Raw genomic sequence first — 40,823 nt, 5'->3', positions numbered from 1 at the left:
CCGCCCCATCGCCTCGCCGGCGCCGCGCACCGCGCAGGTGGCCGGCTCGTCGGCGATCCGGGCGACGAGCCCCGTCTCGTCGTACAGCAGGCGTTCGAGATCCGCGAGCAGCGCGCCGCCGAGCGAGCCGAGCCCGCCGATCACGACGACCGCGAACACGACCGACCCGACGGTTTCGGCCAGCGCGGGTTCGATCACCGCGAGCGGCGCGCCGATCACGCCGGCCAGCGCCGCGAGTGCGGTGCCCGCGCCGAACAGCGCCGTCATCACGCGCGGCACGTCGTAGCCGAGCGCCTCGACGGCCGCGCGGTGCGTGAGCGCCGCGCGCACGACGAGCCCGATGCGCGACGCACGCAGCAGCGCGCCGAGTGCGACGAGCATCGCTGCAGACATCGCCATCATGAACAGCCGGTAGCGCGGCAGCGCGAGGCCGAATACGGACACGGGCGCACCGTCGAACAGCGCCGGCACGGGCGCCGGCAGCGGCGCGAGGCCCCACACGAGTTTCGCGCCCTCGCCGATCAGGTACGCGAGGCCGAAGGTCAGCAGCAGTTCGCTCGTATGGCCGCGCGCCTGCACGCGACGCAGCAGCATGCGTTCGCAGCCGGCGCCGAGCAGCCCGACCGCGAGCGGCGCGAGCAGCAGCGCGGGCCAGAACCCCGCGCGGGCCGCGATGCTGTAGCCGACATACGCGCCGAGCATGTAGAAGCTCGCATGCGCGAAGTTGAGCACGCCCTGCACGCTGAAGATCAGCGTGAGTCCGGCCGACAGCATGAACAGCAGCAAGCCGTAGCTGAGGCCATTGAAGGCCTGGAGCGCGAACGCGTGCACCGCGCAGTCAGGCGGCGAGCGGCTCGAGCGCGGCGCGCAGCGCGTCGGGCAGCGGCACCGGCCGGCGCGTGCCGCGATCGACGTACACGTGCACGAAATGCCCCTGTGCGGCGGGCGTGGCATCGCCCTGCGCGAACAGCCCGACCTCGTAGCGCACGCTCGACGTGCCGAGCTTCACGACCCGCAGCCCCGCGTCGACCGACTGCGGAAACACCAGCGGCGCGAAGTAGTTGCACTGCGTCTCGACCACGAGGCCGATCGTCTGCCCGTGCTCGACGTCGAGCACACCGGCGCGGATCAGGTATTCGTTCACGACCGTGTCGAAGTAGCTGTAGTAGACGACGTTGTTCACGTGCCCGTAGACGTCGTTGTCCATCCAGCGGGTCGTGATCGGCAGGAAGTGGCGATAGGCGTCGCGCGGACGCGGTTGCGGCTTGTCGGACATGGCGATGGCGGTCAGGACGAGGGAAGCGAGGTGGACGAAGCGCGGCGGCCGCATGACGCGGTGCGCCGGCAAGACGCGGAACGCCGCGCCGCGATCGCTCGCGGCACGGCGGATGCAACGCTGCGGGCGGGCCGGCCCGTCACTGCCCCGGCCGGTCGACGAACTCGAAATCGAGGCCGCGCGCACGCATCCAGTCGGCGAGCGCGACCCCCGTGCCGGCGCGCCACGGGCGCAGCAGCGGCGGATCGACGAGCTTGTATTCGAGCAGTTCAGGCGACAGCGCGACCGTGCCCGACGCACGCACGTGGTACGCGATGATCAGCTCGTTCTTGCGGATGAATTCGTAGACGCCGACGAGCGACACGTGCTCGGCCTTCAGCGCCGTTTCCTCGAACACCTCGCGCGCGATGCCGTCCTCGGGCGTCTCGCCGTTCTCGAGGAAACCGGTGATCAACGCGAACATGCCTTCGGGCCAGGCCGCGTTGCGCGCGAGCAGGATCTTGCCGTCGAGCTCGACGATCGCGGCGACGACGGGCAGCGGGTTGTTCCAGTGGACATAGCCGCAGCTGTCGTCGGGGCACGCCTGGCGAATGCGGCCGCCTTCATGGTCGGGATCGGCGCGCTCGGTGAGCGGGCTCGCGCAGCGCGGGCAAAAGCGGTAGTCGGCGGTGGTCATCGATGGGGATCTGGCAGGCGCCGGACGGCCGCCAGCCGGCTGCCCGCGCACCCGCTCGGCGCGGGAAAGGCTTCATTCTAGCGAGTTTGCCCGTGCCGCAGACGATCCGTCCCCGTCGATATCAGGGTTGCAGGCGCCCTCGTACGGCGGTCGCCGCGAAGCCGGCCGCGCCCAGCAGCAACGCGGCCACCGCCACCCACAGCGCAGGAGAAAACGACCCGAAGCGCGCGGCCAGCGGTGCCGCGACGAGTGGCCCGAGAATCTGCCCGACCCCGTACGACGCGGTCGCATAGCCCATCAGCCCGGCTGCCCGCTCGCCGTGCAAACGCCGCGCCTCGCGCATCGCGAACAGCGTGATCGCGGTGAACGGCAGGCCGAGCAGCGCACTGCCGACCGAGAAGCCGGCCGCGTTCGGCCACACGATCCCGGCGGCAATGCCGAGCGCCTGCGTCGCGCAGCCGGCCGCCAGCAGCAGCCGGTTGTCCCAGTGCCCGGGCAGCCGCGCGGCGGTGATCGCACCGACGATCAGCGCCGCGCCGAACATCGGCCAGAACAGGTCGGGCCACGGCGAACCGGCCGGCAGCGTGGCGCGCGCGATCACGGGCAGGAACGTCGCGGTGATGATGTAGCCGAAGCCCGGCATGCCGTACAGCACGACGAGCCATGCGGCGTCCGCGCGATGGCTGCGCGGTTGAGCCGGCATCGCCGCGGTTGCGTGCGGCGCGGCGCCACCCGGCGCTCCGGCTTGCGCCGGGGCAACGGCAAACGTGCGCCAGATCGCGACCGACAGCACGGCCGACAGCGCCGAGAAACCGAGCCAGCCCGACGCCGCGCGCTGGCCGACCAGTGCGCTGCCGATCAGCCCCGTCACCACGATACCGACGCCGGGCCCTGCGTAGATCACCCCGCTCCACTCGGGCGCATGCAGCTCGGCCAGCCGCCTCAGCCCCCATTGCGACACGAATACGAACGTCCATGCACTGACGACGCCCGCGACGAAGCGCACCGCGAGCCACACCGGCAACAGATGGCCGACGCCCATCGCGGCGGTGAGCAGCACGGTGGCCACGAGCCCGAAGCGCACCATTCGCGCGGGCGCAATGCGCACCGCCGCGCAACTGACCGCGCCGACGAAGTAGCCCGCGTAGTTCGCCGAGGCGAGCCAGCCGCCGGCCTTCAGGCCGATCGAGCCGTCCGAGAGCATCAGCGGCAATAAGGGCGTGAACGCAAAGCGGCCGACGCCGAGCACGACCGCGAGGCCGACCATGCAGGCCAGTGCCGCCGTGCGGGCGCGGCGGTCGGCATCATCGACGGGAGGCGCGCCGGCGGCGGCGGTCGGGGCATCGGAGCGGGACATGGCGGCATGAGCCGGCGTTCAACGCGCCAGCCGGATCGGAAATTGGAATGCTGCCATCCTAGCTTGACCAAACGTTCTCGAAAAATGAATAATTAAGAATCCACTCATCGCTCGGAGAGAATCATGGATCTGGCGGCGCTGGCGATTTTCCGGGCCGTGGTGCGCGAGAACGGCGTGACGCGCGCGGCGGCCAAGCTCAATCGCGTGCAGTCGAACGTCACGACGCGCATCAAGCAGCTCGAGGAAGAACTCGGCGCGGCGCTGTTCGTGCGCGACGGCCGCCGGCTGGTGCTGACGCCGGCCGGGCACACGCTGCTGCCGTATGCGGAGCGCCTGCTCGCGCTCGCCGACGAGGCGCGCGACGCGGTGCGCGAGGACACGCCGCGCGGGCGGCTGCGGCTCGGCACGATGGAGAGCACGGCCGCCAGCCGCCTGCCGACCGTGCTCGCGCGCTATCACCACGCGTGGCCCGACGTGTCGCTCGAACTGCTGACGGGCACGACCGGCTGGCTGATCGACCGTGTGCGCGACTTCGAGATCGACGCCGCGCTGTTCGCCCGCCCGCCCGCGCCGAACATGCTGCCCGACACGTTCGAGACGGTGCCGGTCTTCCGTGAGGACCTGGTGCTGCTCACCCCGCGCGGCCATCCGCCGGTGCGCACGCCGCGCGACGTGATCCTGCCGACACTGATCGCATTCGAACGCGGCTGCTCGTATCGCAAGTACGTCGAGCAGTGGTACGCCGCGCACGGCGTCAAACCGGCGCGCGTGCTCGAACTCGGGTCGTATCACGCGATCGTCGCGTGCGTCGCAGCGGGTGCCGGCGTCGCGGTCGCGCCGCGTTCGGTGCTCGACCTGCAGCCGGAAACCGGCAACGTCGCCGCGCACGCGATCCCCGAACTGGAAGGCATCGACACGCTGCTCGCGTGGCGTCAGGGTTATGCATCGGCGGCATTGGCCGCGTTGCGCGAGGCGCTCACCGAGCCCGCGCGGCAGCCGGACGGGGCAACGAAGCCGTCGGACACCGTACCGGCCTGAATCGCCGGGCGGCCGGCACGCGTTGTGCCGGCGTACCAACAAAAAGACCCGACCGGCACATGCCGATCGGGTCTTCCTCATTTCAAGCGATGCCGCCACGAGACGACATCGCATCGGTCGCGACGATCAGAGCCGCTCTTCGACCCAGCCCTTCACGCCAGCCAGCGCGCCCGGCAGGTTCGCCGGCTCGGTGCCGCCAGCCTGCGCCATGTCCGGACGGCCACCGCCCTTGCCGCCGACCTGCTGCGCGACGAAGTTCACGAGTTCGCCGGCCTTGACCTTCTTGCTCGCGTCCGGCGTGACGCCCGCGATCAGGCTGACCTTGCCGCCTTCGACGGCCGCCAGCACGATCGCCGCGCTCTTCAGCTTGTCCTTCAGCTTGTCGACCGTTTCGCGCAACGTCTTCGCGTCGGCGCCATCGAGCGTCGCGGCCAGCACGAACACGCCGCCGATTTCGATGGCCTGCTGCGCGAGCTCGTCGCCCTGGCTCGATGCGAGCTTCGACTTCAGCGCGCCCAGTTCCTTCTCGAGCGACTTCACCTGGTCCTGCACCTGCGCGATACGCTGCGTGAGCTCCGACGGCTGCGCCTTCAGCGCAGCCGCGGCTTCGTTCACGCGGGCGTCGAGTTCCTGCACGTAGCGCACCGCGTTGTCGCCGGTGATCGCCTCGACACGGCGGATGCCGGCCGCGACGCCGCCTTCGACGACGATCTTGAAGAAGCCGATGTCGCCGCTGCGGCTCACGTGCGTGCCGCCGCACAGTTCGCGCGAGAAGCCGAGGTCGAGCACGCGCACTTCATCGCCGTACTTCTCGCCGAACAGCGCCATCGCGCCGCCCTTCACCGCTTCGTCGTACGGCATCACGCGCACGATGCCCGGCGCGTTGGCCAGGATCTCGTTGTTGACGATCTGCTCGACGCGACGGATTTCGTCGTCGGTCATCGGTGCGTTGTGCGCGAAGTCGAAGCGGGTCTTTTCCGCGTCGACCAGCGAACCCTTCTGCTGCACGTGCGCGCCGAGCACTTCGCGCAGCGCCTTGTGCATCAGGTGGGTGGCCGAGTGGTTGCGCTGCGTGCGTGCGCGGCGATGCGCGTCGATTTCCGCGCGCAGCACGTCGCCGACCTTCAGCGTGCCTTGTTCCAGCGTGCCGTGGTGGCCGATCACGTCGGCCTGCACCTTCAGCGTGTCGGCCACCGCGAAGCGCGTCGCGGCGTTCGCGAGCACGCCCTGGTCGCCGACCTGGCCGCCCGATTCCGCGTAGAACGGCGTGTGGTCGAGCACGACGACCGCGTCCTGGCCGGTCTTCACTTCGTTGACCGACGAACCGTCGACGTACAGCGCGACGATCTTCGCGTCGTCGAACGCGATTTCTTCATAGCCGTGGAAGGTGGTCTTCGCGCCCGAGTATTCGAGGCCCTGCGTGGCCTTGAACTTGCCGGCCGCACGCGCCTGTTCGCGCTGGCGCGCCATCGCGTCGTCGAACGCCGGTTCGTCGACCGTCATCCCGCGCTCGCGGCACACGTCGGCCGTGAGGTCGAGCGGGAAGCCGTAGGTGTCGTGCAGCTTGAACGCGAGCTCGCCGTCGAGCACCTTGCCGCCCTTCGCTTCGACGTCGGCCAGCGCGGCTTCGAGGATCGACATGCCGTGCTCGATCGTCTCGAAGAAGCGCTCTTCTTCCTGGCGCAGCACGTCGGTCACGCGCTGTTCGGCTTCCTTCAGCTCCGGATACGCGACGCCCATCTCGGCGACGAGGTCGGCCACCAGCTTGTGGAAGAACGCGCCCTTGCGGCCGAGCTTGTAGCCGTGGCGGATCGCGCGGCGCACGATGCGGCGCAGCACGTAGCCGCGGCCTTCGTTGCCGGGAATCACGCCGTCGACGATCAGGAACGAGCACGCGCGGATGTGATCGGCGATCACCTTCAGCGAGTTGTTCGTGAGGTCGCTGATTTCGGTCACGCGCGCGGCGGCCTTGATCAGGTTCTGGAACAGGTCGATCTCGTAGTTGCTGTGCACGTGCTGCAGCACCGCGGCGAGACGCTCGAGGCCCATGCCGGTGTCGACCGACTGCTTCGGCAGGCGCGTCATGTTGCCCTGCGCGTCGCGGTTGAACTGCATGAACACGAGGTTCCAGATCTCGATGTAGCGATCGCCGTCTTCTTCAGGCGATCCCGGCGGGCCGCCCCACACGTCCGGGCCGTGATCGTAGAAGATTTCCGTGCACGGGCCGCACGGGCCCGTGTCGCCCATCGTCCAGAAGTTGTCCGACGCGTAGCGCGCGCCCTTGTTGTCGCCGATGCGGATGATGCGCTCGGTCGGCACGCCGACTTCCTTCGCCCAGATGTCGTACGCTTCGTCGTCTTCCTGGTAGACCGTGACCCACAGCTTTTCCTTCGGCAGCTGGTAGACCGTGGTCAGCAGTTCCCACGCGAACTTGATCGCGTCGTGCTTGAAGTAGTCGCCGAACGAGAAGTTGCCGAGCATCTCGAAGAACGTGTGGTGGCGCGCCGTGTAGCCGACGTTCTCGAGGTCGTTGTGCTTGCCGCCCGCGCGCACGCTGCGCTGCGCCGTCGTGGCGCGCGAGTACGGGCGCGGATCCGTGCCGAGGAACACGTCCTTGAACTGGACCATGCCCGAGTTCGTGAACATCAGCGTGGGGTCGTTACCGGGCACGAGGCTCGACGAGCGGACGATCGTGTGGCCCTTCGATTCGAAGAATTTGAGGAATTTCTCGCGGATTTCGGCAGCTTTCATGGCGTGCGGGGACAGTCTGGCAAAGACGGCTTCAAACGCCGGCGCCCTTGGCGGGGCGCGCGGCGGCATGGATTCGGAAACGATCGATTATACGGGATCGGGGCCGGCTTCCGGGCAAAGCGCCGGCAAAGCGGCTCGGCCCTCCCGCCGGCCCGGCTGGGCCACTCGCGCGGCCAATTCGCCTTAAGATGCTCGGCATGCCAACCGGCCTTGCCCGACAGGGCCAGCCATGAAAGGAGACGATTCGACGATGGGTGCCCTGAGCCATATCCGCGTGCTGGACCTCACCCGCGTGCTCGCGGGCCCGTGGTGCGCACAGACGCTTGCCGATTTCGGCGCGGACGTGATCAAGGTCGAGCGCCCCGGCGCCGGCGACGACACGCGCCACTGGGGGCCGCCGTACCTGAAGGACGCGGACGGCGCGGATACCGCCGAGGCCGCGTACTACCTCGCGGCAAACCGCAACAAGCGCTCGGTGACGGTCGACATCGCGACGCCCGAGGGCCAGCAGATCGTGCGCGAACTCGCCGCGCAGAGCGACGTCGTGCTCGAGAACTACAAGGTCGGCCAGTTGAAGAAATACGGGCTCGATTACGAGTCGCTGCGCGCGGTGAAACCCGACCTCGTCTACTGCTCGGTCACCGGCTTCGGCCAGACGGGCCCGTACGCGCACCGCGCGGGCTACGACTTCATCATCCAGGGGATCGGCGGCTTCATGAGCATCACCGGCGAGCGCGACGGCGAGCCGGGCGGCGGCCCGCAGAAGGCAGGGGTCGCGATCGCCGACCTCGCGACCGGCCTCTACTCGACGATCGCGGTGCTCGCCGCGCTCGCGCACCGCGACCGGACCGGCGAAGGCCAGTACATCGACATGGCGCTGCTCGACGTGCAGGTCGCGCTGCTCGCGAACATGAACACCAACTTCCTCGCGAGCGGCAAGCCGCCGGTGCGCTGGGGCAATGCGCATCCGAACATCGTGCCGTACCAGACGTTCCAGACGCGCGACGGGTGGATCATCGTCGCGGTCGGCAACGACGGGCAGTTCCGCAAGTTCGTCGAGGCCGGCGGACAACCCGAGCTGGCCGACGACGAGCGCTTCGCGACGAATCCGTCGCGCGTACGCCACCGCGACACGCTGGTGCCGATCCTCGCGGAGATGGTGAAGGCGCGCGACAAGGCCGACTGGATCGGTGCGCTCGAAGCGGCCGGCGTGCCGTGCGGGCCGATCAACGATCTCGACGAGGTGTTCGACAACGAGCAGGTCGTCGCGCGCGGGATGCAGGTGTCGCTGCCGCACCCGTGCGGCGCGGACGCGAAGCTCGTGCGCAACCCGATCCGGATGAGCGCGACCCCGCCCGACGCACGCACGGCCCCGCCGCTGCTCGGCGCACAGACCGACGACGTGCTGCGCGACATGCTCGGCTACGACGACGCGAAGATCGCCAGATTGCGGGCGAAACAGGCGATCTGAGCGGCGAGCCGGACGGATTGCGTCCGGTTCGACCGGTCGCGGGGAAGAAGGCGGCTACGGCCGCCCTCTTTCGTGCGCCCGGTTCTCGCGATCGAGCGCGTCGAGCCAGCCGCGCGCGTCGGGCCAGTCGCCGAGCCCGCTGTCCGCATTGATGTGGCCGCGCGGGCCGATCTCGTGCAATGCGCTCCCCCATGCGTTCGCGCAGGTGCGGGCGAACGCGAGCGAGCCGTACGGATCGTCGCTGCTTGCCGCGACGCAGGTCGGAAACGGCAGCCGTTCGTACGGCACGGGCCCGAAGCCATGCGCATCGGCCGGAAACGCGGGGCCGGCCGGATCGGGCAGCGCGACGAGCAGCGCGCCGCGCACTTTCGCGAGCGCGGCCGGGCGCGCATAGCGCGTCGCCCACCACGCGGTGGTCAGCGTGCCGAGGCTGTGCGCGGCGATCAGCACCGGCCCGGGCGCGGCCTCGACCGCGCGGTCGAGCGCGAGACACCAGCCGTTGCGGAACGCACGCTCCCAGTCGGGCATCGCGATACGCACGAAGCGCGCGTCGGCGCGCTCCCAGCGGCTTTGCCAGTGGAGCGGGCCCGAGTTGGCATAACCCGGCAGGACGAAAACGGGGGAATGGCTCATGGAAGGCGGCGTCGACGCATGGAGTCGTAATGGAATGTCGACGCAGTGTCGCACACCCTCTCCTCCCTGATGCCGCCTGTCTGAAACCGGAAGGATGTGCGTGGGGTCGGGACGCATTCGGAACCGCGTCGCGACCGGACGGCGAGCCGCCTGGCAGGCGGCTCGCGTCATGTCATTGGTCAGCGCACGTTCGCGCCGACGATACCGCCCGCCGCGGCGCCCGCGACCGTGCCGAGCGGGCCGCCCGTCACCAGGTAGCCGAGCGCGCCGCCCGCGGCCGCGCCGATACCGGCATTACGCTGCGTATGCGTCATCGCGCATGCGCCGAGTTGCGACAGGGCCGCGACGATCACGGCGGTACGAACGATAAACGTGGTCTTCTTCATCATGATTTTTAGTTTCCTCCCGCCACGCGGTAACCCGAACGGCGGCATTGAATCGGTGAAGCCATCATAGGCAACGCCAAACGGCCCGGGCAATCCGATTTACGTCGTGTTACAGCCGACACAATATCGAGATAATCGGTCGAAACCCGCGTCTGCCATGCCGCAAGCCGCGCGGGACGGACCCCGGTCAGGTAGAATCACGGGATTAAACCGGCGCGACGCGCCGACACAACCTGACGCCATCCGCATGAGCACCGAACGCAACGACGCCCCCGCGGCTTCCAATTTCATCCGCAACATCATCGACGACGACAACCGCACCGGCAAATGGAGCGGCCGCGTCGAGACGCGCTTCCCGCCCGAGCCGAACGGCTATCTGCACATCGGCCACGCGAAGAGCATCTGCCTGAACTTCAGCGTCGCGCGCGACTACGGCGGCGTGTGCCACCTGCGCTTCGACGACACGAACCCGGAAAAGGAAAGCGTCGAGTACGTCGACTCGATCGTCGACGCGGTGCGCTGGCTCGGCTTCGACTGGCGCAAGGACGCGGTCGATCACCAGTACTTCGCGAGCGACTACTACGACAAGCTGTACGAGTTCGCCGAGCTGCTGATCCAGCGCGGCAAGGCGTATGTCGACAGCCAGAGCGCCGATGAAATGCGCGCGAACCGCGGCTCGCTGACGGAAGGCGGCAAGCCGTCGCCGTTCCGCGAACGCACGCCGGCAGAAAACCTCGACCTGTTCCGCCGCATGAAGGCCGGCGAGTTCAAGGAAGGCGAGCACGTGCTGCGCGCGAAGATCGACATGGCTTCGCCGAACATGAACATGCGCGACCCGGTGATCTACCGGATCCGCTATGCGCACCACTACCGCACCGGCGACGCGTGGTGCGTGTACCCGATGTACGACTACACGCACTGCATCTCGGACGCGCTCGAAGGCATCACGCATTCGCTGTGCACGCTCGAGTTCGAGGATCACCGCCCGCTGTACGACTGGGTGCTGAACGAACTCGCGGAAGCCGGCATGTTCACGCGCCCGCTGCCGCAACAGATCGAATTCTCGCGGCTGAACCTCACGTACGCGATCACCAGCAAGCGCAAGCTGCTGCAGCTCGTCACCGAAGGCCACGTCGACGGCTGGGACGACCCGCGGATGCCGACGATCGTCGGCGTGCGCCGCCGCGGCTTCACGCCGGAGAGCATCCACCTGTTCTGCGAGCGCATCGGCGTGACGAAGATCGACTCGTGGATCGACATGAGCATCTTCGAAGGCGCGCTGCGCGACGACCTCGACGACAAGGCCGCGCGTACCGTCGCGGTGCTCGATCCGCTGAAGCTCGTGATCGACAACTATCCGGAAGATCTCGAAGAGGCGTGCACGGCCCCCGTGCACCCGCATCATCCGGAACGCGGCGTGCGCACGTTCCCGATCTCGCGCGAGCTGTGGATCGAGCGCGAGGACTTCGTCGAAAACCCGCCGAAGGGCTATTTCCGCCTGTTCCCGGGCAACAAGGTGCGCCTGCGCTACGGCTACGTGATCGAATGCACGGGCTTCGACAAGGACGCCGACGGCAACGTGACGGCCGTGCACTGCAACTACTTCCCGGACAGCAAGTCGGGCACCGAAGGCGCGAACACGTACAAGGTCAAGGGCAACATTCACTGGGTCAGCGCGAAGCATGCGCAACCGGCTGAAGTGCGGATCTACGACCGCCTGTTCAAGGAGCCGCATCCGGACGCGGGCGGCGCGAACTTCCTCGAGGCGCTGAACCCCGATTCGAAGAAGATCGTGCACGCGTACGTCGAGCCGGGCAAGGGCGACATCGCACCGGAAACGCGCCTGCAGTTCGAGCGCCACGGCTACTTTGTTGCCGATCGTGTCGATTCGAAGCCGGGCAAGCCGGTGTTCAACCGGATCGTCGGGCTGCGCGACAGCTGGGGCAAGCCGGCGTAACGGCATGCTGCTCACCGCAATAAAAACCGGCCTTCGTGGCCGGTTTTTTTATTGATGTATCTACCCGCGACGATTCCGCCTCGTTCATTTAACCTGCCCAGGTCACGCCGCTCCGCGAAGCAATCAACGTTGCGCCGCACGTGGTTGTATCGCCGTCGCGAACGGGGGCTTTCCCGTTGGACTGCATGCCGCTTCCGGAAGCCTGAAGCAAAACCGGGCCGTGTATCGGACATTGCAGTGTGTCGCCATGGCCGGCGACGGGAATACCGTTGGCCGTCAAACCAGTTGTTGCCGTTTGCACGGCACCACCATGGCTGCTGGTGTCACCCAGAACAATCAAGGGGCGGGTCATCATTACACCTCGCGTAGATTCGTGTAGTTACCGGATGCCTGGTCGTCACTTGCTTCTGCTGAAGCACCGCCCTTCTCGCCGGACCGCAACACCTTGTTGCGAGGCTTGCGTGGCCGGCGAGGTTTAGGCTTCGCCACGGGCGGCGGCGGCCAGTCGGCGGCCGTGGACAGCGGAGGCACCGGTTTTCCGGGTAGGCCCGCTTCGCGGATGACGCGTGGCCACCGTGGCTCCCAGCCCAGCAACAGCGAAATCCAATGCAAGGTGGCGTGGAGGAGCATCACCGGTGAAAGCAGCACCGTCCATAGCAGCACGCTACGCTTCAATCCTCCGCGCCAAAACGGTTTGAAGAAACTCCACGGCGCCTGCAGCGACAGCCAGGGCCATGGCACCTTGCCGAGCAGTTTCTTTGGTCGCGGCACCGACTGGGGTCCCTCCTCCATGTAGCGGCGAATGAACTCCCACAAGTTGACGATATCGCTCGTTCCGTTCGCCACTTTGCCGACGAGCATGATGTGGAAATACGGCAAGCCCGTCATGTCGTTGGTCCAGGCCAACATCAGTTGCGTGCCGGTTCCGCGCCATTCGGGAAGACCCACCGCGGGTTCGGGCGAGACCTGATCCCAGGCCAAGGTGGCCCGGCCACCGGCATAGCCGGGGCGATGCAGATACACCTGTCGAGTCACCCGATTAAAGCGGATAAGCAGACGGCGCTGGACGAAGTTTTCCAGCCGGATGAAGCGCCAGAGAAATTTGCGCACCGCCAAGCAAACTCCTAGTGCAATCATTCCGATGATGACTGGATCTATATAGTCCATCGTTGTTGCGACTCTGCCCACCCCGAAGTGACGATGGGTAAACCATACCGTACCCATCTCAATGCTCAACGAACCCAGCATCCAAATCATGAATCCAATGATTAGCGTGAATACGGTTATCACACCGCGCCGCTCCTGCATCCCTCCCGCATAGAGCTCGATGTAGGCATCATTGAAAGCATAAACAGATCCGTCCGCACACGGACACTCACTCACCCGATCATGAATACCAGGGAGCGATTTACCTCCTTTCTCTCGATCTGCTTTTTCTTTTTTGAGCGCGCGAGCCATATTGGCTTCCAGTTCACCACGCTCCCTGGGATCATTCTGTATCGCCCAAATTCCACGTTCTATGAAGTACATATTTCCCCGCGTCACATCCCTCAGATAGAGCAGCCTGCTCCTTTTTTCCGATTGGTTCCGCGTGTCGAATTCGTTCCCGCATGCTCACGCACTTATCCTCACCGCACCGACGTGAACCTGATCTCGCTTTTCGGGTGAACGCCTTGAAGTTAGACATCCGGTGGTTTGCCGTCACCGGCCGGTGCGGTCGACACGGATGCCTTCGCGACATCGTCGGTGTTCGTGGCTTTGCGAGACTTGCGTGGCCGGCGAGGTTTAGGCTTCGCCACGGGCGGTGGCGGCCAGTCAGCGGCAGTGGACAGCGGAGGCACCGGTTTTCCGGGTAGGCCCGCTTCGCGGATGATGCGTGGCCACCGTGGCTCCCAACCCAGCAGCAGTGAAATCCAATGCAAGGTGGCGTGGAGGAGCATCACCGGCAAGAGCAGCACCGTCCATAGCAGTACGCCACGCGTCAATCCTCCGCGCCAAAACGGTTTGAAGAAACTCCACGGCGCCTGCAGCGACAGCCAGGGCCACGGCACCTTGCCGAGCAGTTTCTTCGGTCGCGGCACCGACTGCGGTCCCTCCTCCATGTAGCGGCGAATGAACTCCCACAGGTTGACGATATCGCTCGTTCCGTTCGCCACTTTGCCGACGAGCATGATGTGGAAATACGGCAAGCCCGTCATGTCGTTGGTCCAGGCTAGCATCAGCTGGGTGCCGGTTCCTCGCCATTCGGGAAGGCCCACCGCGGGCTCCGGGGAGACCTGATCCCAAGCCAAGGTAGCAAGGCCACCCGCATAGCCGGGGCGATGCAGGTACACCTGTCGAGTCACCCGATTGAAGCGGATAAGCAGACGGCGTTGGACGAAGTTTTCCAGTCGAATGAAGCGCCAGAGGTATTTGTACACTACCCATAAAATTCCAATCACAAGCAATCCAATTATTATAGAAGCTATATAGTCCATGACTACGGCTGGCGTTCCTAACCAGTAATGGACGCCTGTAAACCAAACCGTACCCAGCCCTATAGCTAGTGATCCGAATATCCAGACTATAGAAATCAGCATCATGGTCAGAATTGTGATGGAGCCCCGCTTGTCCTGTAGCGCACCCGCATATAGTTCGATGTAGATGTCATTAAAGGCGTAAATGGAACCATCTGCACACGGAAACTCACTTACCCGGTCATTAATTCCCGGAAGTGATTCCCCCCCTTCATCTCTTTCCATTTTTTCTTTTTTGAGCGCACGAGCCATATTGGCTTCCAGTTCACCACGCTCTCTGGGATCATTCTGTATCGCCCAGATTCCGCGTTCTATGAAATACATCTACTTCACCGTATTGAAAGCTTGATATAAGCCAATCAATTCTTTTTCTTCATTTTCGAATGGCTTCCAAAATCTGTTCGAACCACGTTTACCGAAGCAACTGTGCGTACACCAACTCTCCATCTCGTCTGGCGTGATAGCCCAGATGGCAACTGCTACAAGGACGCCAATGGCGGTCGCCCAGCCAAGTGCCAACCCCAGCATGGCGGCCACTTCAGGAACGGCCAGTGCCGCTGACCAGCGAATTAACGGGGGAAGTACCAAGCGCAAGAGGGTGCGCTGAGTGTTCTGTAGAAGCCAACGCAGGTAGGCACCAGAGGCGGACAACGATAGCATTGAGGCTAAGGTTGTAATTGCTGCTGACACAATTGCTTGACCGGTATACGCAAAGCCAAGGCTGTAATGCTTTTGCTGCAGTGCTGACTTTGCATCTACTGCTGCCAGCACGGTGGATATCCCTCCCCCCACCGTAGCAAGCAGGCCCCCAAACAACTTCAACCCGCCCAACGCAATCGAAGCCCCCCGCCCCACGACGGTAGAAGGCGCATACCGCGCCGCCACCGACTCGATTCCGGTTGCCGCCAGTTCGAACCCCGCTGCCGCGGTTACCAATCCGGCCGCTGTCAATTCCGCGTACTCCTTGCTCCCCTTGTCAGAGCCAGCGGCTTTGGTCAGCAGGGCAATCGACTCGACGAGCGCAACGATGACGCCTGCGCGAACCTTATAGAACTCGCCGCTTCCGCCGTTCTGGAATTCGTTGGCCAATGTATTGCGTACGCCGGCGATGTGCGAGTTCACCTGACCTGCCACCCGTGCTTCGCTGGCGGTTTGGCCTGCCGCAGCCAGTTGCTCCAGGCGCAGGCGCGTGACGCTTCGCCCCAAATTGGCATGGATGAACCCCAACATGGGAACCAGCAGATTGCGATCGGCGGCATTGTGGGGGAAAAGCTTGAACAGGTATTGATGCGCCTGGGCGAACAGCGTGAGCGAACGGCTTAGTCGGTCCGCGCCGAACCACGGGTGCGTGCCCGCCACCATCGCAGCCTCGACCGCGGCGTCGGCCTTGCCCAGAAGATCGGCTACGTTTTTGAAGCGATCATTCTGGGCGCTCAGCACGGCCGTCATGTTCTCTACCGTCAGGCCATCGCCTGACTGCGCCTTGGCCTGCGCCAACGCGAGCCTGGCTGCTTCCTCGATCTGCGTCTGGTTCCGAGTCAGCGCACGCCACGCGAGGTTGTCCTTACCGATAGCAATGTCCGACCACCAGGAAGCCAACTTGGCCGCGCCGCTATCGCAGCCGTTCATCCCGACCAGGCACAGTCCAATCTGTTCCGCGAAGGCCTGCCCCCATACCGGATCGCTACGGTCGTAGAGGTCAAGCGCCTCTGCGAGCAGGCCACTGCGCAGCCAGGCCTGATGGTCCGGTTCGCGCTTGTCCATCTCCTGCTGCGCCAACTTGTCGCGACGGGCGAATTCTTTCTGAACGGTGGCCTTTGCACCGTCCCAATCCAGGAGAACCTGGTAACGGTCGAAGGCGTGCGGGGCCTCCTTTTCCGCACGCTGGCGCACCCGTGCCGGGTCGTAGCGCCGCTCCATCTCCTTGAGGTCCTGGGGATTGAACCCGAACCGCGCTTTCATGCGCAAGTCACTGTGCCGAGCACGGCGCAGCTTGGCCTCCGCATCCAGCCCGGCATTTTCGATGTAACCGCGCTGCATGGCCTCCTTGATGTTGTCCAGCGCTTCAGCGACTGCGTGGCGGCGCTCGTTGGTGATCCCCTGCTCGTCCGCCAGTTGCAGCCATGAGCGGTTGATTTCGATCGCGTCGTTGCGCCACGCGTTCAGTTCCTGAACAACGCCGACCGGGTCATACAGCACCACGGCAACGCCGGCATTCTTCTTCAACGTATCCCGCGTGCTCTTGTAGATCGCCGTTACTTCTTCGGCGGAGCCACCGGGCTTCAATGCGCTGCGAAACGGCGGGAACGCCTGACTTTCCAGCACCCTCTTGGCACCAGCGTTGTTACCTACGCGTAGTTCCGCCACAACGGTGTCGAGATCCTGCGGGTTCACCACGTCCTCGAAATGCGCGCAGCTTTGAGTGAGCGTACGCAAATCGAACTTCTGCAGACGGTTGCGATACAGGGCGACGTCGCGATAGCGGTCGACCTTCGCCGGGCTCAAGGGATCAGGGGTGAAGAGGATTCGCGCTTCGTCGATATCCTCGGGATCGCCGACGGTCAGTGTCCAGCCACCCAGGTTCTGGATGCCGCCCACGGGCACGCCCGGATCATACGGCCATACCGGCTGTAGCAACCCGCTGTCACACACCCGGTAGGTGGCCTCACAGGTGTAGCCTTTGCCGCGGCGCTGGACGAACAGGTAGATGTAGCCTTCGCGCACGCTGCGTACCGCATATCGGCTGTCAGATAGCTTGACCTGGAGCTTCTTGCCCAAGTGAGCTGGCAACGATGGCGTCAGATGTTCGACACTGGCCTTTTCGTTGCCGGATATCACGCCATAACGCAACGGCAGAATGGCGAGCGTGCGTTTGCAACTGACGCACGGACTAGGCGCTTCGTTACTGCGCGTTCGATCGGCCGAATCGCGACTGATGCCAAGCAGATCAGTCAAGGAATAGGTCGGTTTGGGCATCGATATTCTCTCGTTGTCGGGCTACGCCTGCTGCCGGCGACAAGCCAGATACAGGTCCCCAAGACGACCTTTGCCAGTTGCCGCCGCGCGGACGGCGAGCTGCCAGCAGCGGTCCCCCTCTCTGCGCTCCGGGCCCTGAGCCAGTGCAAGGAAGACGTAGTCGTAAAAGTCGTCGTGCCTGGATAGGCCCGCTTCGCGCGCATGGACAAGAAGCACTTCTATACGGGCCAGACGTATTCCTCTGCACGGGTTGTCGAGCAACTCCGGCGTTCTCGCTTCAACCGCCTGTAGCAAGCGGTGCGGCAATGGATCGCCTGTCAGGGCCTGCCAGAGCGCCTCGTCAATCATGAGTGATGACAGAGGGTTGGCATGAGTGGCGGCCAACCCCGGAATCCGTCCCCAGCGTTGAACCTGCGTGTCGGCCCGGGGAACCCACCAGGAGGCGATAGGCGCCATGAATTCGCGCCACCAGTTCCGTGGAGCTTGCCGGTACAGGACGGGCAATACCCAGGGGTCGTAATAACGCAGCAGGTAGTTCTCGCCATCCGGGCCATAAGCGATGGTGGCCTGTGCCAGATGCTCAACGAGCCGTTCGGGAGACACCGTGCTGACTATCCAGCCATGCAATGCGTTGCGAAGTCCGCTGTCGAATGCTCCGCCGAGGCTGTGGTGCCCTCGATAGTCGGCGGTATCTGCAGCAAGCAAGAGGGGGCTGTAGGGACGTAGTGCGTGCCAAGCAGGATCTTGCAGCAACGGATAGGTATTTCCCGCGAATCGGGTACGCACGGCACTTCGAAGCTCGTCATCGAGTTCTGCCATGTCGCTCACGGCGACTAGATGGGCGGTCGGCCCAAGTGCCCTCACCTGTTCCAGCAGTTCGTCTTCGAGCGTTCTCACAGTTTCACCAATGCCTGATGCTCGGCAGCCGCCTTCAGCCAGCAACCGACGCAGACCGGTTCGCCAGTGTTCGGCACGCCAGCGAGAGCCACCGGTGCCCCGCCGCCTCCGCTGGACAGGTCGATAGCGCCAGCCTTGTAGCTGACCGCAGCGCCGTTGAATCTGAGCCCCCCGGCATCGAGTGTGAGAACACCGCCCGGCGTGCTCCAGCAAATGGAGTCGGCGGAACACTCGTAGTGTTTCGTGCGATTCCTGATTGCCTCCGTTGCCTGTAATTGATGATGGCCTTGAACGGACAGTTCGACGTGGCCTCCCACACTGGCCGTGTGGTTCGCTGCGATCTTGTCAACACGGCTGTTGCCGACTTCCTCGACGCGGTCCTGCGTGATCGAGATCTGCTGGGTGCGTTTGATGACCAGAGTCTGGTCGTTCCCGACGGTAATCAGTTGGTCGTGCCCGATGTCGGTACGGTCATCGTTGGCGACGGTGTCGTGGCGGTTCTTGCCAACTTTGAGAAACTCGTCACGTGTGACGTTTTCGCTGCGGTCATGACCGACGAAGGTCGTCTCGTCATGGTTGACGTGAATGTTCTGATCGCGCTGCGCGTGGACATAAATTTCCTCTTGTCCTGCTTCGTCCTCGAAACGCAGCTCGTTGAAACCTTCGCCCTTGTGCGTCTGGCTCTTGATCGTCATCCGCGTCTTGTGTCGCGGCAGTTCGTACGGTGGCAACTGCAGGCGGTTGTAGGTGCGTCCAGTGATGACCGGTTGGTCCGGATCGCCGTCGAAGAAGTCGACGATCACCTCCTGTCCGATGCGCGGGATCGCCATGTGTCCCCACAGTGCCCCCGCCCAGTTCTGCGCGACGCGGATCCAGCACGAGCTGTGCTCGTCATGGCGGCCCTGGCGATCCCACGGGAACTGCGCCTTCACTCGGCCATACTCGTCGGTGTAGATCTCTTCACCCTCCGGGCCCACGACCACCGCCGGCTGTGGGCCATCGATGCGCGGGTGCGGCAGCGGTTCAGCGCGCCATTCGGCATCATCCGGCACCAGTACCGCTTCGTAGCTGTAGTACGTGCCGTGTTGTGCGTCGGCGCTTTCTTCCGCCTGACTGGTGTGTTGCTTGCCGTGATGCACCAGGCTCACCGGACGCCAGCTGCGGTTCATGTCCTCGCGCGGGTGGCCCCTGAGCGCGAAGGCGACGCCCGGTTGCAAGCGCGCGTCGTCACCGCTGACAAACGCCACACGTGCATCGCGCCGGTGGCCGCGCAAACGATCGTGGGTAAACGCCTTGCCGCTGGCTTCGTGTTTATATCGTCCCGGGTAGTCATAGCGCGCGTAGCTCTGGCCCTGATGATCGAGATCGGTGCCGTCACGCGGGTACTCGTGGTTGAAGCGCGGATTCTTGAACGTGTAGTCGCGTTGTACCTGGCGCGCGGTACGCACGCTCTCGGTGTAAGCGAAGGTCCGTAGACTGGGTTGTGGCTGATCGCCGCCCGGCGTCGGGTTGTAGATCACCGGCTCGCCGTCGAGACGACCGAAGATGAACAGCCGATCGCAGTGAATCAACCGGTGCCCCTCTTTGCCGTGCTGGAACGCGTAGAAGAAGCCTTCCTCGCGCAGGATGCGTTCGACGAAGTCGTAGTCAGTATCACCGGCCTGCACGCAATACTCGCGGGTGAGGTGTTCGTTGGTGGCGCGTTGCTCGTAGTCCATCGTCAGGCCATGGGCCTTGAGAACGGCGACTGCGATTTCGGTCACGCTGAGCGTCTGGAAGATCCGCCAGTCGGACGAGAGCTTGAGGCGTGCGAGGCGCGGCTCGACCACGGCCGAGTAGCGGGTACGGCGAAAGCCGGTATCGCCCTGAACGAACGACGAAACCGCGCCGTGCACGTAGCGTACGGGCTGCCCACCCTGCCAGATCGTGAGCAGGCCGTTGCGGTCGAGTATCTGACCGAAGTCGATAGCCGGGTTGGCGCTGGCCAGCTCAACCTGCAAGCGGAAAGTCTCGGACAACCCCTCATGCAGCGTGAACTCGACGACCTCGAACGACTCGTCGCCGACGGCGAAGGTAAAGGACAACCGGGTTGGTTGCAGCATTGCGATAGTTCTCCGAACCGAAGACACGCAACCATGCGTATCTCCTCACGTCGGTGCGTCATGTGTGCGACCGCTGATTCCAGCCGTGCACGATGACGAGCGATGTGACAGTGCAGTATGAAACCTAGGGTGCTCGCTGGAGCGCCATGGGTTCTCTAAAGCAAGAGGTTCGCCACTGGGGCTTTGAATGTCTATCAGACGCGTCTGAAATTCCACGGCAATATGGCCCGCCAATGGCGTGGGGCCAACATTGGGCCGCCTGCCACCAGGCGTGATATCAGCCCATGCACCGCGCGCTTTGCATGCATCCATCAATGGAGGGATCTGTTGATACTCAGATCTCTCATTGGAACGCCGTTGAGCGCGAGAGGAACTTTCTGATCGAGCCGCTCACGAGAGCGCGTGCATTCTCCCCGCGCATGTGGATGCTTTATTTGATTCGCTGCCGATTACAGACAGGATGAAACGCGTTGCTTGACGAATGCGCGCGATGTCCCTTGCGACGCACGCCATGCAAGAACCTATTTGTGGATAGCCATCGACGACAGCGAGGCTCCGCACACTGCAGGCAGGACTTCGACCATCGGAATTTTCCGCCCGTCAGCGGGACGAAGAGACGCAGACCACCGCCGACCGACCGTTTCCGGTCGCGGCGGTGACTTTGACTGACTCGATCGAAGCATCGAGTCCCAGATTAAAGCAGGACGCACCGACTTACCGATGGCGCTATCGGGGTCCACCGTGCTTCACAAAAAAAATGAGGTGCTTGACGCACACAGTCGCAGCAACAGCGAAAACCGCCACACGCATTCACCCACCCGTCAACCGCCGATGCAAATCCGCCAGCGACAGCTTCGTGCGAAACAGCCGCGCGAGGCTGCGGCTCGCATACGCATCGACGTCGGCGGGCGCGGTCCAGCGATACGCATCCATCTCGGGAATCATCGAGCCGTCGCGACGGCTCGGAAACAGCGACGTGCACGTACACTGCGCGGGATCGATCTCGCCTTCGGGCACCCGCACCGCGAACAGATGCAGGTCCTTGTCGTGCCGGTACGCGAAGCGGCCGAGATCGAGCAGCCGCTCGGCGCCGAACGTGATGCCCGTTTCCTCGAGCAGTTCACGCAGCGCCGCGTCGGCCGGCGTCTCGCCCGGCTCGCCCTGCCCCTTCGGGATGTCCCAGTGCGTGGTATCCGTCGCGTGCGCGAGGAACACGCGGCCGGCCGCATCGAGGATCACGACGCCGCACGATACCGTGCGCGGCGCGCCGCCCCGCTTCATCACGTGCGTGCTCAGCGCTTCTGCAGCTGCCACTTGCCCGCGTCGGTCTTGCAATAGACGGGCTTGAGCGTCATCGTCTGGCCCTTCGCCGTGATCTCGGTGGCGATTTCACGGCAGGTCTTGCCGTCGGCTTCCGACGTGTTCGGCGTGAGCTTCGCATCGATCTGCGTGCCGCGGCCGCTGCTCTGCCACGTCGTGGTCTCGCCGTCCTTGCCTTCGTCGCGCACTTGCACGACAGCCTTCGAGAGCGACGCACGGTCGGTCTTGCTGAAGTAGCTGAGCGGCGTGTCGTTCAGGAAGTTCAGGTTGTTCTGCGCATGGGCAGGCAGCATCGCGGCTGCGCACGCGGCGCCGGCCAGCACACGCGTGACGACGGAAAGGGATGCACGCATCGACATGTTGTTCTCCTTGGATGTTCGATCGAACGGCGCAGTGTGCATGCCGGCGAACCGGGGGCCGGCCATCCGGCACGCGCACTGCGCCTGTCAGCGAGCGAGGATAGCATGCGTGCCGTCGACGCCGCCTTCTAGTGGCCGGCCGGCGCGGCCGTTTGCTGATATCCGTCAGTCAGCGTACCGAGGAACGCGATCACGTCCTTGATCTCGGCCGCGTTCAGCGCGGGCTGCTCGCCGCGCTTGCGGTCGAACGGCGCCTCGCGGTTGATGTTCGGCCAGTAGCGCTTGGGCAGGTCGTCGTAGATCTGCACCTTGCCGTGCACGACCGGATAGAACTTCTCCGGATGGATGTCGCGCTCGACGTAGAAGCGCATCACGTCCTCGAGCGTGTGATACACGCCGTTGTGGAAGAAGGTCTTGCGCAGCGCGACGTTGCGCAGCGACGGCGTACGGAACAGCCCGCAGAATTCGTCGCGGCCCTTCAGGTCGGTGCGCTCGGGGCCGCACGCGCCGAGATCGTAGAAGCGCGGGTCGCGATTGACGGGCAGCGCGCGGTTGCGCGGCACCGCGACCGCGATCAGCCCGAAATCGCTGAACTGCGGCGGCGTGCCGTCGAGCGCGCGCTGGCTGATGTGGCAGCTCGCGCAATTGCCCTTCTTCTCGTCGTTGAACAGCTGCAGCCCGCGCAACTCGGCCGGCGTGAGCTGCGCATGGCCGGCGAGATACGCGTCGTACTTGCTCGTGTACGGCGAGAACAGTTCGGGCGTCTGCTCGAACGTCTCGAGCGCGCGCAGCACGGCCTTGAACGTGGCCGCGTCGTCGTCGAGCACCTTCACGCCGAACACCGCGCGGAACTCGTCCGCATACGGCGCGGCCTTCACGGCCTGCGCGACCTTCGCGGGCGAGCTGTTCATCTCGAACGGCGACGTGAGCGGAATGCGCGCCTGCTCGGCGCCCGTGTCGACGCGGCCGTCCCACGTGAGGCCGCCCGTCGGGCCCGCATCGACGCTCTCGTCGCCTTCGTCGTCGGAATCGTGGAAGTGTTCGGTGAACTGCGGCACGCCCTGCAGGTACTTGAGCGACGGCACCGCACGAAAGCCCGGGCGCTTCATGTCGTCGCCGCCGAACTGCACGGCCAGCGCGTTGGGCGGGCCGAATGCGTGGTCGGGGCTGTGGCACGACGCGCACGCGAGCTTGCCGGAACCTGACAGCGTAGGGTCAAAGAAAAGTTGCTTGCCGAGCGCCGTCATCCGGCGCACGCCTTCGTAAACTTGTGCCCGCGTCTGCGGCTGGTTCGTTTCGACCACCGCGCCGCTCGCGGCAACCGTTGCGGACGCAACCACATTGGCGGCGCCCGGTGCACTCGCCGCGCTCGCGGCCTGTGCGGTCGGCGCACCCGCCCCCGGCTGTCCGTCACAGCCGGCAAGGGTTGCAAGCGTGGTGGCCAGCGCGAATGCGCCGGTCAGATGCAGCCACGAACGCGCGAACGCGCCGGCTGTCGGTTGGCGAGGCTTCATCGATTCGTCGGAAAGTGGGTTCAGGAGCGGCGGGAGTTTATGTCAGCCGCATGACCGTTACATGACGACCAATCGACAGCTAATCGAAAGGACGCCTACACCCGGCTGTCAAATCGCACCCTCAAAATGCTTACAGCCGGACATGCCACGGTTACCCTCGCGAACCGGCGGTACACGAATGCTCCGGTTCCCCACGCGACAAGAGAGAGATAGAGAGTACAACGGATGAAAAACCACGCCTGGATTCGCTTTACACCGATCGCCATTGCCGCGGCCGCCGCCCTCACCGCCTGCGGCGGCGACGACGTGCAGCAGCAAGGCCTGTCGACGGTGAAGAACGTCGTCGTGATCTACGCCGAGAACCGCAGCTTCGACAACCTGTACGGCAACTTCCCGGGCGCGAACGGCCTGCAGAATGTGACTGCGGCAAGCGCGCAGCAGAAGGACCGCAACGGCCAGCCGCTCGCGACGCTGCCGAAGGTCTGGGGCGGCCTGACCGCGAAGGGCGTCACGCCGGCCGTGACCGAGGCGATGACGGCCAACCTGCCGAACGCGCCGTTCGCGATCGACGACCCGAACGGTTTCAACACGTCGATGAGCGTGACGACGCGCGACCTGTATCACCGCTTCTACGAGAACCAGATGCAGATCAACGGCGGCAAGAACGACATGTTCGCCGCCTGGGCCGATTCCGGCGGCCTCGTGATGGGCCACTACACGCCCGACGCGACGAAGCTGCCGCTGTGGAAGATCGCGCAGCAGTTCACGCTGGCCGACAACTTCTTCATGGGTGCGTTCGGCGGCTCGTTCCTGAACCACCAGTACCTGATCTGCGCGTGCGCGCCGTTCTACGCGAACGCGGACAAGAGCCCGGCCGCCGGTTCGATCTCGGCCGTCGCCGCCGACGGCAAGTCGCTGCAGCTCGCGACCAACTCGCCGGCTTCCGCGCTCGACGGCATTCCGAAGTTCGTGAACTCGGGCAACCTGACGCCGGACTTCTACGCGATCAACACGATGCAGCCGCCGTACCAGCCGAGCGGCAACAAGGCGGCTTCGGGCGGCGATCCGAACCTCGCCGACCCGTCGGCCGCATCGACGCTGCCGCCGCAATCGCAGCAGAACATCGGCGACCTGATGACCAACGCCGGCGTGTCGTGGGCATGGTACGGCGGTGCGTGGAACCAGGCGCTGCAGGCCGCTCAAAGCGGCACCGCGAACGTGATCTACGGCCCGAACATGACGGCGCCGAACTTCCAGCCGCACCATCAGCCGTTCAACTACTACGCGAACCAGGCACCGGGCAGCACGAGCCGCGCGCAGCACTTGCTCGACGGCGGCACCGACGGCAGCGAGTTCCTCAAGGCGATCGACGCGGGCACGCTGCCGCAGGTCGCGTTCTACAAGCCGCAGGGCAACCTGAACGAACACGCGGGCTACACCGACGTGTCGAGCGGCGACCAGCACATCGCGAACGTGATCGCCCACCTGCAGGCCAGCCCGCAGTGGAAGAACATGGTCGTGGTCGTCACGTACGACGAAAACGGCGGCTTCTGGGATCACGTGTCGCCGCCGAAGGGCGACCGCTGGGGCCCGGGCACGCGGATTCCGGCACTCATCGTGTCGCCGTTCTCGAAGAAGGGCTTCGTCGACCACACGCAGTACGACACCGCGTCGATCCTGCGCTTCATCACGCGCCGCTTCTCGCTGCCGCGCCTCGCGGGCCTGCAACAGCGCGACGACGCGCTGAAGGCCAACGGCGGCCAGCCGATGGGCGACCTGACGAACGCGCTCGCACTGTCGCCGAACCTGTAACGGCGCAGCGGCACGGCAATGCACCGGCCGGCGTCATGCCGGCCGCATACGACAAAGGGCGGCTTCGGCCGCCCTTTGTCGTTGCGCGCATGCAAGCACGTGCGCGCCGCGTCACCCGCCGTGCTTCAGCCCGGCGCCATCGAGCGCGACCGCCAGAATCATCGCGCGTGCATTCGGCGGCGTCGGCCGTCCGCTCGGGCGGAACACGTCGTCGCCGCACGCGATCCGCGCGCCCGACAGCACGCAGAAACCGGCCTGCCTTGCGCGCCCGGGTTTCCAGTGCTGCTCGCCGAAGTGCGCACGCCCCGGTTCGACCCAGCGCACGACCAGCAGCTGTGCCGAGCGCTCGAGCACCTGTACGCGCGGGCGAACCGTCGACGCGTGCGGCCGGTCGAGCGCCGCCGCCAGGATCATGGCTTTCGGTTCGAACGGCGCCCGCCCGCGCGGGCTGAAGACGGCGTCGCCACAAACGATCTTCTCGCCGGACAGCGCGCACTGGCCCGAGCGCAGCGCGCGCCCGGGTGCCCAGCGCTGCTCCGCGCCGCCCGGCGCAAGCCAGCGCACGATCAGCATCTCGTCCGAATACACGAGCACCTGCACGCGCGCATTCATCCGACACCTCGCATCGGGCAACCCATCGCCGGCGAACGCGCCCCGGCACGCGTGCTACCACCCATACTTCAGCTCGACCCCGACATAGTCGGCGTTATGCCCGCCCGCCTGGCGGATCGCATCGCCGACCTGGAAATGCACGGCCTCGACCGCACCGATCAGGTTCGCGGCGATCGTCCAGTCCGCACGCAGCTGCACGTACATCCCCGTCCACAACCCGCCCTTGCCTGCCGTGCCCGGCACCACCGCGTTGCCCTGCTGGTAGACCGCATCGCCGGTCGTCTCGCGCCACTGGAACCCGAGCGCCCCGAGCAGCGACAGGTTCGGCGACGGCTTCAGCGTCACCGACGGCTTCACGTGGATCAGGTTCGAATACCCGGTGAAGCCGGCCAGCGTGAAGTAATAGCCGTTCGGGAACAGCGGATTGAAGGTTTCGACGCGGCCGTCGTGCGGATGCCGGTCGCCCGATGCCGCGTCGAGCTGCAGTGCGATGTGCGGCGACCACGGCGCGTCGAGCCGATAGCCGGCAATCGAGCCGACCGCCCACGCGCGGATCGTGCTGCTGCCGACCGTCCCCGTCTGCAGCATCGTTTCGAGATCCCAGTCGAAACGGCCTTGTGTACCGGAGTAACGCAGGTCCCACACGTCACGGCGCTCCGCGCCGCTCGCATCGAGAAAGCGCGCGTTGCTGCGGTTGTAGCGCGACCAGTAGCCCGACAGGTCGCCGGGCCCCACCGCCTTCCGCTCGAAACGCACACCGCTGAACGTGAGGTCGCGGTTCGACACGTCGTCGAACGTGGACGCGCTGCGGTTCTGCACCGGCTGCGTCGCATACCCGATGAAACGCCACTGCTGGTATTCGTAGTTGGCCCACACCGCATCGAACGCCTGCCGCACGTTCGGACCATCGCGTGCGGCAATGAAGCGCTGCAAGTCGAACGCCATCTCCTGCCGGCCGACGCGGAACTTGAACGTGCCGCCGCCGAGCGCGCCCGTATAGGTCGCGAATGCCTGCTCGAGATCGAGCGGGTTCTTGTCGACCGGCGAGATCGTGTTCTTGCCGTACGCGCGGTCGTCCTGCAACTGCACGAAGAACTGCCAGTGCTGACCGAGATGCGCATCGGCATGCACTTCGACGCGCTGGATCAGGTACGTGTCCGATTGTGCGGAACCGATGCCGAACAGCGGCGCGTCGACGGTCTCGAGACGCTCGCGCAGGTTCACGCCGAGCGACAGATAGGAGGCCGGATCGTTGCCGAGCGGAATGTACTTGAGGCCGTCGAGCGGTGCGCGCGGCACGCATGGATTCGCGAGCACCGACCAGTCTTCCTGCCAGCGATTGAACAGCACGGTCGGCCGCTTGGCCGTGCACGTCGATGCGGTGCCGTCCGCGGCCGGCGCCGATGCCGGCGAGGTTTCCGCGAACGCGGCGCCGCGCCCGGCGAACAGCAAGCCCGCGACGACGGACACGCGCGCGGCACGATCGAAGCGGCGGCCGCGATGCGCCCGTTCCCGTTGAACGCTCATGCGCGCTCCTTCGTGATGGCGCCCGCCGATTGGGCCGCGCACAGCGCGAGCGCCGCCAGCGCGCAAACGGGCGCGAGCAGCGCCAGAAAGCCGATATGGCGAAACCCGAGCGCCCCGCACGCCGCGCCGAGCGCGAACGCGACGATCGCCGGCAGCATCTTCGCGAAACGCGCGCGTGCCGCCGCGCGCACGCTGTCGGCCGTGCCGGCGGACAGCATGTCGACGACGTCGAGGATCGCCTGCGTGACGTTGCCGGTCATCACCGTGTTCGGCACGCCCGCGCGCGGGATCACGCGCGGATGCGCGTTCTGCACGCCCATCGCGAACGTGCCGACGATGCCGGCCACGAGCGCCGGCAAGCTGTCGGGCTGCGTGACGGGCGTCGCCCACACGCCGGCCGCGCAAAAGCCGAGCAGCAGCACGGCCTGCACCGCGTGCAGCGCGCGCGTGCCCTGCCACGCGGGCCGCGCGGACAGCGACCGCGCGATCAGGCTGCTCGCGATCACGCCGCACACGAAGGCGGGAAACACGCTGAGCTTCAGCACGACACCCTGGCCGAAGCCCGCGATGCCCGCGCCGATCAACACGAAGTTGCCGGTCACGTGCGCGGTGAACAGCCCGAACAGCGCGACGAAGCTCAGCGTGTCGACGAAGCCGGCCACCGCGGCAAGGATCGTGTCCTCGTGCTTCATCGCGCCGCGCTCGCGTGGATCTCTGCGACGTAGCCGCCCGGGAACTGCACGAGCGCCGCGTCGCGGCCGTCCGACGTGAACGGCGGCACGAGCACCGTCACGCCCGCGGCCTGCGCCTTCTTCAGCGTCGCGGCGAGATCGGGCACTTCGTAGCCGGTCATCTCGCGGCCGAACGGGTAAGGCAGGTGGCCGTCGGTCACGAGCACGGTCATCTTGCCGAAGCCCGATTCGATGCGGATGCGACGGTAGGTCTCGTTCGGCCGGCCGATCTCGATGCCCGGCGCCTTGAGGGTGTCGGATACCACCTTGCCGTTCGAGAACTTGACGAAATCGTGGACCAGCTTGCGCACGCTTTCCGGCGATACGTACACGCGATTCTCGGGCACCTTCTCCAGCGCATCGTAGTGCGGTGCTTCGGTATGCCAATAGAGTTGCATGTTCAGCCCGCCGGTCCAGCGGATGATCGCGTCGCGGCCGATCGGATCGGGGAACGTGTCGACGATCACGTCCGCGCCGTGCGCACGCGCCGTCTTCATCGCGACGTCGAGGTCGGTGACGAGGTAGCCGGTGCGCTCCGCGCAGAACGGATACGGGATCGGCGTCTTGAAGCCGAACACCGAGACCGTGCCGACCGGCGTGAGCACGAGCTGCGACATCGTCTGGCTCGGCGTGGGCGTGACCTGGAACACACCCTGCTTCGACTTCTTGCCGCCGAAGGTCGCGACGAAGCTGTCGGTGAAACGGTCGAAATCGTCCGGCGACACGCACACGTGGGTCGTATCGTACTGCGGGCCGACGGCCAGCACCGGCACCGGCGCAGCGACGACCGGCGGCTTCGCGAACACGACCGGCGCGACGGCAAGACCGCCCGCGATCATCGCGGAGAGCAATACGGAACGAAGGGTTTTCATGACAGGGTTTCCTGGTTGTTTCATCGTCATCGAGTAATGCGGCCGTCGCCGGCCAGGTGCTTCGCATCGGCGAGCACGGTCGCGAGCACGAGTGCGGCGATCAGCCCGAGATGCTCGAAAAAGCTGTTGAGCGCCATGAAATGCTCGGCGCCCGTGCGGTTCCAGAAATCGTTCGCGACCGCCATCGCGACCAGCGTCAGCATGCCGAGGCTGCCGGCGCCGAGCCACGTGAAGCGGCCCAGCACGATGCACAGCGAGCCGGCGATCTCGACCGCGATCGCCAGCGCAGCCCATAGCGCGGCCGGCTGCAGCCCGAAATGCGCCTGCTCCGCGACCGCGCCGTCGAAGTCCAGCGCCTTCGCGACCCCGCCGATCAGGTACGCGGACACCAATGCCAGACGCGCGAGCGGCAGGACCCACGGCTGCGCGAGCAGCGCGCGAATCCACGCCGGGTTGCCGACACCGCCTCGATCGGTCGGGGCCGCCATGTCAGACCGCCCAGCACGAACAGCCGAACGCGCCCCAGAAGCCCTTCGCGTCCGACGTCGGCAACGTGCGGCCCCATGCGCTCGCATGGGCATGCGCGTGTACGTTGCACGCACTTGAGCAGCCGCACATCGCTGCCGCCGCCGCGCGCTGCAACGGCGCGCCGTTGCGCTGCGTCGCGCCCCAGCCGCCGTAGCCGCCGTACTCGCGCACGGGCGACCAGTCGGGCATCGCGGGCGGAATCGGCGCATCGTGCGACGCGAACGGCCCCGCGCCCCACACGATGCGGCCGCCAACGACCGTCAGCAACGCCGTCGTATCGACGATATCGTCCTCCGCGCACGTGAAGAAATCGCGATCCGGAACCATCAGGTCGGCGAGCTGGCCCACCGCGATGCGCCCCTTCTTCCCCTCCTCGTTCGAGAACCACGTCACGTACTCGGTCCACATGCGCAGCGCGGTCTCGCGATCGAGCAGGTTGCGCTGCGGATACATCCGCAGGCCGCCGACCGTCTTGCCCGTCACGAGCCACGCGAGCGACACCCACGGGTTGTACGACGCCACCCGCGTCGCGTCGGTGCCGGCCGACACCTTGATTCCCTTGTCGAGCATCTTCGCGACGGGCGGCGTCGCCTCGGCCGCGCGCGCGCCGTAACGCTCGACGAAGTACTCGCCCTGGTACGCCATCCGGTGCTGCACCGCAATACCGCCACCGAGCGCGGCAATCCGGTCCATCGATTTTTCGGAAACGGTTTCCGCGTGATCGAAGAACCAGTTCAGACCGGCAAGCGGGATGTCCTTGTTGACCTTTTCGAACACGTCGAGCGCGCGGCTGATCGTTTCATCGTAGGTCGCATGCATGCGCCACGGCCAGCGATTCTGGGCGAGCACGCGCACGACGCCTTCGAGATCGTCCTCCATCTGCGCCGGCAGGTCCGGGCGCGCGACGCGGAAATCCTCGAAATCGGCCGCCGAGAACACCAGCATCTCGCCCGCGCCGTTGTGGCGGAAATAGTCGGTGCCGTCGTGGTACTTGACGCTCTTCGTCCAGTTCACGAAGTCTTCCTTCTCCGCATTCGGCTTCTGCGTGAACAGGTTGTACGCGATCCGCACCGTCATCTCGTTGGCATCGTGCAGCTTGCGGATCACCTCGTAATCGTCGGGATAATTCTGCGAGCCGCCGCCTGCGTCGATCACGCCCGTCACGCCCAGGCGATTGAGTTCGCGCATGAAGTGGCGGGTCGAGTTGTACTGGTACTCGAACGGCAGCTTCGGGCCTTTCGCGAGCGTCGCGTAGAGGATCGTCGCGTTCGGGTTGGCGAGCAGCAGGCCGGTCGGGTTGCCCGCGTCGTCGCGCAGGATCGTGCCGCCCGGCGGCTCGGGCGTGTCCTTGGTGTAGCCGACCACCCGCAGCGCGGCCGCGTTCAGCAGCGCGCGGTCGTACAGGTGCAGGATGAATACCGGCGTATCGGGTGCGACCGCATTGAGCTCGTCGATCGTCGGCAGGCGCTTCTCGGCGAACTGGTGTTCGGTGAAGCCGCCGACCACGCGCACCCATTGCGGCGCAGGCGTGATCGCGACCTGGTGCTTCAGCATTTCCATCGCGACCGCGAGCGAACGCACGCCATCCCAGCGCAGCTCGAGGTTGTAGTTCAGGCCGCCGCGAATCACGTGCGTGTGGTTGTCGATCAGCCCCGGCAGCACGGTGCGGCAGTCGAGATCGACGACCTTCGTTGCGCGGCCCGCGAGCGGCATGATGTCCGAGTCGGCGCCGACCGCGACGAAGCGGCCGTCCTTGATCGCCACGGCGGTTGCGACGGGGTTCGCACGATCGAGCGTCGTGATGCGCCCGTTGTGCAGGATGAGATCGGGTTGAGTAGCGTTAGCGCTCATGAAGTGTCCTCGATGCGGTCAGAAGCCGAGCCAGTGACGGACCGGCGCGATGGCCTGGGCGCCGATCAGCATGCCGGCCAGGCCGACCAGCGCGATCAGCGGCGGTGCCGGCGAGCGCACCTTGATCACGCTGTACACGACGCCGATCAACACGCCGGCGCCCAACGAAAGTAGATAAGATTCCATAACGATTTTTCTCCCGGCCGGATTAGAATCATCGGCATCGCGCGGCCGCCTTCGCGGTGCGCCGCATCCGTTCCGCTTCCCTGCCATTCGTTCCGACCATGCAACACCTTCCTGATCTCGAAGCCTGGGCCATCTTTGCGCGCGTCGCGGAGACCGGTTCGTTCGCGAAAGCCGCCGACCTGCTCGGCGTATCGCAACCGACCGTGTCGAAAGCGATCGCGCGCCTCGAAAAGCGCCTCGGCGCGATGCTGCTGTACCGCACGTCGCGCAAGCTGTCGCTCACGCCGACCGGCGAACTGCTGCGCGACCGCGCGATCCGCCTGCTCGCCGATGCGGACCTGATCGAGAGCGAAGCGTCCGCCCAGGCGCTCGAACCGCACGGCCTCGTGCGCGTGAATGCGCCGATGTCGTTCGGGCTGCGCCATCTGTCGCCGGTGCTGCCCGCGTTTCTCGAACGCTATCCGCGCGTCGACATCGACCTCGTGCTCACCGACCACATCGTCGACATCGTGTCCGGCGGCTTCGACGTCGCGATCCGCATCGCCGAGCTGAGCGATTCGTCGCTGCGCTCGCGCCGGCTCTGCGCGGTACGCCGCCCGCTCGTCGCGTCGCCCTCTTACCTCGACCGGCGCGGCCGCCCGACGCATCCGAGCGACATCGAACAGCACGTGTGCCTCACCTACACGAACCTGCCGACGCCGGAGTACTGGCGCTTCCGCCAACCGGCTTCGGGCGACGAGTTCGGCGTATCCGTGCACGGCCGCATTCGCACCAACAACGCGGACGTGATCCTCCCCGCGCTCGTCGCCGGTCACGGCCTCGCCCTTCAGCCCGAGTTCCTGGTGTGGGACGCGATGCAGCGCGGCGAGCTCGAGGAAGTGATGTCCGACTGGAAGATCGCCGACATCAACGTCAACCTCGTCACGCCGCCCGGCATGCTGCGCGCCGCGCGCGTAACGGTGCTGCTCGACTTCCTCGCGGAACGCTTCGTGCACGCACCGTGGGCGCTGCCCGTCAGCTGAACGCGCGACGGCCCCTGGCAGGCGATCGTCGCGACCATCGCGACGATCGCGGCCGGCGGCCCGTTACTTCGCCGGGACCGCCGCGAGCGACTCGTGCGGCGTCGCAGTGCGTTGCGGTGCCTTGTGGACCATCGTGTACGCGTAGTCGACACCCATCCCGTAGGCGCCCGAGTGCTCGCGCACGACGGCCATCACCGCTTCATACGTATCGCGGCGCGCCCAGTCGCGCTGCCACTCGAGCACGACCTGCTGCCACGTGACGGGCACCGCGCCGGCCTGCACCATCCGCTGCATCGCGAAGTCGTGCGCGTCCTTCGACGTGCCGCCCGACGCATCGGCCACCATGTAGATCTCGTATTCGCCTTCGAGCATCGCGCACAGCGCGAACGTCGTATTGCAGACCTCGGTCCACAGGCCCGACACGATCACCTTCTTGCGGCCATTCGCGGCCAGCGCATCGCGCACCTTCTGGTCGTCCCACGAGTTCATCGACGTGCGCTCCAGCAGCGGCTGGTTCGGGAACACGTCGAGCAATTCGGGATACGTGTGGCCGGAGAAACTTTCGGTCTCGACCGTCGTGATCGTGGTCGGGATGTTGAATGCCTTCGCGGCCTTCGCGAGACCGACGACGTTGTTCTTCAGCGTCTGGCGATCGATCGACTGCACGCCGAACGCCATTTGCGGCTGCTGGTCGATGAAGATCAGCTGGCTGTTCTGCGGAGTGAGTACTTCAAGTTTCGGATTGCTCATGGCGCAAGTCGTCCTGTGAACGAAAAAAGGGGGGCCTGCCTCGACCGCGACAGCGGGAGGAGCCTCGGGTGTATCGGTGCCGGATCGTCTTCCGGCTCGAAATATTTAAGCCGCAAACGCGCGGCGCGAACATCCAAGAAACGGAATCGATCCGATTCCGGAATCGGTGCCTGTTCGGGGCGATCCGGCCTTTTTTTCTTCACGCAAACCCGATACGCTTTCAAGACCTTGACGGCGCGCACCGCGCCACTCGTCTGCCATCACGGGGCTCGCCATGAAACCGTATTTCCTGTCGCTATGCGCCGGCATCCTCGCCGGCGTCATCTACGGCGCGCTCGGCGTGAATTCGCCGGCCCCGCCGATCATCGCGCTCACCGGCCTGCTCGGCATGCTGGCCGGCGAACAGATCCTGCCCGTCGCGAAACGGATGTTCGCGGGCCATCGCCTGAACACCGCATGGCGCGATGCACAATGCAGCCAGCACATGTTCGGCGCACTGCCGGGCGGCACCGCGAACGATCGCAAGCCGTCGTGATGGCCCTCGTCGCGCACGGCCGCGCATGACCAACGTCGAACTGTTTCATTACCTGCTGCTGTTGATTTGCGGTGCGGGCGCGCTCACGTGGCTCGCCGAGCGGATTTCGATTCCGCCGGCCGTCGTGCTGCTGCTCGGCGGCTGTGTGGTCGCGATCGCGGGCAAGCGCGTGCCCGACATGGACCCGGCGCTGCTGCTCGCGGCCGTGCTGCCGCCGCTGCTGATGTCGAGCGGGTTCTACACCGCGTGGAAGGAATTCCGGCAGGAGCTTGCATCGATCGCGTCGCTCGCGCTCGGCGCGGTGGTGTTCACGACCGTCGCGGTCGCGCTCGCCGTGCATGCCGCGAACCCGGCGCTGCCGTGGGCCGCATGCTTCACGCTCGGCGCGATCGTGTCGCCGCCCGACGCGGTCGCCGCGAAGGCGATCCTGCAGCGCCACCCGCTGCCCGCGCGGCTCGTCGCGGTGCTCGAAGGCGAAAGCCTCGTCAACGATGCATCGGGCCTGCTGCTGTACCAGATGGCCGTATCGGCCGCGCTCGCCGTGTCGATCACGGCCACGAGCGCCACCGGGCTGTTCTTCTCGCTCACGCTGATCGGCATCGCGGTCGGCCTCGCATGCGGCCACGCGATGAGCTGGGTGCTGCCGCGCCTGCGCGATCCGATGCTCGGTATCGTCGTGACCTTTGCGATGGCGTGGGGCAGCTACGGGATCGCCGAAGCCGTCGACGGCTCGGGCGTGCTGTCGGTCGTCACTTGCGGCCTCGTGCTCGGCGTGCGCCAGCATCGCGTGTTCGACGCCGACATGCGGATCAAGGCGAAGGCGACCTGGGAAGCGATCGTGTTCGTGCTCGATGCGCTCGTCTTCATCCTGATCGGCCTCGCGTTGCACGCGATCCTCGCGCGCGTGAACCACGAAGGCGCGGTGCTGATGGCCGGCCTGCGCGTCGCGCTGCCCGCCACCGCCGCCGCGATCGCCGCGCGCATCGTCTGGGTGTTCGTCGCGATGTGGCTGCCGGGCCGCCTGCGCGCACCGCGTGCCGGCCACGCACCGTGGTCGTGGCGCGAGGCCGTCGTGCTCGGCTGGTCCGGCATGCGCGGTGTCGTGAGCCTCGCGGCCGCGATCGCGCTGCCCACCAACTTCCCCGGCCGCGACCTGATCCTGTTCAGCACGTTCCTGCTGATCATCGCGACGCTCGTCGTGCAGGGCGGCACGCTCGCGCCGCTGATCCGCGTGCTGAAACTGCGCCCGGCCGCGCGGCACACGATGTCCGAGCATGCGGTGCGCGCGTATGCGTTCGGCGCGGCGCTCGCCGAACTCGACGCGCTCGAACAACGCGGATCGAGCCTAGAGCGGCCGTCGCTCGACCGCCTGCTCGACGAATACCGGAATCGCGTCACGTTCAACGAACGTGCGCATCGACACGGCGCCGAGCCGGCCAATGTGCGCTCGCGCATGCTGCGCGTCGAACTCGAGCTCGTCGGCGTGTCGCGCCGCGCGCTGCTCGACCTGCATCGCGACGGCAAGGTCGACGACACCGTGCTGCACCGAATCGAATCGGAACTCGATTTCGAGGAACTGCGGCTGCAACGGCTGCTCGAACCGTAACGCCCGGCCAAGCCGCCGGCCTCCCCCCTTTTCCCATGGAATTGCAATGAGCGAACTGTCCGTCGAAGCGAGCATCGGCTCCGTCGATTACCTCGTCCACTTCAGCGATGGCGTCCACCAGTGGCGCGCCGACGAACCGGCGCCGCTCGGCGGCGGCGATGCCGCACCGACGCCCGTCGCCCTGCTGCTGTCGAGCCTCGGCGCATGCACCGCGATCACGCTGAAGATGTACGCGCAACGCAAGGGCTGGCCGCTCGCCGAAGTGCACGTGAAGCTCGCACACGAATCCGGCAGCGCGGGCAGCACCATCGTGCGCCGCATCACGCTCGACGGCGACCTGTCCGACGAACAGCGCGAACGCCTGCTGCAGATCGCGAACGCGTGCCCGGTGCACAAGATCCTCACGCATCCGATCACCATCGACACGGCGATCGCCTGACGCGTCCCGCCTCGACCACGAGATCCACCATGTCCGCCTCGATCAAGACCCTGCTCACGCCGCGCGAAAGCGACATCGGCAACCTCGTCGTGCGCCGCGTGCTGCCCGCGCGTGCCGCACGCCTCGTCGGCCCGTTCATCTTCTTCGACGAGATGGGGCCGGCCGTATTGCCGGCCGGCCGCGGCATCGACGTGCTGCCGCATCCGCACATCGGCCTCGCGACCGTCACCTACCTGTTCGACGGCTCGCTGATGCATCACGACAGCCTCGGCTTCCGGCAGAAGATCGTGCCGGGCGACGTGAACTGGATGACGGCCGGTCGCGGCATCGTGCATTCGGAGCGCTCGCCCGACGAAGACCGGCCGCGCGAGCAGCCGGTCCACGGGATCCAGACCTGGGTCGCGCTGCCGGTCGAGCATGAAGACACCGCACCCGCGTTCGTCCACCATCCGGCCGACACGCTGCCGTCGTTCACGCGCGACGGTGCGAGCGTGCGCGTGATCGCGGGCACCGCGTTCGGGCTCACGTCGCCGGTCGCCGTGTTCTCGCCGACGCTCTATGCGTACGCGGAATTCGCGGCAGGCGGCACGCTGGCGCTCGATGCCGAACATGACGAACGCGGCGTATATCTGGTCGACGGCGACCTGACCCTCGACGGCACGCCGCTCGCCCCCGCGACGATGGCCGTGCTCGAACCCGGCGCGACCGTGGCGCTCGCCAGCGCGAACGGCGCGCGCGTGATGCTGCTCGGCGGGGCGCACCTGCCGGGCGAGCGGTTCATCGAATGGAATTTCGTGTCGAGCGCGCGCGCGAAGATCGACGCGGCCCGCGCGGCGTGGGCCGATCAGACCTTCGGCAAGGTGCCGGGCGAAGAAGACGAGTGGACGCGCCAGCCGGAACGTCGCGCGCAGTAACGCGCCGCCGTCAGGACCCGCCGCGGTAGATAGGAGCCGGCCGCGGCGGCGACTGATCGACAAACACCTGTGCGCCCGGCGGCAGTTCGCGCAGGCAGACATAGGCCACGCCGTCCGGATAGAGGCGCCCGCTCGCGAGATGCTTCCCGTCGCGATCGAAGACATGCACCATCGCGTCGTCGGACACGATCCGATCGGGAACCTTCACGGTCAGATACTTGATGCACTGGCGCTTCCTCGCCTGTGCGGCGCCCGGCGCCGCCAGCGCGAGCGCCACGATCGCGAGCGCGACCACGCGGGCCGCCCCGGCGCACGGCGTCACGGCCCCTCTCACCGCAACCCCATCAGCTTCGCGAGCGTCGGCCAGCGGTCGAGCGACTCGATGAACGCGCGGCGCGCCTGCTCGTCGACATAACGGTCGGGATCGAGCGCGGGCAGATGCCGCGCGAGGCCGAGCACGTCGTTCGGTTGCGACAGGCGATCGCCGTCGGCGTCGCCCGGCAGAATTACTGTTCGTCGATCCATACGCCATCCGGAGTTTTCACCGAGTAACCGTCGGCCGTCTGCATCGTCACCGTGCCCTCGTTCTCGCCGACCATCCGCGTGCGCGGCAGGTCGGCCGCGTACTGCGCGAGCGTCGCCCCCGGCTTGAACGGGCTGTTCGACACGAGGTTCGACAGCAGTTGCGAGAGCGCGAGGAAGCTGGCCGGCTGATCGATCACGGTCGTCGCGCCGTGGTTGCCGGCAAAACCGACGAGCCGCACGCCGACCGGCCCGTGCACGATCCGTGGCGTCGGGATCTCGCGCAGGCCCGCGACCTGGTTCTTGTCGCCGCGCAACGCGGCGCCGTGCTCGGGCACGAACACGATCACCGCGCGGCGGCCCGATTGCGCGATCAGGTCGGCAAGGCGGTCGAAGTCGTCCATCAGCTTCGTCGCGCGCTGCGGATACGAGTCGATGCTCGTCAGCGAACTGCCGACGATCCGGTTGCCGTCGTGCAGGCTGATCGTGTTGTAGTACAACGCGACCGGGCCCGGCACCGACGCGCGCTGCGCATACCAGTTCGCGAGCGTCGAGTAGTCGTCCTTGATCGCCGAGCCGTCGAACGCGTGCATCGCGACGGGCGCGGCCGCGTTCGAGATCATCGGCGCGTCGGCCACCCCGATGTTGTCGTGGATCACCTGCAGGAAATTGTCGAAGTGACCGTCGTGGTTCAGCAGCGACTGCACCGAGTAACCGGCGCTCGCCAGTTGCGAGAACAGGTAGCACTGCTGCGGCGCGGGCTTGTACAGGTCCGCGTGCGCCTCCTGCCCGCAGCTCGCGCGCAGCACGCGGATCGCCGCCGGGCCGCTGTAGCTCGCGGCCGTGCTGAAGTTCGTGAACAGGTAGTCGAAATGGCTCAGCATCGGATGGTTGCGCACCTTCGCGGCATCGAGGTCGTCCCACGACAGCGAGCAGATGTGCAGCACGATCACGTCGAACTGCGCGGCCGGATCGTTGCCGAGATGGCCGAACGCGACCTGCCGCTGCGATTCCTGGGTGCGGAACGTCGCGAGTGCGGCGTTGTGATCCTCGGGCTGGCCGGCGAGCGTCGTGCCGGCCGCGTTCGCCTGCTGCGGAAGCGGTGCGACGACGCGCGCCATCAGCCCGCTGCCGGCCTGCCACAGCGGCATCACGATCAGCACGGCCAGCACGAAGGTCGCGACGCGCAGCCAGCGGTTGACGATGAAGTAGACGATCAGCGCGCCGGCCACCGTCAGCAGCAGCACCGGCGGCAACAGGCGCGGCAGCAGCTCCATCCAGTAGTCGAGGCGGAACGTGCTCACTTCGCGCGCGGCCTCGGCGAGACGGGCGAGCGGCGGCGCATGCATCTCGCGGGCGAGCAGCGGCACCGCGATCGCGATCGCGACGAGCTGCCGGACGATGCGCCACGCACGCCGCCGGATCGGTGCGCTCGCCGCGAGCGCCACCGCGAACGCGAGGTTCGCGAGCCAGAACGGCTGCAGGTGCCCGGTCGCGAACAGCGCGAACTTCAGGATGAAATACAGATTCCAGAACGTCATCTAACCCACTCCATGATGAGCGCCACGTCAGTCGCGCGCCCGATCGAGTTTCGGCGCCAGCATGGCCAGCAGGCCGCGCGCCGCACCCTTCCACATCCGTACGTTGCCGTCCAGGCCGATACGCAGCACTTCCTTCAGCCCGCCGAGCGGCGTATCGAGGCGCTCGCCTTCGTGCCAGTCGAGCCACGCATCCGCGCGGCCGAACGTGCATTGCACGAGCTGGCGTTCCTGTTCGAGCGAGAGTTCATCGAAGCTCACGCCGACATGGGTCGGCGTCACGCGGCTCACGCGCACCGGGAACGGGAACGACCGGTCGCCGCGCGTCACGCACACCGTCAGCGTGTCGCCGACGGCAAGCGAGAGCCCCGGCACCGCTTCGAGGCCGAGACCGCCGGTCGAGTAGTCGCTCGTGAAGCACGCGGCCGTCGAGCCGTCGGCGAGCAGCAGCATGGCCGGCACGCGCATCGCGATCCGGTGCGTGACGCGCACCTGCTTGGTCTCGCGCGCCACGGCCAGCGCCGCGCCGAGCATCGCGAGGTTGTACACGGTCCAGCCGAGCGTGATCAGGATCGTCGACGCCTCGTCGCCCTGGTCGATCACCAGCCGCCACAGGCCGGCGACGATCGCGAGCACGTTGAGCCCGAACAGCACCAGATACGGCTTCGACGTCGACCAGTCGACGTAGCCCTCGTCGATCTTGCCGCCCTTGTCGGTCACGTTGAACTTGCCGTGCTTCGGGCTGAAGAACGCGACCGTGGTCGGCAGCGCGATGTACCACGCGAGCACCGATTCGTAGACCTCGGCCCAGAACGAATGGCGGTAGCGCCCCTGCATCCGCGAGTTCGCGACGTTGGCGAGCACCAGATACGGGATCACGTAGCTCGCGAGCGCAAGCGCCGACGCGTTGATGAAGTACAGGTGGAAGAACAGGTACGCGAGCGGGATCGTCAGGAACACCAGCCGCGGAATCCCGTAGAAGAAGTGCAGCATCGCGTTGCCGTAGCAGATCCGCTGGATGAAGCCGAGCCCGCGCCCGAGGAACGGGTTGTCGATGCGGAAGATCTGCGCCATCCCGCGCGCCCAGCGCGTGCGCTGCTTCACGTGACCCGCGAGGCTTTCGGTCGCGAGGCCGGCCGCCTGCACGGTCGGCAGGTACGCCGACGTATAGCCGCGCCGGTGCAGCTTGAGCGCCGTGTGCGCATCCTCGGTCACGGTCTCGACCGCCACGCCGCCCACCTCCTCCAGCGCGCTGCGCTTGAGCACCGCGCACGAGCCGCAGAAGAACGTCGCGTTCCACAGGTCGTTGCCCGATTGCACGAGCCCGTAGAACAGGTTGCCCTCGTTCGGGATCTCGCGGAACGTGCCGAGGTTGCGCTCGAACGGATCGGGCGAGAAGAAATGGTGCGGCGTCTGCACCAGTGCGCACTTCGGGTCGCGCAGGAACACGCCCATCGTCGTCTGCAGGAACGAGCGCGTCGGCACGTGATCGCAGTCGAAGATCGCGATGTATTCGCCGTGCGTCTTCGGCAGCGCGCGGTTGATGTTGCCGGCCTTCGCGTGGCGGTTGTCGTCGCGCGTCACGTAGTCGATGCCGGCCTCGCGCGCGAACGCCTCGAACTCGGGGCGCTTGCCGTCGTCCAGCAGGTACACGCGCAGCTTCGCGCTCGGCCAGTCGATGCTCTGCGCGGCGAATACCGTCGGCTTCACGACCGACAGCGGCTCGTTGTAGGTCGGGATGTAGACGTCGACGGTCGGCCAGGTGTCGGGATCGTCGGGCAACGGCACGATCGGCCGGTCGAGCGGCCACGCGGTCTGCACGAAACCGAGCAGCAGGATCATCCACGTATAGGCTTCGGCGCCGTACAGCAGGTAGCCGGCAACGGCCTCGACCGGGCTGCGGAAATCGAGCGTCTGCGTGGTGCGCCACCACACGTAGCGTACGGTCGCGAGCAGCGCGAGCGACGCGAGCGCGAGCGTCGGCAGATGGCCTGGCAGGCGGCGCAGCGTGAGCGCCAGCACCGCGACGATCGCGAAGAACGCGAACTGCGCGCCGGGCATCAGCGGCGACATCCCGGCCGCGGCCCATAGCAGCGCGCCGGCCACCAGCAGCAGCGGCGCGAGCCAGCGGCGCCGGCCGACACCGTGC

37 protein-coding genes and 1 pseudogene are annotated in these 40,823 nt (G+C 66.3%); 9 read left to right on the top strand and 29 right to left on the bottom strand.

Features of this window, described 5'->3' with window-relative positions; translation table 11 throughout:
- The 4 genes from G3N61_RS22630 to G3N61_RS22615 form a co-directional block, all read right to left on the bottom strand.
- Positions 1–831 (bottom strand): rod shape-determining protein (locus tag G3N61_RS22630; protein WP_346778581.1); only part of this gene is annotated, 831 nt, incomplete at its 3' end.
- A 7-nt stretch (positions 832–838) separates the two neighbouring features.
- On the bottom strand, positions 839–1,276 hold the full coding sequence (locus G3N61_RS22625; RefSeq protein WP_089425894.1) for a thioesterase family protein: 438 nt from the start codon (positions 1,274–1,276) through the stop codon (positions 839–841).
- 139 nt (positions 1,277–1,415) lie between these two features.
- The gene (locus G3N61_RS22620; protein WP_089456050.1) at positions 1,416–1,952 is read right to left on the bottom strand and encodes an NUDIX domain-containing protein; all 537 of its coding nucleotides are present in this window, start codon (positions 1,950–1,952) and stop codon (positions 1,416–1,418) included.
- Positions 1,953–2,073: 121 nt separating this feature from the next.
- Complete coding sequence (locus G3N61_RS22615) at positions 2,074–3,309, bottom strand: YbfB/YjiJ family MFS transporter (protein WP_205823624.1); 1,236 nt, start codon at positions 3,307–3,309, stop codon at positions 2,074–2,076.
- 123 nt (positions 3,310–3,432) lie between these two features.
- On the opposite strand from G3N61_RS22615, the gene G3N61_RS22610 reads away from it, so the two are divergent.
- Positions 3,433–4,347: a LysR family transcriptional regulator gene (locus G3N61_RS22610; RefSeq protein ID WP_089450325.1), complete on the top strand. Its 915-nt coding sequence runs from the start codon at positions 3,433–3,435 to the stop codon at positions 4,345–4,347.
- 126 nt (positions 4,348–4,473) lie between these two features.
- Here G3N61_RS22610 and alaS read toward each other — a convergent pair whose 3' ends face one another.
- Positions 4,474–7,098 (bottom strand): alanine--tRNA ligase, encoded by a 2,625-nt coding sequence (alaS, locus tag G3N61_RS22605; RefSeq protein WP_089450324.1) that lies wholly within the window; start codon positions 7,096–7,098, stop codon positions 4,474–4,476.
- Between the two features lie 250 nt (positions 7,099–7,348).
- Here alaS and G3N61_RS22600 point away from each other — a divergent pair, with 250 nt between their 5' ends.
- The gene (locus tag G3N61_RS22600) at positions 7,349–8,569 is read left to right on the top strand and encodes a CaiB/BaiF CoA-transferase family protein (protein ID WP_043182463.1); all 1,221 of its coding nucleotides are present in this window, start codon (positions 7,349–7,351) and stop codon (positions 8,567–8,569) included.
- A 54-nt stretch (positions 8,570–8,623) separates the two neighbouring features.
- On the opposite strand, the gene G3N61_RS22595 is transcribed toward G3N61_RS22600, so the two are convergent.
- Together G3N61_RS22595 and G3N61_RS22590 are read right to left on the bottom strand one after the other, a co-directional pair.
- Positions 8,624–9,202, bottom strand: coding sequence for an alpha/beta hydrolase (locus tag G3N61_RS22595; protein WP_205823623.1), 579 nt, complete (start codon positions 9,200–9,202; stop codon positions 8,624–8,626).
- Positions 9,203–9,381: 179 nt separating this feature from the next.
- Positions 9,382–9,591 (bottom strand): ornithine acetyltransferase, encoded by a 210-nt coding sequence (locus tag G3N61_RS22590; RefSeq protein WP_011351716.1) that lies wholly within the window; start codon positions 9,589–9,591, stop codon positions 9,382–9,384.
- A 244-nt stretch (positions 9,592–9,835) separates the two neighbouring features.
- On the opposite strand from G3N61_RS22590, the gene G3N61_RS22585 reads away from it, so the two are divergent.
- Complete coding sequence (locus G3N61_RS22585; protein ID WP_205823622.1) at positions 9,836–11,545, top strand: glutamine--tRNA ligase/YqeY domain fusion protein; 1,710 nt, start codon at positions 9,836–9,838, stop codon at positions 11,543–11,545.
- Between the two features lie 88 nt (positions 11,546–11,633).
- Here the strand turns inward: G3N61_RS22585 and G3N61_RS22580 are convergent, their stop codons facing one another.
- The 9 genes from G3N61_RS22580 to G3N61_RS22540 form a co-directional block, all read right to left on the bottom strand.
- The gene (locus G3N61_RS22580) at positions 11,634–11,900 is read right to left on the bottom strand and encodes a PAAR domain-containing protein (RefSeq protein ID WP_205823621.1); all 267 of its coding nucleotides are present in this window, start codon (positions 11,898–11,900) and stop codon (positions 11,634–11,636) included.
- Positions 11,900–13,075, bottom strand: coding sequence for a DUF6708 domain-containing protein (locus G3N61_RS22575; RefSeq protein ID WP_205823620.1), 1,176 nt, complete (start codon positions 13,073–13,075; stop codon positions 11,900–11,902). Before G3N61_RS22575 ends, G3N61_RS22580 begins: the two co-directional genes overlap by 1 nt.
- 149 nt (positions 13,076–13,224) lie before the next feature.
- Positions 13,225–14,385, bottom strand: coding sequence for a DUF6708 domain-containing protein (locus G3N61_RS22570; protein ID WP_143330988.1), 1,161 nt, complete (start codon positions 14,383–14,385; stop codon positions 13,225–13,227).
- Positions 14,386–17,037 carry a T6SS effector BTH_I2691 family protein gene (locus G3N61_RS22565; protein ID WP_143330987.1) on the bottom strand — a complete coding sequence of 884 codons (2,652 nt, stop codon included), beginning with the start codon at positions 17,035–17,037 and terminating at the stop codon, positions 14,386–14,388.
- Positions 17,038–17,058: 21 nt separating this feature from the next.
- Positions 17,059–17,856, bottom strand: coding sequence for a DUF4123 domain-containing protein (locus G3N61_RS22560; protein ID WP_205823619.1), 798 nt, complete (start codon positions 17,854–17,856; stop codon positions 17,059–17,061).
- A 74-nt stretch (positions 17,857–17,930) separates the two neighbouring features.
- Positions 17,931–20,036, bottom strand: coding sequence for a type VI secretion system tip protein TssI/VgrG (gene tssI, locus G3N61_RS22555; protein ID WP_205823618.1), 2,106 nt, complete (start codon positions 20,034–20,036; stop codon positions 17,931–17,933).
- Positions 20,037–20,846: 810 nt separating this feature from the next.
- Positions 20,847–21,317 carry an NUDIX hydrolase gene (locus tag G3N61_RS22550; protein WP_205823625.1) on the bottom strand — a complete coding sequence of 157 codons (471 nt, stop codon included), beginning with the start codon at positions 21,315–21,317 and terminating at the stop codon, positions 20,847–20,849.
- Positions 21,318–21,328: 11 nt separating this feature from the next.
- Entirely contained in the window at positions 21,329–21,715 is a 387-nt protein-coding gene (locus G3N61_RS22545) for a hypothetical protein (protein WP_089450317.1), read from the bottom strand.
- A gap of 128 nt (positions 21,716–21,843) precedes the next feature.
- Positions 21,844–23,229: a cytochrome c peroxidase gene (locus G3N61_RS22540; protein WP_205823617.1), complete on the bottom strand. Its 1,386-nt coding sequence runs from the start codon at positions 23,227–23,229 to the stop codon at positions 21,844–21,846.
- 225 nt (positions 23,230–23,454) lie between these two features.
- Between G3N61_RS22540 and G3N61_RS22535 the strand changes: the two genes are divergently transcribed.
- Positions 23,455–25,041: an acid phosphatase gene (locus tag G3N61_RS22535; RefSeq protein ID WP_205823616.1), complete on the top strand. Its 1,587-nt coding sequence runs from the start codon at positions 23,455–23,457 to the stop codon at positions 25,039–25,041.
- A gap of 111 nt (positions 25,042–25,152) precedes the next feature.
- Here G3N61_RS22535 and G3N61_RS39640 read toward each other — a convergent pair whose 3' ends face one another.
- The 8 genes and pseudogenes from G3N61_RS39640 to G3N61_RS22500 all read right to left on the bottom strand — a co-directional run bounded on the left by G3N61_RS39640 (position 25,153) and on the right by G3N61_RS22500 (position 31,348).
- Positions 25,153–25,455 carry a DUF3331 domain-containing protein gene (locus G3N61_RS39640; RefSeq protein ID WP_241017855.1) on the bottom strand — a complete coding sequence of 101 codons (303 nt, stop codon included), beginning with the start codon at positions 25,453–25,455 and terminating at the stop codon, positions 25,153–25,155.
- Positions 25,444–25,614: pseudogene (locus G3N61_RS39635) on the bottom strand (DUF3331 domain-containing protein); the annotation flags it as partial. The pseudogene G3N61_RS39635 and the gene G3N61_RS39640, both read right to left, overlap by 12 nt.
- A gap of 93 nt (positions 25,615–25,707) precedes the next feature.
- Positions 25,708–27,180: an alginate export family protein gene (locus tag G3N61_RS22525; protein WP_205823614.1), complete on the bottom strand. Its 1,473-nt coding sequence runs from the start codon at positions 27,178–27,180 to the stop codon at positions 25,708–25,710.
- Complete coding sequence (locus tag G3N61_RS22520; RefSeq protein ID WP_205823613.1) at positions 27,177–27,872, bottom strand: YoaK family protein; 696 nt, start codon at positions 27,870–27,872, stop codon at positions 27,177–27,179. The genes G3N61_RS22525 and G3N61_RS22520 overlap by 4 nt, the downstream gene beginning before the upstream one ends.
- Positions 27,869–28,783 carry a glyoxalase gene (locus tag G3N61_RS22515; protein ID WP_205823612.1) on the bottom strand — a complete coding sequence of 305 codons (915 nt, stop codon included), beginning with the start codon at positions 28,781–28,783 and terminating at the stop codon, positions 27,869–27,871. Before G3N61_RS22515 ends, G3N61_RS22520 begins: the two co-directional genes overlap by 4 nt.
- A gap of 26 nt (positions 28,784–28,809) precedes the next feature.
- Positions 28,810–29,271 carry a DoxX family protein gene (locus tag G3N61_RS22510; protein ID WP_089450312.1) on the bottom strand — a complete coding sequence of 154 codons (462 nt, stop codon included), beginning with the start codon at positions 29,269–29,271 and terminating at the stop codon, positions 28,810–28,812.
- 1 nt (position 29,272) lies between these two features.
- Positions 29,273–31,162, bottom strand: coding sequence for an amidohydrolase (locus G3N61_RS22505; RefSeq protein ID WP_089450311.1), 1,890 nt, complete (start codon positions 31,160–31,162; stop codon positions 29,273–29,275).
- An 18-nt stretch (positions 31,163–31,180) separates the two neighbouring features.
- Positions 31,181–31,348: a DUF1427 family protein gene (locus tag G3N61_RS22500; RefSeq protein WP_043182444.1), complete on the bottom strand. Its 168-nt coding sequence runs from the start codon at positions 31,346–31,348 to the stop codon at positions 31,181–31,183.
- 98 nt (positions 31,349–31,446) lie between these two features.
- Here G3N61_RS22500 and G3N61_RS22495 point away from each other — a divergent pair, with 98 nt between their 5' ends.
- Positions 31,447–32,370 (top strand): LysR family transcriptional regulator, encoded by a 924-nt coding sequence (locus G3N61_RS22495; protein WP_043182443.1) that lies wholly within the window; start codon positions 31,447–31,449, stop codon positions 32,368–32,370.
- Between the two features lie 63 nt (positions 32,371–32,433).
- On the opposite strand, the gene G3N61_RS22490 is transcribed toward G3N61_RS22495, so the two are convergent.
- Positions 32,434–33,120 (bottom strand): hydrolase, encoded by a 687-nt coding sequence (locus G3N61_RS22490; protein WP_043182441.1) that lies wholly within the window; start codon positions 33,118–33,120, stop codon positions 32,434–32,436.
- A gap of 274 nt (positions 33,121–33,394) precedes the next feature.
- Between G3N61_RS22490 and G3N61_RS22485 the strand changes: the two genes are divergently transcribed.
- Genes G3N61_RS22485 through G3N61_RS22470 form a run of 4 tightly spaced genes read left to right on the top strand, consistent with a single transcriptional unit; the run spans position 33,395 to position 36,614 of the window.
- The gene (locus tag G3N61_RS22485) at positions 33,395–33,655 is read left to right on the top strand and encodes a XapX domain-containing protein (RefSeq protein WP_043182440.1); all 261 of its coding nucleotides are present in this window, start codon (positions 33,395–33,397) and stop codon (positions 33,653–33,655) included.
- Between the two features lie 25 nt (positions 33,656–33,680).
- A complete protein-coding gene (locus G3N61_RS22480; RefSeq protein WP_089450310.1) occupies positions 33,681–35,261 on the top strand; it encodes a sodium:proton antiporter in 1,581 nt (526 codons plus the stop codon).
- Positions 35,262–35,307: 46 nt separating this feature from the next.
- On the top strand, positions 35,308–35,700 hold the full coding sequence (locus G3N61_RS22475; RefSeq protein ID WP_043182438.1) for an OsmC family protein: 393 nt from the start codon (positions 35,308–35,310) through the stop codon (positions 35,698–35,700).
- A 29-nt stretch (positions 35,701–35,729) separates the two neighbouring features.
- The gene (locus G3N61_RS22470; RefSeq protein WP_205823611.1) at positions 35,730–36,614 is read left to right on the top strand and encodes a pirin family protein; all 885 of its coding nucleotides are present in this window, start codon (positions 35,730–35,732) and stop codon (positions 36,612–36,614) included.
- 10 nt (positions 36,615–36,624) lie between these two features.
- Here G3N61_RS22470 and G3N61_RS22465 read toward each other — a convergent pair whose 3' ends face one another.
- The 4 genes from G3N61_RS22465 to bcsA form a co-directional block, all read right to left on the bottom strand.
- Positions 36,625–36,936: a hypothetical protein gene (locus G3N61_RS22465; protein WP_205823610.1), complete on the bottom strand. Its 312-nt coding sequence runs from the start codon at positions 36,934–36,936 to the stop codon at positions 36,625–36,627.
- 8 nt (positions 36,937–36,944) lie between these two features.
- Positions 36,945–37,139 (bottom strand): hypothetical protein, encoded by a 195-nt coding sequence (locus G3N61_RS22460; protein WP_043182435.1) that lies wholly within the window; start codon positions 37,137–37,139, stop codon positions 36,945–36,947.
- Positions 37,121–38,677 carry a cellulose biosynthesis protein BcsG gene (bcsG, locus tag G3N61_RS22455; RefSeq protein ID WP_089450307.1) on the bottom strand — a complete coding sequence of 519 codons (1,557 nt, stop codon included), beginning with the start codon at positions 38,675–38,677 and terminating at the stop codon, positions 37,121–37,123. The genes G3N61_RS22460 and bcsG overlap by 19 nt, the downstream gene beginning before the upstream one ends.
- Before the next feature lie 27 nt (positions 38,678–38,704).
- Positions 38,705–40,823: UDP-forming cellulose synthase catalytic subunit (gene bcsA, locus G3N61_RS22450; RefSeq protein ID WP_205823609.1), on the bottom strand; the 2,119-nt coding region annotated here is incomplete at its 5' end.

It is taken from the genome of Burkholderia sp. Ac-20349 (assembly GCF_017104865.1).
In the GTDB taxonomy this organism is placed as follows: domain Bacteria; phylum Pseudomonadota; class Gammaproteobacteria; order Burkholderiales; family Burkholderiaceae; genus Burkholderia; species Burkholderia aenigmatica.
This window is presented reverse-complemented; position numbering and strand designations above follow the sequence as displayed.

Excerpts from the sequence above, each read along its gene's own strand:
- G3N61_RS22625 (WP_089425894.1), bottom strand. The coding sequence starts at position 1,276 with ATGTCCGACAAGCCGCAACCGCGTCCGCGCGACGCCTATCGCCACTTC.
- G3N61_RS22620 (WP_089456050.1), bottom strand. The coding sequence starts at position 1,952 with ATGACCACCGCCGACTACCGCTTTTGCCCGCGCTGCGCGAGCCCGCTC.
- G3N61_RS22615 (WP_205823624.1), bottom strand. The coding sequence starts at position 3,309 with ATGTCCCGCTCCGATGCCCCGACCGCCGCCGCCGGCGCGCCTCCCGTC.
- G3N61_RS22610 (WP_089450325.1), top strand. The coding sequence starts at position 3,433 with ATGGATCTGGCGGCGCTGGCGATTTTCCGGGCCGTGGTGCGCGAGAAC.
- alaS (WP_089450324.1), bottom strand. The coding sequence starts at position 7,098 with ATGAAAGCTGCCGAAATCCGCGAGAAATTCCTCAAATTCTTCGAATCG.
- G3N61_RS22600 (WP_043182463.1), top strand. The coding sequence starts at position 7,349 with ATGGGTGCCCTGAGCCATATCCGCGTGCTGGACCTCACCCGCGTGCTC.
- G3N61_RS22595 (WP_205823623.1), bottom strand. The coding sequence starts at position 9,202 with ATGAGCCATTCCCCCGTTTTCGTCCTGCCGGGTTATGCCAACTCGGGC.
- G3N61_RS22590 (WP_011351716.1), bottom strand. The coding sequence starts at position 9,591 with ATGATGAAGAAGACCACGTTTATCGTTCGTACCGCCGTGATCGTCGCG.
- G3N61_RS22585 (WP_205823622.1), top strand. The coding sequence starts at position 9,836 with ATGAGCACCGAACGCAACGACGCCCCCGCGGCTTCCAATTTCATCCGC.
- G3N61_RS22580 (WP_205823621.1), bottom strand. The coding sequence starts at position 11,900 with ATGATGACCCGCCCCTTGATTGTTCTGGGTGACACCAGCAGCCATGGT.
- G3N61_RS22575 (WP_205823620.1), bottom strand. The coding sequence starts at position 13,075 with ATGTACTTCATAGAACGTGGAATTTGGGCGATACAGAATGATCCCAGG.
- G3N61_RS22570 (WP_143330988.1), bottom strand. The coding sequence starts at position 14,385 with ATGTATTTCATAGAACGCGGAATCTGGGCGATACAGAATGATCCCAGA.
- G3N61_RS22565 (WP_143330987.1), bottom strand. The coding sequence starts at position 17,037 with ATGCCCAAACCGACCTATTCCTTGACTGATCTGCTTGGCATCAGTCGC.
- G3N61_RS22560 (WP_205823619.1), bottom strand. The coding sequence starts at position 17,856 with ATGGCAGAACTCGATGACGAGCTTCGAAGTGCCGTGCGTACCCGATTC.
- tssI (WP_205823618.1), bottom strand. The coding sequence starts at position 20,036 with ATGCTGCAACCAACCCGGTTGTCCTTTACCTTCGCCGTCGGCGACGAG.
- G3N61_RS22550 (WP_205823625.1), bottom strand. The coding sequence starts at position 21,317 with ATGAAGCGGGGCGGCGCGCCGCGCACGGTATCGTGCGGCGTCGTGATC.
- G3N61_RS22545 (WP_089450317.1), bottom strand. The coding sequence starts at position 21,715 with ATGTCGATGCGTGCATCCCTTTCCGTCGTCACGCGTGTGCTGGCCGGC.
- G3N61_RS22540 (WP_205823617.1), bottom strand. The coding sequence starts at position 23,229 with ATGAAGCCTCGCCAACCGACAGCCGGCGCGTTCGCGCGTTCGTGGCTG.
- G3N61_RS22535 (WP_205823616.1), top strand. The coding sequence starts at position 23,455 with ATGAAAAACCACGCCTGGATTCGCTTTACACCGATCGCCATTGCCGCG.
- G3N61_RS39640 (WP_241017855.1), bottom strand. The coding sequence starts at position 25,455 with ATGATCCTGGCGGCGGCGCTCGACCGGCCGCACGCGTCGACGGTTCGC.
- G3N61_RS22525 (WP_205823614.1), bottom strand. The coding sequence starts at position 27,180 with ATGAGCGTTCAACGGGAACGGGCGCATCGCGGCCGCCGCTTCGATCGT.
- G3N61_RS22520 (WP_205823613.1), bottom strand. The coding sequence starts at position 27,872 with ATGAAGCACGAGGACACGATCCTTGCCGCGGTGGCCGGCTTCGTCGAC.
- G3N61_RS22515 (WP_205823612.1), bottom strand. The coding sequence starts at position 28,783 with ATGAAAACCCTTCGTTCCGTATTGCTCTCCGCGATGATCGCGGGCGGT.
- G3N61_RS22510 (WP_089450312.1), bottom strand. The coding sequence starts at position 29,271 with ATGGCGGCCCCGACCGATCGAGGCGGTGTCGGCAACCCGGCGTGGATT.
- G3N61_RS22505 (WP_089450311.1), bottom strand. The coding sequence starts at position 31,162 with ATGAGCGCTAACGCTACTCAACCCGATCTCATCCTGCACAACGGGCGC.
- G3N61_RS22500 (WP_043182444.1), bottom strand. The coding sequence starts at position 31,348 with ATGGAATCTTATCTACTTTCGTTGGGCGCCGGCGTGTTGATCGGCGTC.
- G3N61_RS22495 (WP_043182443.1), top strand. The coding sequence starts at position 31,447 with ATGCAACACCTTCCTGATCTCGAAGCCTGGGCCATCTTTGCGCGCGTC.
- G3N61_RS22490 (WP_043182441.1), bottom strand. The coding sequence starts at position 33,120 with ATGAGCAATCCGAAACTTGAAGTACTCACTCCGCAGAACAGCCAGCTG.
- G3N61_RS22485 (WP_043182440.1), top strand. The coding sequence starts at position 33,395 with ATGAAACCGTATTTCCTGTCGCTATGCGCCGGCATCCTCGCCGGCGTC.
- G3N61_RS22480 (WP_089450310.1), top strand. The coding sequence starts at position 33,681 with ATGACCAACGTCGAACTGTTTCATTACCTGCTGCTGTTGATTTGCGGT.
- G3N61_RS22475 (WP_043182438.1), top strand. The coding sequence starts at position 35,308 with ATGAGCGAACTGTCCGTCGAAGCGAGCATCGGCTCCGTCGATTACCTC.
- G3N61_RS22470 (WP_205823611.1), top strand. The coding sequence starts at position 35,730 with ATGTCCGCCTCGATCAAGACCCTGCTCACGCCGCGCGAAAGCGACATC.
- G3N61_RS22460 (WP_043182435.1), bottom strand. The coding sequence starts at position 37,139 with ATGGATCGACGAACAGTAATTCTGCCGGGCGACGCCGACGGCGATCGC.
- bcsG (WP_089450307.1), bottom strand. The coding sequence starts at position 38,677 with ATGACGTTCTGGAATCTGTATTTCATCCTGAAGTTCGCGCTGTTCGCG.